The sequence below is a fragment of the Pseudobdellovibrionaceae bacterium genome, assembly GCA_023954155.1.
In the GTDB taxonomy this organism is placed as follows: domain Bacteria; phylum Bdellovibrionota; class Bdellovibrionia; order Bdellovibrionales; family UBA1609; genus JAMLIO01.
Map to the genome: position 1 here is coordinate 229,437 of JAMLIO010000002.1, position 57,434 is coordinate 286,870.

Here is a 57,434-nt window from a genome sequence, read left to right on the forward strand (position 1 = left end):
CCATAGTGTGAACGCCAAACTTTATAAAAACTTTTTAAATTCAGAAAAAAATTTAGATAAAAACCAAAGAATGGTGGCAAGTATTGGTAGCCAAGACAGAGACACCAAGTTGATCAGTCAGATCGCCTTAAGGGACCCTTTCTTTAATCCACTCACCGCATCTAGAGTGGGTGTGGATGATGTGTCTTATAAACATTGGCAAGAGACCTATTATCTTTTGCAAGAGTACGCATCTGTGAACTCTGCAAGTTTACTAGGAATTAAGAGTGACAGCTTAAATTGGCAAAGATGGTTTAGTTATATGTTTGTTCATGCGGGAGCCTACCATCTGATTTCTAATCTGATCTTTTTGTTTTTATTTGGGGCTTTGGTTGAAAGAGCCTTTGGTGGACTGATGACAGTAGTGATCTTTTTAGGGTCAGGACTGCTTGTAGTGCCTGTGTACCTCTTGTTGACAGGCGAAGCCAATATCCCTTTGATCGGGGCCAGTGGGGGAGTGTGTGGCCTGATTGCTTTTTATGCTATTTGTAAGTTCAAAGAACCCTTGCGGTTTTTTTATTGGGTGCTGCCCTTTGAGAAGTATTACGGCTTTGTCACTTTATACACGGGAGTGGTGTTATTCTTGTGGTTGTTCTCTGACCTTGCGGGGTACTTAGCCTCAATTCCTCCTTTTGATGGCGTGGCTCACGCCGCTCACTTGGGAGGATTTATTGCAGGAGCTAGCGCGGGGTTGGCCGTGCTTGCTTACAGAAAATATAAAGGCATTCCTATCATAGACCTTGAAGAGTCTTCGGATGTTGTGGGTCAGCGAACCCCTTTGATTGCACTGCCGCCACTTCGATGATCATTTTGCCTTTTAGTTGACTAAGTCAGGGCTAAATCCGCGTCGCATGGTGTTTTCAGTGGTCACCTTAGGATACATGAATCCTTTTAAGTAATCAGGTCCTCCAGTTTTGCTTCCAAGACCTGACATTTTAAACCCTCCAAACGGATGACGGTTCACCATAGCTCCTGTGATTGAGCGGTTGATATAAATGTTTCCTGCTTCTAAAGTCATCTTAGCTTTTTCAATGCTTGAGGGCGAACGAGAGTAAATGCCAGAGGTCAGAGCGTACTCTGTGCCGTTGGCAATTCTAATCGCATCGTCTAAGTCTTTGGCTTTGATGACAGCCAGTACGGGACCAAAAAACTCCTCTTGCGCTAAGAAGGATTTGGGGTCCACGTTAGTAAAGATGGTGGGGGGCACGTAATAGCCATTTGTAGGCAACTCAGTAGCGCTGTAGGCCAATGTGGCCTCAGTGCTCTTGGCGCGCTCTATAACGCCTAATAGACGCTTATAGGAGTCCTCGTCCACCACAGGTCCCACATAGCATTTAGGGTCTTGGGCATTGCGTATCTCTATGCTGGAAGTGGCTTCAATCAGGCGTTCGACAAACAGGTCATAGTTTTGCGGAAGCACAATCACACGCGAGCACGCCGAGCACTTTTGCCCTTGAAAACCAAAGGCGGAATACAGCACACCTGCCACGGCTTCATCCAAGTCGGCATCACTATCAATGATGATGCTGTTTTTTCCACCCATTTCAATGACGGCAGTTTTGACCTTTTGCTGACCAGGCTTGACCTGTCCTGCTTGTTCTAAAATCGAAAGCCCTACAGATTTAGAACCAGTAAAGGCAATCATATTTACATCGGGGTCTTTTACGATTTGTGCACCGATATTTTCTCCAGGGCCTGGCAAGAAATGGTAAGCCTCAGCAGGAATTTCTGGAATTTGTTTTAAAAGTTTATACAACCAATAGGCTGTGGCTGTGCTTTGTTCGGCTGGTTTGATTAAAACTGTATTGCCTGTCACAAGAGCTGCGGCCACCATTCCCGTTAAGATCGCAAATGGAAAGTTCCATGGTGCGATCACTCCTACGACTCCTTTGGGAATGTAGTGATAGATGCTGGTCTCTCCAGGAACAGAACCTACTTTTTCACCTGCTCCTAAACGTTTAATGTCTTCGGCATAATAACGACAGAAGTCGATGGCTTCAGTCAGGTCCCCATCGGCCTGCTCCCAAGATTTACCTACTTCAAATACTTGTAGCGCAGCAATTTCATGGCGATGTTTGGCAATCAGGTCAGCAAGTTTGTGAATCGCTGTGGAGCGTGTTTGATAGGGGACATATCTCCATGTGGCAAAAGTCTTTTGTGCCGAAGCGATGGCTTCACTGACATCTTCGGGGCTAGGGTAGTGAAAGTCACACACTTTAAGTTGTGTCTCGTTGGGGGAGTAGCGTTCTAATTTTTGTCCCGATCTTTTTTCTTTTCCTGCCACAGAGTAAGGAATGTCATTCATGGGCAGTTGGGATTTTACGGTTTCTAAAGTTTTAACAAAGGCTTTGCGCTGTTCTGTTTTAGAAAAATCAACAAGAGGCTCATTGATAAAACCTGTAAGCCCAGGATCACTGGATGTTTCTGGTAAATCCATTTTGGGATCTTTAAGTAAAACGTCAAGGGGCAGAGTCTGCTCAGAACTTGTACGTAAGAAAGATTCGTTAGAAGTATTTTCAAGCAGACGGCGAACAAGGTAAGCCATTCCTGGAATCATCTCTCCTACAGTAGCATACTCGCGCAGACGGTAGCCTTTTGCGATGAGTGCGGCTTTAAAGTTATCCGCCATGCCGTAAAGCATTTGCAATTCAAAGGCATTGTTTGGCAGTCCAAGCTCTTGGGCTCTTTGAATGGCATAGGCAATAGAGCGCACATTGTGAGACGCAACAGCAACATGAACATAGGCGTTGTTTTTAAGGAAAAGGTCACAGCACTTTTCATAGTTGGCATCTGATTCTTGTTTTTGTGTGTAGACGGGAACGGGCCAAGTGCTTTGCTTGGCGTGGATCACCTCAGAGTCCCAGTAGGCCCCTTTGACTAGGCGGACACTAAAGGGTGTGCCTCTGTGTTTGGCAAAATCCACTAAGGCCTGCGCGTCTTGATAAGAGTCACGCAGGTAAGCCTGAAGGACGATTCCAAAGTGAGGATAGCTTTTATATTCTGGAAGCATCAGAAGCTTTTTAAACACTTCGAGTGTCAGGTCTTTGATCGCATAGTGTTCCATATCCACGTTGATAAAAATATTTTTCTTCACCGCTAAATCAAAAATGGGTTTTATTCTTTCAATTAAAATCTTTTGGGTCTCTTCCCACGCCGTCACGTGCACTTGGCTGTAAAGTGAAGAGAGTTTGACAGAGACATTCACTTTTGGAATTTCACCTAAGTGATTGCTGTCCAGTTGTGGATTGTGAGACCAGCTTACACTTTTTTCTGCAAGAGCTTCGATCAGCTCCATATAACGACGTTGGTAATCCGCAGCTTCTTTTTCTGAAAGCGTGGCTTCACCCAAAAGATCCACAGTGAAGGCTAAGTTTTTTTTACGACCAGCTTCAAGTTTAGGTAAAGCCTCTTCGGGGGTTTCTCCTGTAATAAAAAGTTTCGCCATCTCAGTGACGTTTTTACGAACGGAATTTGCGAGTAAACCTGGAGCCATGGCACCTAAGTTGGCTCCCATCTGAAAGACGGAAGGCATTTGGGAACCATCTTCAGAAAAGTATTCTTTTAAATGTTTAGCGACATCTTCATTGTCGTTTAAGTAAGGCAACACATCCACAAAGCGAAACATTTGAGTTTTAAAGCTAGGACTTTTCATCGACAAGTCCATGATCTTTCCATACCACCAGTCTTTGTTAAAAAGAGATTTGGATTCGGCTTTGCCCGATAAAATTTCAGAACCTAATTGCAGAATGGGATTGTCAGTTTGAGAGTAGTTTGGTGTTTTGTTTTTACGCGAAAAAAACATGGATTCCCCCTGTATAAAATGGCTGAAGTTGAGGAGTTCAACACGCCATAAAATTGTCTGCATTGAAAGGCCGAAACCCCATTCAGTCAATAGGCAAGGAGGAACTGACACCAGTGTCATTTTGCACCCCTAAAAAAGATTAAAAAATAAGCAAAAGTGGGGTTTTGCAAGGGTTTTGGGGCCAAAAGGGCTCCAAAAAACATGGCCTAAGTCTTGAAATATAGGGAGTATCCTTTCGGGCTTTTGCCGCAGTCGCGGCTCCAGAACAGAGCCCACAGTCACACCAACATTTCCTGCCAGCAAGATGGGTGCTCAGAGAAGCAGCCCCATCCCTTGTCGCGCGCTCAGCCGCGTGCTCCAGAGCTCAGAGTCTGAGGCCTGAGTTCAGGTTTCTGGTCTGGGCTTCGAGCTTCTAATGTCTGAGCTTAGGTCTCTAAGTTTTGTGTGCGTGTGTGAAAACACGGTTTTTTAATTATTTCTTTTTAACTTTAGGCTTACTAGGGGTATTAGGTGTAAAAACTTGCCCTGAATAGGTGTTGATCTGGGGAGAACATTTATCCCCGATTTTTTTAGCCGTAGAAACCACCTTAAGCTTTTCGCCTTTAGGTCCCTTGCCCCCAATAAACGCGGACTCATAAGTAGTAGGAGTGAGCATCTTGGTTGTGACAATCCCTTTGCCCCGTACCTCTCCGCAGTCAAAGTGAGCGGTGATCTGCTGAGCAGTGGCTCTGGTCAGGGTGTATTTGCAGTATTTGCTGTCCTGCTGTTTTTGATAAAAATTTTGTGGCTGGAGCATATCTTTGGTGATGCAAATCTGTGTATTTTGGTACTGACGAATATTTTGGGCGGCTTCAGTCTTTTGTTTGCCATTGGGCATAGCAAGGGCCTGCTTTTTGGCGGCCAAGAAGGGGTCATTGAGCTTCCCATTGAGGTAGACTTTAGAGACTGAGCTGTAAAGCCCAGGTTCAAGCCCCAAGGGTTCTAGTTTTTTAGACCACGTTGTTGTGGGAAGGAAAAAAAGAAGAAATAGGCTTAGATACTTCATTGGATAAAATCTTTTCGACATTCCAGAGAATTTCTTGACCCATTAACATGGGATGCAGATGAGAAGGCCTTAGAAGTACAAAGAAGCCTTCTTGAATAGGTCAATCTTGGTTTTAGCCCTTTTTTGTCGGCGATGACTAAAACATAGAGGCTTAAGGGCTTAAGTGAGGTTTTTGGGAATCCTTAAAAGTCTATATATTTCAGTATGTTACTAACGTCTCTTGAAGTGCCGTCTGCTGGCACATCGGTTGCTCTGTAAGGGCAATATGGCACAGCAAAAGTTTAAATACTTATTTATGACTCTCACCTTGGCAGCATTGCTACTAGCATGCAGTATGGAAACAGAATCTTTAGGGTCTGCGTCCTGTAACTTTGTCACCAACTCTTCAAAACAGAGGGTGTCATGGAAACACACCCTTCCTATTAAGTTCCGTTTGCACGAGAGTGTGCCTCCAGAGGCTATGGCTTCCATTTATGAGGCCGCAGACTTGTGGAATAGAATGTCTGTAAAACCAGTTATTGAGGTGGTCAGCGTGGGGCACAAAGGGGCTCCTTCTACCAGAGACCAAATCCCTGTGATCTATTGGATGCACGAGTGGGAAGACGATCGCTTTTTAGAGCAGGCCAGAACCACTGTACGCTGGCTTCAGGATCAATTGGTGGATGCGGACATTAAAGTAAATGCCAAAAATTTCAGCTTTTTTTATCATAATCAAGAAAGACAACTGGGAGCGGTGGATTTCGTAGGATTGATGGTTCATGAATTTGGCCATGCCCTAGGATTCGCTCATAATTCGGTTCAAGAGAGTGTGATGTTCTATCAATTAAGAAGAGGTCAGGAGCGTCGTAAGGCCAATAATGGACTGGTCTTCCACGAGACGGACATAGCTTCTTATCAGTGTGAATATGGCGAAGATATGGTTTTGAGCTTTTATGTGGACGCTATAAAAACAGGCGATAGCGGTATAGTAAGCGGCGCGTCAAATCCATAATTTCAGGTTTTTTAAGTTGGATAGTTGAAAATCTATGCAATTATATTGTGTCAAGAGGACAGAAAAGATGAGTTTGAACACTAAGTCAGTAATTAGAGAAGAAATCCAACGCCAGCTGTTTAGCGGCCCTAACGCCCTTCCTACAGAAGGTACGTACACTCAATTAGACCATGAGTCATTGAGCAAGGGACAAAACATTTTAAGTGCTTTGGCGCAAAATCTTCAAGAGCTGTCCCTTATGGAATCTAAGCTAAACTTCATGGTAAGAGAAGTCAGTTCTTCATTAAGAAGCAAGTAAGATCGCCTCTAGTTTGCTAACTATTTTTGCAAATCTAAATAAAAATCTTAAAAATCAGTGAACCAGTTTTGTGGTGCGCTTGATGGTGTTTTCAACGATATGAAAGTAGGCTTTGATCAGCAGTTCGCGATCTTCTTCGTTGAGTTGTGAAAGGTATTCTTCTTTTTCGGCAAAGCTGTTCTTCTCAATAAAGTTGCCAAAGATGTCTTGCACTTTATTGCGATCTTCTTTGTCAAAGTCTTGATTGCCGTTCACGGGCTCTTGCAGAGCGCGTTTGATGTGCGACTTGTGAAATAATAAATGTAGTCCCTTTGTTGATTGCGCAAGCAGGTATTCAATCTCCTGCATGTTTTGCTCATCAAAACAATCGAGCGTGATGGACATCCGTGTCTCCTCTGGCTCAAGTCAATAAATTTATTATCGTTAAAGATAACCCCAACTCAAATTTCATTTGATTCTTAAATCTTAATCAAGTCAAATGTGATAATAAGGTTAAGAAACTAGCCTAAGGTGGAAGATCGTTGAGAAAAAAAAGCAAAGTGCAAAAGGATGAAGAAATGATAGTGATAGATCCCATAAAAGATCTTTCTTTTGCAAGTGAGGAAGAGCTGTTCACCTACTTTCGCCCCCAGATTGAAGACATCGAAGGTTTTTATTTCGAGTGGCGTAAACAATTTAAAAAAGACATCGCGCAAAAAGACTTTGAAAAGTACGAAAAGCATCTTTCGGGATGTCTTTTAAATCCAGACGAAGCTCTGATCAATGGCGACATTACAGATCAAGAGGTCGCAATTTTTATTAAAAAAATAGATGAAAAGAAATCCATCTACTATGTGGCCTTTTGTTATTTGGTCGAAGATGATCCTAGTTTTATCTTTTTGCACTTCCCCACAACATCTAATGAACTCTTAAATGAATTAAGACAAAGATCAGTGTTGCTGTTTGATAGCCAAACTAAGGATGTCTATCCTGGAGCTATCGAAGGGGACTCTTTGACTGAAGGCGATGAGTTGGCGAAGGGCCATTACAAGGCCATGCTGGTGTTAAGGGGCGAGAACGACATTCCTGTGGATCAGTTCAAGGCCTATGCTCATCTTCGAGAAGAAAGCATAGAGTATGCTGATGAGATTTGGAGACACTCAGATAGTTTTGGACAAAACCTTGTGACTTTTATTAAGAGTTTTTCTGAAGGGGAAAATCTGTATTATATTGTGGTGACCCTTGAAGATGTGATTTCTGATAGTAATATTTTACTGTTCTCTTTTCCCACTAAAGATGAAACTTTAATGGAAAGATATAGAACGGGCGAGAACTTACAAGCTGATGAAGTGATCCAGGAGAGCAGTCATTAAAAACTTAGGCCTTATTCTTTTGAGCGTTGTTATTTTATCCTGTCAGTCCTCAGTAAAGAGCATGGACATTGAAGGCCCTCTGCTTTTACAAGCCAGCAGTTTGCAAAATTCCAACTCTGAGTATTTTTATACAACAAAATCAGATGTGGTGGTGATGGACCTAGGTAAAAAGACCCGCTCCTATGTGGACTTCGCGGAGTTTCGCATTCAAAGACACACTCTGCATCTTGGAGAAAACGGCGAGATGCAATTTCGCGTCAACACCTCTCATAAAAAAGGCAATATGAGTTTAAATGATATGGGTTACCCTGAACCCAATGAGACTCTGCTTGAGGTGATCGACAGTTACGGTAAGCCCGTTGTGGTTAAGGACTATCCTATTGGTTCGGTCTTTTACTTGCCCCGTGTCTCTTTACCAGAAAACCCAGTGAATGAAGGGGACAAGTGGAGTTATCGTGGACGTTGGATTTCTAGGGACACGGGTTGGCCTTTTGAAATTGAGATCAACTCCAAGTTGACCTCTTGGGCTGATTGCCAAGGCACTCTGTGCGCGGTGATTGATTTTACAGCGCGTGTGATCTTGCCTGAAGATTTTCCTTTAAGAAGTACTATTAAGAGTAACATCAAGGGGCGATTGCATTATTCCCCCCATTCTTTCGATGTCTTATGGGGAGAAAGCGAAAGCGATGAAATGTTTGAAATCGCCGAGCTAAAAAAGCAGATCATCGTCAAAACCAAATCCTGCTCTTACAAAATCGGTTACAACAAAAACTGCCCAAAGTTGTAGGGCGAAGTGTTCTGCCTATTTTAACTAACGCATGAACCGCATCCTTGCTTGTGCATCCAGCTAAAACTTAGGGTGTGAGGCATCCTACCGTTAACTTTAATTTGAAATCGAAAAAAGTGAAGGCCATGACAGTTCATGGCCTAGTTGTTTTGCTGATCAACTGTTTTTTTTGAATTATAAATAGTCTTTGTGTCTATTTTTAAATTCTGCTTTGTTACACATATCCATCATGTACAGCTGAGCTCGTATGCTTGTGTCTGTAGCCCCTCTTCTATTCCATGAGCTTAACTCTCGTTGAAACTCAGTGTAACACCATTCTTGATTGTTAGGACAAGTGCTAACAGGCAAACGCCCTAGGGCCATTTGGTAGGCACTGTTCACAAGGGCCGTAGCGCTATCATGACAGACGGGAAGCCCGTCATCACCTTGTTTGGTTTTGCACTTTTCCCATAATAAAAAGTTAGTTAAAGTCATCGGGCAATATTGTGAAGGCGAATAACGTCTTAAGGACACTTGTTGATCAAAGTGCTGACGACTTCGATAAACACCAATAAATTCACAGTACATCCAAGCCACACTGGCTCGTTCGTCCCCAGATTTAGCTAAATTTTTCCATAAAGCTTTGTCGGTAGCAGTGCAAGTAGAATGGGCTGCAATACATTTATTGCCCACAAAGATTTCGTTATTGGCGCATTGGTAGCTACCGTTACTACCACCACCGCCATCGCCACCAGTAGAGGGGGTGCTACCTCCTGTGCCGCCAGAACCGTCGCCAGGGTCGTTGCCGCCGCTGTTTCCACACACTACATATTTATATCTGTTGTCGCCATTAAATTTTCCATTGGTACATTTTCTAACCTGTCTGTCACACGTGCCATCTTCTTTTTCAGCCGAGAAGGCCTCCATATTAGAACCATGAGAAAACAGTCGACCATCTAAAATACAAGATTTAGGGTTGCCCACGTTACAATCAGGAAACATATATGATCCGCTTAAAGTTCCATTGCTACAGGTGCGTGTTTGTTTTTTACAAGTTTCACCATAAGGCACGGTGGAATTTTGAAAAGCTTCAACTTGTTGTCCGTGTACTACAGCCACGTGGTTGAGTTTACAATGTGCAGGTGCACCCACGTTACAGGAAGTAAAAAAGTAGGTGCCAGTTAAAGCTCCGTTATTACAAGTTCTGGTTTGTGATTTGCAAGTTGTTCCATAAGGTACGGTTGAAGACTCAAAAGTGGTGATCTGACCTTGGTGAGGCACGACAGTATTATTAAATAGACAAGTTCTTGGCACATTCACTGCGCAGAAAGGATGTTGATAATTACCAGAGAGGACACCATTTGTACATAGTCGTAGCTCTTCAATACAAGTTTCTCCTGTAGTCACAGTGGAGTTTTGAAAGGCTCTCACCACACTGCCGTGTTTGATGGTTTGTCCGTTAAATAAACAATTCGCCTCACCTGTTCCTGAGTTACAACTGGCATAAGGATAACTTCCAGATAAGACGCCATTATTACAGGTGCGTCTTTCGTAATCGCAGTTTCCTGATCCATTTAAATAGGCCGTTACACTTTGGCCGTTAGCAATGGTTTTGTTTCCAAAGATACAAGCACCTGGTACTGTTTCTCCAGGAGTACAAAAGGCAAAGGGATATGAACCCGTTAAGGTTCCGTTCACACAGGTTCTGTCTTCAGATTGACAGCTGCCATTGGAACTTAAAAAGGCTTTAAAACTTTGGCTATTACGAATTAAGGTTCCATTAAATTCGCAGTACGCACTATTAGTTCTGTAATCATCACAACTGGGATCAATACAGGCCGCAAGACTTTCTTCAGTGATAGAATAAAATCCTGGCCCAATACAGTTTTGAAAACTAAATAGAATCAGCCCTAAGGTCAAAATAGAAAATATGACCTTGGCACGTATATCCTTATATTTGAATTTCAGATTTAACTGCATCATTTATATTTTTCGGTATAAGCCTGAGGCTGATTTAATAAAGTGTACTCAAATATATACCACTTTGAGAAAGACTTTAAAAAAAAGCAAAGAGCCTTATGATGTAGCAACACTTTAAAATCCATTTAAATAGCCCATTTTCCTATCCAGACTTTAGACGGCTTATACTGGTACATCGAATATATTGACGATGGTTTCTTTAAAGTGTGTCAGCCTAAAACGAAAAGAGCTAAGAGGAGCAATATATGAGAGATGGCATTTTTTAAATCTTTGGTTCGTCGTGGTTCTGATGTCAAAGTTCTTTACGATTTTCTCAAATTGGTCATTTCATTGTCGATTTTATAGATTTTAAAGGAGTTTAGTTTGGCAAAGCTTTTGCTCAATATACCTAGAGCGAAGCCAAGGGGGGAACCATGACTTCTGGAATTTTAAAGAACAACTTTTTAATGAGCGTACTTGCTTTAACCTTTGTTGTTCTATTTTTTGGAGTAAATCAAGCACATGCCGCACCAATATGCGTGACAAAGTGGAGTGAATTGCCTCAATTAAAACCAATCAATGGGATCAGTGATTTTGATACAAAAGTTAGAAATGGAAGCATTCAATTTAAAATGCCAAGTGGAAAGACTTTTACCATTAGAGAAAGAAGCGGAAACATCTATGCCGAAACTCCAGAAGGTAATGCCGATATTCAGCTTTGCAAAGAAAAAGGAAATAACAAGCAACTCACAGCCATCGCCAATACCATTCTAGGTAAAAAAGTGATTGTGGTTCATAATACTGGCGGTAAGAAATTCCAAATTATTGATCAAGGTAAACCTAACGAACCAGTAACAGCGACAGTAATGTAGTTTAAAACTATAGAATCAAAAGGCTCATTGAAATGTTTCAAGTGAGCCTTAATTTTATAAAGACATTTGTAATAAAATAAATCGAGGAGCCAGAGAGTTATGAAAAACCAAATTTTAATCAAAGGAATTTTTCTAACTGTAGTTTTATTTTCTGTATCATCACAAGCTTTTGTGGATGATCGGTTTGCGGTGATGGCTCCTGGGTGGACGTTCCATTCTCCTAATATGAATAATGAACTTCTTAGTTCACCGTCTCCTTCTTTTAAAGGCACTTTTACTAAAAGAGGGGACAATCTGATCTCTTCTATGATTATTATAAAACAACCTCTTCCAAGAAGTATCAATAATACTATTGCCCTAAAGGATTGGATTAACGGCAGTTATTTTGAGGGCAAAGCTGAAATGGTGTTTTCGACTCAAGTTAAGGGTGCAGAAGACAAAGGTCAGATGTTTGTGTTTAAACAAGATCAAGATGGCGCTTTAAGAATCACCTTTGCCTACGCCTTTGTGAAAGGTTTTGAGGTGATTATCCTTGCCCAAGCTACAACTCCTGAGAGTTATAAAGAAGACATGAAATATTCTGTGCAAGCCATGAAAAGTGTTAAGTTCATTTTATAGAAGTTTCCATCTTAAAACGAAATAGGCAACATATACATATCTCAGTTTGTTTGGTCAGTTCATCTAAAAGTTGTCCACAGTAGGTTCTAGTAATGCTTGAATCATAGCGCCTAGTAGAATATGTGGAAGGCACTTCGTTTAAACATTAAAGCGGAATAGCAAAATGTCTCCGTCTTTAACCTCGTACTCTTTACCTTCTGAGCGGTACTTGCCCGCATCTCTGACCGCAGCTTCACTGCCGAGTTTGAAAAGCTCTTCGCAATGATAGGTTTCTGCGCGAATAAAACCCCGTTCAAAATCAGAGTGGATCACACCTGCCGCCTGTGGAGCGAGTGCACCAGCAGGAATCGTCCAGGCTCGCACCTCTTTTTTTCCAGCCGTAAAGTAGGTTCTTAAGTTAAGTAGAGAATAAGATTCGCGAATCAAACGGTTAAGTCCTGGCTCACTTAAACCTAAGTCTTCTAAAAAGACCTTTTGCTCTTCGGGATCGAGTTGAGAGACTTCGGCTTCAATGGCCCCAGAAATGATAAGTGCCTTTTGCCCTTCACCTTGAGCGTATTCAAAAACTTTTTTTGTAAACTCATTCCCGTCTTTGGCATCAGATTCAGCCACGTTGCACACATAGATGATGGGTTTGATAGAGATCAAGTGCAGTTCTTTGATGATCTTTTTTTGTTCGTCAGATTCAATTTGAAAGTCACGGGCATTTTTACCTGCGCTAAGAAGGTCATAGATGCCTTTTACAGTTTGGTATTCAAATTTGATTTTAGAATCTTTGCTACTTTGAGCTAGTTTTTCAATCTTCTTTACGCGCTTTTCGACACTGTCAAGATCGGCAAGGATAAGTTCTGTGTTGATCACTTCGATGTCGCGTAATGGATCGACGTTACCAGAGACGTGAACGATATTAGAATCTTCAAAACAGCGCACCACGTGTAAAATGGCGTCTGTTTCTCTGATATGAGACAGAAATTGGTTACCTAAACCTTCACCTTGAGAGGCGCCTTTAACGAGGCCCGCGATATCCACAAATTCAATAGTGGTGGGGATGGTCTTTTCAGGGACCACAAACTTTGTAATACGCTCCAAGCGATCGTCAGGAACGGTGACTACACCGACGTTAGGGTCAATAGTGCAAAAAGGATAGTTGGCGGATTCCGCACCTGCTTGTGTGATGGCATTGAATAAAGTGCTCTTTCCTACGTTAGGGAGTCCTACAATTCCAACCTGTAATGCCATAAATGTTCTCCTGTTCTAAATTAGTGTTTACTCTTCGATTAGACCCAATTTGCGATTAAAATTATTCGCCGCTTTAACGGGCCCGTTTTTAAGAAAATCAAGACTGGCCTTGCTGATGTCATCCAATAAGTGGGGGATATGGTCCATTTCTTCGGATGAAAAATTGTGCAGTACAAATTTATCAGCAGGCATTTTGAGATCTTTGCGTGAAATGCCAATTTTTAAACGTGTATAGTCGGCGCCGATTTTATTGTGAATGTCTTTGATTCCGTTATGTCCACCTGGACTTCTGTTAGTCATAAAACGTAAAGACCCAAAGGGCATATCCAGATCATCATGTAGAACCAAAATATTTTGTTTTTGGATTTTATAATAAGCCATGATGGACTGTACAGAGTCACCTGAAAGATTCATAAAAGTTTGAGGTTTACACAATAATATTTTATAACCGTCAAACTCAAGCTTTGCCACCTCAGCTTTGTGTTCAGATTTAAAACCCGAAGCTTGAGAGTGACTTTGTAGCCAGTCTATGGCCATAAAACCAATATTGTGACGAGTAAGAAGGTATTTATCCCCAGGATTGCCTAGGCCAATAAATAAATATAAATCTTGCGACATCGTATTTTGAACCTTACTCGTCAAAAAGAATACTGACAGAATCGTTGCCGTAAATTCTTTGAATAGCATCAGAAACCACAGAAGCTACAGAGATCACTTTGATCTTCTTACACTTTTGTGCATTTTCGTTTAAAGGAATGGTGTCAGTCACCCAAAGTTGTTCGATAGGACTGTCGTTAATACGATCAATGGCAGGGCCAGTCAGAAGTGGGTGAGTGGCTACAGCAAAGACTTTTTTAGCTCCATTGTCCACTAAACTTTTAATTCCTTCAGTGAGAGTTCCTGCGGTGTCCACCATATCATCAGCCACAATGGCAATCTTACCTTCAACAGACCCAATTAAGTTATAAGCTTTAGCTTCATTGGGGCCAGTACGGCGTTTATCAATGATAGCAATGGGGCACTCTAATTTTTTGGCAAAAATTCGAGCGCGCTCCACACCCCCTGCATCAGGACTCACGACCACAAAGTCGTCTCCTGCGCCCATCTCCTCACGCCATGCTTTAGCTAAAGTGGGAAAGGAAAAAAGATGATCAAAGGGAATATTAAAAAAACCTTGGATCTGAGCACTATGCAGGTCCACAGAAACCACTCTGTTTGCTCCAGCAGCAGAGATCAAGTCAGACACACACTTGGCTGAAATAGGAACGCGGGGTTTGACCTTACGATCTTGTCTTGCATAACCGAAGTAGGGAATGACGGCTGTGATGCTTTTTGCGGAAGCTCTCTTTAAGGCATCAAGTAAGATGAACAGCTCCATATAGTTTTCATTTACGGGAGGACAAGCGCTTTGAATCACAAAGACATCAGCACCTCTGATGCTTTCATGAATTTCGACTTGGATTTCTCCGTCAGAAAAACGATTGATTTTAGATTTACATAATTCCAAGCCTGAGTGCTTAGCTACTTTTGCCGCAAAATCAGGATTGGCGTTCCCCGCGATAATTTTTAATTTTCCCATACCCCATCTTGTACCCCATTTGGGCTTTAAATGTCTAGGAATGACCTGAAAAAGCTCAATTATGCTTGGAGCAGGCGCTCAAGTTCTGTTTTCAGGGCGGTGCAGGCTTTTTGACGGTGAGAGATTTGATTTTTGATTCCCATCCCTAGCTCGGCCATGGTTTTGTCAAAGCCTGTGGGAATAAAAATAGGATCATAACCAAAACCCTCTTTACCCTTAGCCGAATGCGCAATCTGTCCTTCAAGTTCGCCAAATACGCTGAATTCCACATCAGGACTTTTAATATAAATGTAAGAGACGTATTTGGCTTTACGATTCAGGGGGCTTCGGAGTTTGAGCATTTTAAGGAGCTTGTCGTTATTCAGTAGGTCAGAGGCTTTGGGGCCTGCGTAACGAGCAGAGTGAACACCAGGAAGACCACCTAGGCCCTCCACCATGATCCCAGAGTCTTCAGCAAGCACCCATTCCTCTTGTCTTAAGATTTTAAAAAGGGAGTAGGCTTTGATTTTAGCATTGGCCTCAAAGGTGTCCCCAGTCTCTTCGGGGGACTCATAGCCTGCGATGTCTTTGGCTAAACGCAGATCAAAACTCTGCTGTTCAAAAAGTCTTCTAAACTCTGTGAGTTTTCCAGGATTAAAGCTTGCGATCCAAAGGGTTTTAAGGGGTGTCATACTTTAAGGCTCCTTGCCAATGTGAGATCATGTTCGGTTTAATTTGGTGCGACTCAGTTCAAGTAAAATAAAAAACCCACACCTACGAAATCGGAATGGGGCCTTGTGTTGAGTGGCTAGAGGTACTTGGTCTGTCGTTCAAAGATGTGTTCGCCTGTTTTAAGAGCTAAACCCATCATAGCAATCAAGTCATCTTGAGAAAACGAGTTGTTCTCGGCTGTGCCCTGAATTTCAATAAATTCTTTTTTTGAGTTCATCACAAAATTCACATCGCTTTCACAGTGGGAGTCTTCTTCGTAGTCTAAGTCGACATAACATTGTCCATTAAGACGTCCGATGCTAACGGCAGCAATCTGTGTTTGCGTGGGATCTTGTTGTAAAAGCCCTTGTTTGAGCAGAAAGTTAAAGGCCTGTCTGAGGGCCACATATCCGCCTGTGATCGCCGCAGTTCGTGTGCCTCCGTCAGCCTGGAGGACATCACAATCCACCACAAAACTCTTCTCAGGAATTTTACTCAGATCAAAACCTGCACGTAAAGAACGACCAATCAATCTTGAGATCTCTTGGGTGCGCCCTCCTGTTAAGGCTTTGTCACGTCTTATACGTTGATGAGTGGAGCGAGGGAGCATGCAGTATTCAGCGGTGATCCAGCCTTCATTTTTTCCAGCCAGCCATTTGGGTACGCCCTCTTCAAGAGTGGCTGTGCATAAGACATGAGTGTCGCCAAATTTAACTAAGCAACTGCCTTCCGCAAATTTATTCACGCCCACTTCAAATTCTAAAGGGCGCATTTGGTCTAAGGGACGATCATTTTGTCTCATCAGTACTTCCTTTTGGTTTGGAAAGGTATTGGGATAAACCCTCAGCAAGTTGCTTGGCAAGCTCAAAACGCTGGGTTTCATCATTCAGACGATGAAAGTCCTTTTCGTTAGAGATGTATCCCAGCTCTACAAGCACACTGGTGAAGGGCAAGCTTCTGAGCAAATAAAAATTTCCTTCACGAATTTGGGAAGAGCCCTTCCAATTTTTTTTCAAGGACACTGCCAGCGCAAGACTCTCTCCGCGTGTCTTCATTCGAAGCATATCTAGAAGGATCACCTTTAGGTCTTTAGGGACCTCAACTTGATCCATATCGGGATAAAAGAAGCGAGTGTTGTAAGCTTTTAGCGCAAAATCAGCCATATTATTGCTTTGGCTGGTCACAGAAAGAAAAGATAAAAAATCTTGGTGTCCTATTAAAGCATCTGAGGGTTCAATATAAAATTCAGCCCCTGAAATCCTCTTATTGCGATGAGTGTTGGCATGGAGAGAAATAAAAATTTGCGGTCTTTTTTGCAGGGCGATCTGCACGCGCTCTTCTAATCCTAGTCCCTGATCGGATTCACGGATCAGCTCGGCCTTGATGTTTTGATTTAAGAGCTCTAGGTAAAGCTTTTGGGCCACATCAAATACAATAGGCTCTTCATAGGTGTTCCCAATAGTGATTCCCCCTCGATCAATGCCACCGTGCCCAGGATCAATCAGCACCTGCAATCTGGGCGTGGCTAGAGCGTCATCAGAGGATGTCTCTTGAGCCATGGCCTTAAGTCCATAAAAAGAAAATACGATAAGAATGGTAATGAGGACGTGCCCCAGTTTGTGTGACATAGATTCAAGCATAATATGAATGGAGTTGAAAACAAGGACATCTGGGCAAAAAAAAAGCGACCTGGGGGTAAGGAGGGGGCCAGGCCGCTAGGGGGATATAATCAGGACCATATATAGCAACCTATATGCCAGCCTCTAGTCCAATTAAAGCCACGACCTTGATGTTGCTATGGTTGCAAATCGGTTCTCACGCTGTATTATTTTCATTAGATATATAAGGAGTCTTAGGATGAAACTGACTACACTTTCTGCGCTAATTTTAGTTTTTTCGACAATGACCATCGGGGTGCAAGCCTTTGCTGAACGTTCTATTGAGTTAGCAAAAACTGAACTTGCAGACGCTAAGAATGCAGCTAAAGTTTTAAGCACTCAAGAAAAGATCATGCAACAGCAGGCTGAAAGAGCAGCGAAACGAGCCGCAGACGAAATCAAAAAAGTGGATGACGAAAAGGCTAAGATTGATGCCTCTAATGCAGAGTTAAAGCAAAAGATCGAAGAGTATAACAAAACCAAAGAAGAGCAAGAGTCTACTTATGAAAAGCAAAAGACAGAACTTGCTAAACTCAAAGAAGAAAGCGGTAGACTGAATAAAGAAATTCAAGAGCTTAAAGTCAATCTAAGTAAATTGGTGTCTGGCCGTATTGACCTGACAGGACAATTGCAACAAGAGCAACAGAGCATTAACAAGTTAAATGCTGAACTGAGTAGCTTTAAAGCCAAAGAAGCAGAAGAGAAAGCTAACTTTGATCGTTTCCAAGCTGAACTTGCTCGTGCAAAAGAGCAGAATGAAGCGCTTAAGACTCGTTTGGATGATGCCATTCAAATGGGACAAGCTGCGATCGTTGAATACGATCAACAAAAGATTCAACTTAAGGCCGAGTCTGATCGGTTAAATAAAGAGATTGAAGCTTTACGTAATAAAGAAAAAGAAATGCAGAAGAAGCGTGATAGCGCCAGAAAGAGCTTTGAAACTGAAAACGAAAAGCATCAAATTATAAAAGAAAGACACGCCCAACTTTCTGCTCGCCATAATCAAGCAAATAGTCAATAATGGCCCAAATTGACTTTTGAGCCGAAATCTAAAGTTCGGCTCAGCAACAAAGGTGATTCTTGTGCCGCAAAATAACGAAAATAAATTTTGGATAACTGAAGCAAGATTAGGAATTTGGAGTATGGCAGCCTTGGCTGCCATAGCTATTTCATTTGCTCTTTCTTACACCAAGGCCATCATGGTGCCCTTTGTCTTCTCTTTGTTTCTTTATTTTATGCTTTTGCCCTTTCTAAGATTTTTAAAAAATGAGGTGAGGCTTCCCAGGTGGCTGGCCTTAGTGATCACTTTTACTTTAGTGTTTGTAATTGTCCTTGTGTTGACTCTGATTGCAGTGGCCTTTGTGCGGGGTTTTTTAGATGGGTATCAAGACTATTACAATCGTTTGGTCATTGCACTAGAAAAAGGCCGTCGTTATCTGGTGGAACAAGGTTTTACGATGGCACAGGAATTCGATGCTCCCAGTTATTTAAGTCGTTTGCCTTTGCTCAACATTATTAGAAATGCAGGTTTTGGAGCTTTAAACTTTATCAGTTCACTTTCTTTAGTTTTTATCTTTTTACTGTTTTTATTTATTGGCACTGCTGCTGCTGAAACGCCTACAGATTCTGAGTCCTCAAATGTTGATGTGGATGATGTGTCTGGCAATGAATTTTTGATGGAAGTGGATTACAAAATTCGTCAATATCTATTGGTTAAATTAACGACGTCTTTGATCACTGCGATTGTGATTGGGACGTTTTTCATGTTTATGGGCTTGGACTTTGCTCTGACTTTTGCCACGGCGGTCTTTGTTCTAAATTTTATTCCCACCATTGGCTCTATCGTTGCCACGATACTGCCTGTGCCCATTGCTCTCATTCAGTATGACAGTTCCTTGATGGTTTGGCTTATTGTTATCATTCCAGGTCTGACTCAATTTATTATAGGAAGTGTGATTGAACCCAAAATCATGGGAGACAGTTTAAAGATTCATCCTGTGGTGATTCTTCTGTCTTTGATGTTTTGGGCTTTGATATGGGGCATTCCTGGTGCTTTTATGGCCGTGCCTTTAACTGCGGCCATTAAAATTATTTTGGAAAAGATCGAAGGTGGGCACTATATTTCTCAGTTGATGTCAGGAGATATCACTAGAAAGAAGTAAGATTAAGACGCTTTGTTTTGAGGAGGAGAATAGCCCTTCTTCAAAACGTAAAGCAGATTCTCTTTTGTATTACGTCATAAAGACAGTTCTTCTGTATTACGTCAGAAGAACAGTTCTTCGAGAAAACAGGCTGATAAGCACATGCCGCGTTTAATATAAAAGTCCTGCAATACAAGCCGTCATAAAAGCAGCGAGTGAGCCACCTATAATGGCCTTAATTCCCATTTGTGCCAGATCTTTTTTGCGGTTGGGAGCAAGTCCACCAATGCCCCCAATTTGAATGGCAATAGAACTAAAGTTAGAAAAGCCACATAAAGCGTAAGACAAAATGATTCGTGAACGAGGAGAAAAAGATTCTCCCATTTGTGCCAGATCAAAGTAGGCAAAGAATTCATTGAAGACGACCTTTTTTCCTAAAAGTCCCGAGGCTAAAAAACACTCTTCCCATGGAATCCCAAGAAAAAAAGATGCGGGTATAAAGAGCCAGCTTAAAATCACAGTAAGATTCAGCTGAGGCACTTCGCTTTCTGCAAGTCCAGGAGTTAAAAATTGTCCCCAACTGGCAAAGCCGATCCATTCTCCTATTTGGATTAAGATCGCATCACACATATAAATCAAAGCCACAAAGGCTAAGAGCATGGCGCCAACATTGGCTGCTAATTTGAGCCCATCAGCCGCACCCGATGCGGCAGCATCAATCACATTTTCATAACTAAGAAGTGTTTGTGTAGGAGTATCACCCATAGTTTCTGGCGTTCCTGTTTCTGGAAACATCATTTTTGCAAACAAAATAGCCGCAGGAGCGGAGAGAACACTAGCCACCACCAAGTGTCCTGCAATGTCTGGAATGCTTGCGGATAAAAAACCCACATACACAGCCATCACACCACCAGCAACTGTGGCCATCCCGCCCACCATCACGGTGAACACTTCAGATTTAGTCATACGTGGCAGATAGGGTTTAATGGTCAGAGGTGCTTCTGTTTGACCGACAAACACATTGGCCACTGTAGAGAGGGCCTCTGCGCCACTAATATTGAGGGTCTTTTTAAGAACCTTAGAAAACCCCGCAATGATAAGGGGAAGAATTTTAAAGTGGTAAAGCACTGAACTTAGCGATGAAAAAAAGATGATCGTAGGTAAGACTTGTAGTGCCATAACAAATCCTGTTTTTTCTACATCGACCAAGGGGCCAAATAAAAATTCGGTCCCTTTTTGAGTAAAGTTTAAAACATTAAGAAAAAAACTATTAGCCCAGGAAAAGATAAAAAAGAAGGGAGCAGGGAGATTAAAAAAGGGCACACCTAAAAGCAAAATAGCAAGGGCAAGCTGAATCAAGGTAGCATTGATGACCAGTTTATAATCAATTTTACGTCGAGAATTTGAAAGCCCGTAGGCTACGGCCAAAAATACAGCAATTCCAAGTAGACTTTGTGCTTTTTCCATATTTCTCCTAATTCATCAGCAAAACACATATCATAGTAAGGTTTAGCTCTATGCCAAGTGGATTTTAAATATGGGTCTGTGCATATTACCCCTAGGGAAGCGTCCTTGGTATTCTACGGATTTCATGTAGATAAAAAGATCGCAGTTTAAGAAGGGCTATGACAATTTTGGTCTGGCTCATTTGCTTTATAATGGATTTCAATTTTTTCTATTTAACCAAAAACTAACAGGAAATTGGGGTCATATATGTTAGCTTTTAAGGTCAAAGCGTGGAGTAAAAAGACTTAAAGGCCTTTTCAAGAGGCCAATAAAAGTGATGTAGTGTCAAAATTGTTGAAGGAGACAGATCGTTGTCGCGTCAATTTTATGGCTCAGTTTTAGTGGTGCTTATGATTTTTGGAGCCATCATTTATCAAGCTTTACTTGGTTCTGACACCTTTATCAATGGTGCTGGGGCCTCCTTTCCTTATCCGTTATATTCAAAATGGATTAAAGTTTATCATTCTGAACACCCCTTAGTAAAAATCAACTATCAGTCTATTGGTAGCGGAGGAGGAATTCGTCAGGTGATCCAGGGTACTGTGGACTTTGGTGCCACAGATGCTCCTATGAACGAGCACGAACTGGCTAAAGCTAATTTTAAAGTGTGGCACATTCCCACCGTGATGGGTTCTGTGGTGCTCACTTATAATTTACCTGAACTTCAGGAAAGACTTCAGATCACACCTGAAATTTTAGTGGCGATTTATCTTGGGGAGATCAAAAGTTGGGATCATCCACGACTTGTAGCTTTAAATCCTGAGCTTAAAGACAATTCAACTTATATTTTACCTATTCGTCGTTCAGATGGCAGTGGCACAACGGCCATCTTTACCGATTATTTGTCAAAAGTGTCTCCGCTTTGGAAGATGGAAGTCGGAAGTGGCAAGTCCTTAAAGTGGCCTACGGGTCTTGGGGGCAAGGGTAATGAAGGTGTAACGGGACTTGTAAAGCAAAATCATGGGGCCATAGGTTATGTAGAGTTGACCTATGCTGAAGCGAGTGGACTGTCTGTGGCTGCTTTGCAAAACTCTTCGGGTAATTTCGTCTTTCCGACTTTAAACTCTGTATCTAAAGCCGCTGAAGGGATTGAGATCCCCGAAGACTACCGCGTGTCTCTATCAAACTCTTCTCATCCCGAAGCCTATCCTATTGCCGCGTTCACCTACATGCTATTCCCCGAAAACATTTCCAAGTCTAAAGGTAAAGAACTTAAAAAGTTTATGGATTGGGCGATGACAGAAGGACAAGATGTGGCTGCGGAGCTAAAGTATGCTCCTCTTCCTAAAACATTAACAACACGACTGCGCAAAGAGGTTGAGGAGATCACAATTAACTAATGGCATTGCTAAAACCCAAAGATCATCACCCAGGTGATCGACTTTTTTATTACGTCCTCACGCTTGTAGCCTTAATGACCGTAGGGCTTTTGGGTCTTATGATGGGTGCCATTTTTGACATGTCCTTTGAGGCGATCAAAACCTTTGGTTTAAAGTTTTTTATTACCAATGACTGGGATCCCAGACGACAGATTTTTGGGGCTTTACCTTTTATTTTTGGAACCTTAGTGTCTTCGTTTCTGGCTCTTTTGTTAGCTGTACCTATCAGTTTAGGTATGGCTTTGTATGTGAATGAGATTGCTCCAAAGGGTGTGGCCAGGGCTTTGGCTTTTTTAGTGGAGATGCTTGCGGCCATTCCTAGTATTGTGTATGGGCTCTGGGGGCTTTTTGTCTTAGCCCCTTTTCTAAAAAATTATCTGCAACCCGCTTTGCAATACACTTTGGGTTGGCTGCCTTTCTTTCAGGGCGAACCTATTGGTGTGGGCATGTTGGCCTCGGGAATCATTTTAGCGTTTATGATCACTCCTACTATTTCTACAATCTGCAGAGAAGTCTTTGCGTCTGTTCCAGATATCATTCGTGAAGCGGCTTACGGTTTGGGGGCCACTCGTTGGGAGATGCTTAAGCTTTCAGTGCTGAGAGCCTCTTTGCCTGGAATTTTAGCGGCTGTGATCTTGGGATTAGGTCGCGCTCTGGGAGAGACCATGGCTGTGACCATGGTGATTGGAAACGTTGCACAGATCAAGTGGAGTTTATTTGAGCCCGCACAAACCATGGCCTCTTTAATCGCCAATGAATATGCAGAAGCAGAAACCGACCTGATCATGTCTTCTTTGACTGCTGTGGGACTGACTTTATTTGTGGTGTCTTTGATTGTGAATTCACTAGCAAGACTCATCGTTTGGAAAAATAAAGAGAAGTACAAGCTATGAAACCATTTAATATCAAAACCCAGCTTAGCTTTTCTATGATGGATAGAAAAAGAAAACTCAAAAGCAAGATCATGGTGTTCTTCTTGATGCTGGCCGCAGTGCTTGCTGCAATTCCGTTTGTGTTCATCACATCTTATGTATTTTATAAGGGTTTAAGTTCCATCAATCTTGATTTTTTCACCCAACTTCCCGCAGCCCCTGGTCAGCTTGGAGGAGGCATAGGGAATGCGCTCTTAGGAAGTTTGATTATGGTCTTTATGGCCTCTGTATTTGCTGTCCCTTGGGGGATTTTAGGTGGGGCGTATTTAAGCGAATATTCTTCGACTAAACTGGCCAAGTATTTAAGTTTCAGTGTGGATCTGTTGACCAGTGTCCCTTCTATTGTGGTGGGAATTTTTGTGTATGTGATTTTAGTGACCACAATGGGTAAGTTTTCAGGTCTTGCTGGGGCTATGTCGTTATTTATCATTATGATTCCGATTGTGATCAGAACCACCGAAGAGATTTTAAAACTTGTGCCCTTTCATATTCGTGAAGCGGGATTAGGTTTGGGGCTTCCTCGTTGGAAGGTGATTCTGCTGATTGTGATTCCAGGGGTAAAAAGCTCTTTGATTTCAGGGGTGATGCTCGCCATTGCCAGAGCCGCAGGTGAAACGGCCCCGCTTTTATTCACAAGTTTAGCCAACCAATACTGGTCTTCAAATATTTTAGAGCCTATGGCTTCTGTTCCCGTGCAGGTTTATAACTTTGCTATCAGCGGATTTGAAGATTTGGAAAGACAAGCCTGGGCAGGCTCTTTGGTTTTAGTGTTTTTTGTGGTGACCATTAACTTAATAACGCGCTTTTTGCTTAACCTTAATAAGTTAGGTCGAAAGAAATAAAAAGTGGATCAGGTGAAGTATGTCATTGATTGAAGTCAAAAATTTAAATGCAGGATTCGGTCCTAAACATATCTTAAAAGATGTGAGTTGCGCTTTTGGACAAAATGAAGTGGTTGCCTTGATTGGACCTTCGGGTTGCGGAAAGTCCACCTTTATTCGTACCCTTAATCGTTTGCACGAAGAGATCGACAACGCGTGGATGGAAGGGGATGTGTTCTTTGAGGGCTTTAACATTTATGACACCAAAGTTGACCCAGTTTTGATTCGTCGAAGAGTCGGGATGGTGTTTCAAAAGCCGAACCCTTTCCCAGGGCTGAGCATTTATGAAAACGTGGCCATTGGGCTTAAACTTGCGGGTTATCGCAATAAAAGCTCCATTGATGAGCTGGTAGAATCAGCCCTTAAACAGGCCGCCTTGTGGGAAGAGGTGAAAGATCATCTTAAAAACCCAGGAACCAGCTTATCTGGAGGACAACAGCAAAGACTTTGCATTGCTAGGGCTCTTGCCGTCAAACCTCCTGTGCTTTTAATGGATGAACCCACAAGTGCCCTAGACCCCATTTCCACAGGAAAGATTGAGGAGCTGATTGAAGCTTTACATAATTCTGTTACAGTAATTATTGTGACTCATAATATGCAGCAAGCAGCTCGTATATCTGACAAAACAGCGTATTTTTTAATGGGGAATCTGGTGGAGTTTGGACAAACATCGGAAATATTTACGAACCCCAAAGATGAAAGAACGGAGTCTTACATCACAGGACGATTTGGATAGGTGGCATCACAGATTGGAATTGTGAGAACAAAGAAGCTAGCTGCATAAAATTATTGAGTGCGTATAGGACGTAAAGGGAGATAAAAGGCAAATATGTCAAAGGCGACCATTGAGACTACGATTGAAAATTTAAAAAAACATGTTTCTGAAGTAGGGACCTTAGTAGAAAAGGCAGTGTCCCATGCTTGTAAAGCTGCTGTTGAAAAAAGTGAATATGAAATCCTTCAAGTTTTAAAGTTCGAAGAGATGATCAACGAACATCACCGAAGCTTAGATGATCATTGTATGCAGGCTTTAGCTAAGCTTTCTCCTTTTGGACAAGACTTAAGAACTATTATTTCTGTAATTAAAATCAACGCGGATATGGAACGCATGGGCGATCAGTCCCGTAATATCGTCCGCATTTTAAAAGATCATTTCGAAAAGATGGACACCCCCAACTCCAAAGCCTTCGTGCAGATGATGGCTGACGTGAATTGGATGGTCAAAGAGAGCATAGAAAGCTTCTCTAAAGGCAACGCCCAAAAGGCCATCGAAATCTTAAAAAGAGAAGAAAAAGTAGATGAAGGTAAAAAACTTTTAACCAAAGAACTCTTAGAACTGATGCAACAGCAACCTAATAGCGTAAAACCAGCACTAGATTTCATTTTGATTGTCAGAAGCCTAGAACGAATCGCTGACCACTGCACCAACATTGCAGAGGAAACCATCTTCGTCCTCACTGGCCAAGACATCCGCCACCGCCAAGAAATCCTACAAACAAAAAAAACCTAGGACTAAGCTTTTTAGAGTGTGAGGTTTTCTAGGCTGGGGCCTGTGATGGTGAGGACTGAGGATAGGGGTTTGTGGGGTGAGCCGTGCGGCCAGTGGCTGGTGTAGGGTTGGCCTTTGCGGCTCATTTCTCCTGGGTGCTGGACGCTTAAGAATAGGGTTTTATAGTCGGGGGAGAAACAGGGGCCAGTGAATTCGGCGTCGTTGGGTGCTGAAGCTATCTGAATTGTCTTTCCTGCTTGAGGACCTAATCTTGGAATGACATATAAGCCGTTGTTTCCAAAAGCTTCGTATGGGGCTTTGCCCATAGCAGAGCCCGAAATGTCACATGTGAGCCATAGGTTTCCGTTTTGATCAAAGGCCATATTGTCGGGAGAGGAGAAACCTGATTCTTCGCCGCCAGCTCTAAAAACTTCAGATTTAAAAGTCAAAGAGGTGTGGTCGTTGTGGGCTTCAGAAATTTTTAAAATTGAACCGTGGTAGTCACCTTTGGGTTTATTGTTGGTCAGTGCGATAAAAATATCTTTGCTGATGGGATCTTGCTCGATGTCTTCGGGGCGAGCTAGTGGAGTGCCCCCTAACAGAAATGCAGCTCGACGACATTGTACAAGAACATCGGTTTGATCTTTGAAGTTTTTTTTCAGGAGGGGCTGCTTATCAATGTCTAAACTGATCCACTTTTGTTGTTCCAGATTTGCGACAAATAGTTCTCCTGTATCCAGGCTATCAGGTCGGTCAGGAATAAATTTGTAAAGGCAGTGATCGTCTCGGTCGTCACCAGAGTACACTACCAGTTTGTTGTTTTTAGTCTGAACCACTTTTGCACACTCGTGGGCGTAGCGGCCAAGACCTAAAAGTTTTTTGCTATTTCCCGTTTCAGGATCAAATTCGACCACCCAACCATAATGGCGTGGATCAAGGGCAGAGATTTTGCTCCAGTTGTAAGGGTATTTGTCGGGGACGATTTTGCCTTGTCCATCTTTTGTTGGGAACCATTCGCCGTAATAACTTTCGTAGTTCTCTTCGCAAGTTAAAATGGTGTTCCAAGGAGTCAGTCCTCCCGAGCAATTTCCAAAGCTTCCTATGCCATAGGTTTCGCCTGCGATGGGGGCTGTGAATGGAATTTGACTTGATCCGCTTAAGCGTTTGTTGTCAGAGTGAGGACCTACAAACTTCCATTTGCCTTGGGCATTTTTTTGAAGGGTTAATAGACTCCCACCGACAGTTTCGCGTTCTTTTAAATACTGAGCGCGTGAAGGGATGTCAGAGCGGTTTCTTCCAGAAACTAACACAGAGGAGAAGTACTCGTTGTTGACCCATAAAAAAGCGGTGTCTGAATTTTTGCGGCTGACAAATTGTGTGAAGTCATTATTGGCTCCAAAAAACAAACCACGCCCTAAAGGCGCACCTTCAGAGATTAGAATTTCAGACTCAAAGCCTTCAGCTAAAATGACCTTGTCTTGTCTTTGAGGGGAAAGGGGGCGCAAAGCTTTAAAGCTCTTGTGCTTAACGTGTGAAAGTAAACTGGTGCATGCAGGACCTGTCAGCGAGAGGGCACTGGCTCCACCTAAAAACTGAAGAAAGCTTCGGCGGGAGGTGGGTCTCATCATGTCTTCATTCCTTTTCAGAATACAAATTCTGTGTAGGCACATCTGATTGGTGAGTGTAATACAACCAAGGCCTCTATAAGTCCTTTTCAGGATACGAATCCTGTATAGGGTTTATACATCTGTCTAGCAAGTGAAAGTTATGTTTGGATTCAGTTAGAGCGAAAAAAAAGTCTCAAGTTGGTACACAAAGTGGTCGAAAATAAGACATCTGGCCGTAAGTCGAAACCAATAAAAACAAGGGGAAAACGCATGAAGAGCTTTAAAGCTTTTTTGGTAGGAGTTTTAATTTCATTGATGAGCATTTCGCAGGCCCAGGCCTGTATTGCTGACTTTTTGGCAAAGGTGGATTTCCATCCCAAGGATGGAAGTGAGCTGGTGATCCATATTGAAGATGGAATATCAGGAAAAAAAAGAGCCATTTATCGTTATAAGTCTGACTTTGATGGTTCCTTAAAACTGACCGCCATTGCTTTAGCAGGTAAGAACTTGGATGAGAGTCAGTTGCAAGCTTTAAAAGTAGAACTCAGAGATGGGTTGATCAAATTCATTAACTATTGGGATGATCCACAAAGAAGTAAAAGGACCAGCAAGGCCGTCAAGCAGGCTGTATTTGAAGCCAGAAAGATGTTGGCTTCATTAAAAGAAAATAAACTTTCAGAAGATGATTTAGAAAGACTGACTGCAAATGTGATTAGCAAAGTGAACGAAGAAAAATCTGACAGTTTAAGAACAAATAGTTTTCTTGTTTACAATGAGCATGGAAAACTTGAAAAAGAGGGCGAGATGACAGGGATATCTAAATCTTTAGAAACTCAGTTGCCCAAAGGATTTTATTCCTCAGCCATGGATCGCACTATTAGCCGAAGTTTTGGCGAAGACACAGCAAGCTGTGGTGGTAAGTCCTATGTTGCTGAAGTACTCAGCAAGCCTCGTGATAGAAAAGAAGGGTTTCTTCAACAGGTTGAGGCCCCTCCTGCGGCACGCCAATCAGATGCTCAATTAGGAGATATCAGTGCCACAGCTACCGAATAGCTAGCCGTACAAGCTTTATATTTAAGGTCTTAAAAAAAGAGGGGAGTCCCTCTTTTTTTGTTTATCATGGATTTGCGTCGCATCAATCAAGTTATTGATAGCTGCTACAGTCATGTTTGAGTACCCTAGTCTGGAAATTACAAGCACACAAAATAATAGATGAGATTAAAAAACAAACTTATTTAGGGCAAAAAAAATGGGCTCCGAAGAGCCCATAAAAGCCAAAAATAGGCTTGTTGTTCAAGAAGGGGGAGGACTTGAAGCAACGCTCTTATTAAAGCAAGGCGCAGACCAGTCCCAAACCCCTTTATTTTTTATTTCAGAATAAACTTAAGCAAAATTTCGACCCTTGGCCCTACTCTTGTGACCCTTTTGGGTCCTTGCGGGATGGGCTTAAAAATCGAACTTTTGTTTCCAATTTAGGGGTGCAAAGCGTAGGCGAAAGATATTGAGGTCATAGTCGGTGTCTAAGAGGTCGCGAAGACGGCTTAAGACGTACTCTTCGATATGATTTTGAGTGATGAAACTGTGGCTGTCGTTCAGATTAAAAAAGCGGTAGCACACTTCAGCGATGAACTCGTAGGGAGTTTCGTTTTCGTGATCTAAATCAAACAGGTGATCTTCGATGATGCTATCAATTTGTTGTTTTGAGACAATTTCCATACCTGCTTATCGGGGAAGAATTTAAAATTTTGACCTGCCTAAAGAATAGGTTTTAGAATGCTAAGGCTATGAATACGTTAGAAATAGACCAAAGCCTTGAGGAAATTGAAGCCTATTTGGGCGCAGAGGTGCAAAGCATAGGCTTTACGCGTGGGACTCTCGTCGTGGGTCTCTTTCACGGTCTCACATCGCAGGTGGCCCACCTGATCCTTTGGGCTAAGCCTCCTAAGTCCGCCCTTGTGCTCACTGAAGAGCCCCTTAAAAAGATCAAATCCGAGACCAAACCGCTTTACCTGTTTGCCAAGGCTCATCTTTTAGGGGCAAAGCTTGTCGCGGTCAAAAGAGATCAAGAGCTGGGCCGCGTGGTGCATTTAGATTTTGTGGGAGGACATGATCAGGGGCTGTCTACGGATATTCGCTTAGAGCAGAATCTAGTCCCTGTGGCATGGAATATCAGTTTAACTGTGGGGAGCAAAAGTGTTTTTCTGAATAAACCTAAAGAGCTAGTGGTTCAACCCTCTCAAGGTGATGTAAACGCTCAGATGTCTTCACAGTTAGAGAGAATCAAAAACGAAACTCTGAGTGCACTGTGGGGTGTAAAAACAGAGAAGGTCAAAGACCTTAAGGTTCCGCCTCTGTCACAAGAGGTAGCTAAAAAACAAAAGCTCTTACAAAAACTCAAAGCAGATGAACGGGATAAACGCAATTTACACTATGATCAGTTTGCCGAGCTTGTAGTGGGAGATCCCAAGCAAGCCGCTCTTGAATTTCCACACTTTTACGATGGTTCACAAAACGTCTATGTGCAACAGAAAGACGCTTATGAAAAGCACAAAAAAAATCAACAAAAGATAGAAAGATTATTAGAGCGTCAACACGAGGTTCAATCGGAGCTTCAAACTCTTCAAGATCTTTCACCTGCAGAGTGGACTAAACTGTATCAACAAAAACAAAGTCAACGTTTACAAACGTCAAAAACAAGTAAGCAGAAAAGTTCCAATATTGAGGCTCGCAAGTTGGAAGTGTCCGCCGACAGTGTGGTGTATTTAGGTAAATCCGCACAAGACAACTTACGTCTGTTACGTCAAGCCAAAGCTTGGCATTATTGGGTTCATATTAAAGATCGCTCTTCTGCGTACGCACTTTTGCAATGCCCCAAGGATAAAAAAATCACCTATGACGAAATAGTGAGAATCGTGCGGTGGTGGCATGAGGCTTCGGCAAGTTTCGCAAAGTCGTTCCAAGAAGGGGATAAAGTAAGCATTTTAGTGACACAGTGCCGTTATGTGCGACCGATTAAAGGGGATAAGTTAGGGCGAGTGACCTACTCTCACGAACAGGTGTTTACAATCTCTCTGTAGTCCGTTAATTTTTTGTATTGGGTTTGATTCCTAGAGAATAAACACGAGCCTTTTAAGACTGAGGTGCAGCTATGATTAAGGTTTCTGAAGTCAGCAAAAGTTATGGCCAAAGAAAAGCCATTGATAATATGAGTTTTGAAGTTCAAGAGGGTGAGGTCGTAGGATTCTTAGGTCCTAACGGTGCAGGCAAGACCACTACCATGAAGATGCTCACGGGCTTTATGGCTCCTACTCAAGGACAGATTTTAATTGATGGCGTGGATGTCTTTGAAGACCCTCTTCGTGCCAAAAAAGTGATGGGATATTTACCAGAAACACCTCCTCTTTATGTGGACATGTCGGTTAAAAAATATCTGGCGTATGTCAGTGACCTTAAGGGTGTAAAAAAAGAGGATAAGACTAAAAATATTGAATACGTCATTGAAAAGCTTAAGCTTGAAGATGTTAAAAATCGTATGATCAAAAATCTGTCCAAAGGCTATCGCCAAAGAGTTGGCATTGCACAGGCCTTAGTTTCAAAACCAAAAATTCTGATTCTAGACGAACCCACTGTGGGGCTTGACCCCACCCAAGTGGCGGAGTTCAGAAATTTGATCAACGAACTGCGCGGAGAGCACACCATCATTTTATCCACACACATCTTGTCAGAAGTGCAAGCCACATGTGAGCGTGTCATCATCATCAATAAAGGGAAGATCGTTGCAGAGAACAGCATCGACGGTCTGGCCCACATGATGACAGGGGCAAAAAACTTAGTTCTTCGAGTAAGGAAAAACACTCCAGAGTTCATCAAACACCTTCAGGCTTTAAGTTACGTGCGGGCCGTAGAGGCCGAGGGGCCACGTTTAAAAGTTCAGTGTGATGAAACTGAAACTGCCTTAGAAAAACTAGCCATAGAAACCATTGAGTTTAAGGCAGGACTTCTAGAAATCCGCGAAGAAGAAGTGCAACTAGAAAAGATATTTATTGAACTCACGCATAAACAGGAGGCTCAAGCATAATGGGTATCTGGGTGATTTATAAAAAAGAAGTGAAGACATTTTTTACCAGTCCGTGGTTTTGTTTTGTATTTTTTCTGGTGACGTTTTTACTTTCTATTCTGTATTTGATGAGTTTAGAAAATTTTGCGCAAATGTCATTGATGCCTGGGCAAGGGCAACCGCCTTTAAACATTCACACATTTGTATTCATGCCACATTTGAATTGGTTGTATCTGACGTTTTTGGTTCTGATTCCTTTATTGACCATGAGAACTTTGTCTGAAGAGAAAAAAGAACGCACTATGGACCTTCTTCTCACATCACCTTTGACGTCTTTGGACATTGTACTTGGAAAGTTTTTTGCGTGCTGGACGGCGGTGCTTTCTATTGTGGGCGTGACCTTTTTATTTCCACTGGCCACATCTCTTGTGGCAGACTTTGATTGGGGGCCTTTATGGGGTTCTTATTTAGGCATGGTGCTGTTAACGGCTTTTAACGTGTCTTTGTGTTTGATCGCTTCAGCATTGACAGAGTCGGCACTCTTAAGTGGATTTTTAGGATTTTTATTTATTCTTTCAACTATGGTCGTAGGATCAGGTGTGGGGAAGTTTTCTAATCCGATTCTCTCTGCAATTTTTGAACAGATGGCTTTGGTGTTACATTTAGAAGATTTTTTTCAAGGAACATTGGACATCAGCGCTTTTGTGTATTTGATCAGTGCCGTGGTGTTCTTTTGTTTTATCACACAAAGAGTCGTTGAATCGGCAAGGTGGAGGTAAGTCAAATGGTAAAGAAGTGGGCGTTTTTATATTTATTTGTAGCCGCTTTTTGTTTGGCCTTAGCGGGAATTCCTTTTTTATTAGGTGTATGGTTTCCATTTTTATATTTAGTGGTGGTGTTAGGGTTAGCCTCTTTTGGGGCTTGGGTGTATTACAATCGCTCACAGTTAGTGGAATTTCTCGGTGCGCGCTCGACTAAGAACGGAATGAGCAATGGGGCGATCATCTTCTTAGGGTTTTTAGTTTTGATTGGCATTAACTTTTTGTCAGTCCGTTATAATAAATCTTGGGACATCACCAAGGATCAAGTAAACAGCTTATCCGCAGAGTCCTTTAAAGTGTTAGATGAGCTAGATGAACCCGTAAGCATTATTGGATATTACCAAGGCAAACAGCACGCCGCTCAAAGAATGGTGCTTAAAAGAATTTTTAAACTTTATGAAAATGCAGGTGTAAGCAAAGTCAAAACAGAACTGCTAGATGCTCACATGGCCCCTTCAGCCAGTGCTGACTTAACGGCCGAAGATTTTAATAAGATCGTGGTTGTGGTTAAGCAAGGGGACAAAACAGAAAGAGTGGCTGAGCCCATTTCAGAAGAGTCCATCACGACGGCCATGATTCGTCTTAAAACCCAAATCCATAGCCAAGTGTATTTTACAATGGGTCATGGAGAGCGTTCGCCAGGTGACGAGTCAGGTTTTGGCGTTTCACATCTTAAACAACTTTTAGAATCCAGAGGCTTTAAGGTTTCTGACTTGTCTTTGTTTAATGCTCCAGACGGAAAGGTTCCTGCGGATGCTTCTGTTTTAGTGATCATGGGACCCAAAAAAGATTTTTTATCTAAAGAGATGGAAATCCTACAAGAGTATGTGCAAAGAGGGGGTAAATTATTTGTAGCCCTTGATCCTGAGGCCGAGGTGAACTTAAGCGCCCTCTTTAAACCTTGGGGACTGGAGTACAATAAACATTTTGTAGCCTCTTTTCAGTCTGTGATGCCTTTGATCGTGATTGGGTCTGAGTTTGATGGGGGTTCTCCTATCACAGATAAATTTTCTAATGCTCAAGTGCTCTTTCCTTTGTCGGGCTCATGGACAGGGGATTTAGAACATGAAACTTTTCAGTACGAACCTTTAGTGAAAACCAATGAATACAGTTTTTCTGTCCAAGCCCCTCAAGAGATTCAACGAGTGATGGAAGAGGCTCAAGCCACAGGTCAAATTCAAGGCCAAGTTTTTGATTTGGGAGTCATGGTCACTAGACGTCCTGAAAAACCAAATCCACTTGATCCCCATGGAGTAGAAGCCAAAGACAACGAATCTTTTCTTAAAGACGAGAAAGAGGGTGATCCTGAGAGTTTCATCTCTGTTCTTTTTGCTGACAGCGATTTTGTCTCTAATGAATATATTTTTAATGGTTTTAATAAAGATCTTGCTTTAAATGCTCTGACTTATTTGTCAGGACAAAAAGACCTGATCACAATTCGTTCCAATGAAGCCCAACCTACAACTATTAAACTCAGTCCTACAGGTTTTAATGTGGCGTCTTTATTTGGCTTATCAGTTCCTTTTGTGTTTTTGGTTTTAACATTTGTTTTTTGGATCAGAAGGAGAGCCATGTAAATGAAGTCTAAAAAAAATCTAATTCTAGGTTTTTTACTTTTAGCTTTCTTTGCCTTTGTGGGATACGAAATGTATGCCACAGTAAAAGATGAGTCCATCAGTGCCACGGCAGACCAAATCACTCGGATCAAGTCAGAAGATGTGGTGAAGGTTCATATCCAGTATGGACAGATGGACTTTCAAGTCGTTAAAACCGCAGAAGAGTGGCAAGTCTTGGCCCCAGCAGAAGACATGGCTGACACCGAAAGTCTGGTGTACTGGTTAGATGAAGTTTTAGGACAAGAGGGGCGAGAGCTTCAGTCTGGCGCAGACATCAATTGGGAGCAGTATGGCTTAAATGATCCTATCGGGACGGTGACCGTCTTTGCAAAGAAAAATAAGAGCTATCAAGTGACTGTGGGAGCTAAGGACACTTTTGATCGTCAAACATATCTCAAAGTTGTGGAAGACGGAAACACGAAGACGCCTAAATTGTATGTGAGTGCTTCGCGTTGGCGCGCACTGATACTTAAAAACCATGAAGAGTTTCAAGATTTAAGTTTAATGTCTTGGAACGCTCAAAGATGGAAGAACTTAGAACAGATTTCATGGACCAGATCCAAAGACTCCTTTGCTCTGGTTAAAGAAGATAAAGTGTGGACCTTAAAACCCAGCGCATCTTATCCTTCGGACAGTGCAAAAATCTTTTCCTTTTTGGATGATCTAAGAAAGTTTAAAAGTGCGGGCTTTGTGGACGAAACAGAAGCCAAATCAGTGGTCAGCCAAACTCCAACCCTAAATATAAAGGCCAAATTCACAGGATCAAATCAAGAAAGTGAGGAGCAGAGTCTTAGTTTTTATAAGGTGGCCAAGTCCAATCCCCAAGATCAGTTTGATTATTTTGTCTACAATAGTTTACGTAATAAATGGTTTGGTTTGAACAAGTCTTTTTTACAAGTGGTGAGTCCTGATACAGTGGACTTTTTGGATTTCCAGTTTGGCGTGGACATTAAGGCCGCCCACAAATTGGTGATTTCTGGTCTTGGCATTTATGAAAAGAAAAACAACATGTGGCAAGAGTCTAAAGAGATGGTCTCTAAAGCTCAAAATGGTTTAAGTTTTGATGGGGCTAAAGTTTATAAATTTTTATCTGACCTCTCAGATTTTAAGGCCGAGCGATTTGAACCTTCCATCGAGCCTGCCAAAAAAAATGTTTTAAAAGAGATAGAACTCAGTGGCGAAGGGTGGCGTAAGCATTTCGTGATTTACAATCAAGTGGGTTCATCTATAGCCAGAGACAATTTAGAGGACTGCTACCTTGTGGTTGAAACAGGTAAGGACCTTCCCTTTTGGGTGCAAAAGAAATCTATTGAAAACCTTTTGTTGCTTGAGTTTTACAAATAGGTGACAATATTTTTAAGCTGATAGCTGATAGCTGATAGCTGATAGCTGATAGCTGATAGCTGATAGCTGATAGCTGATAGCTGATAGCTGATAGCTGATAGCTGATAGCTGATAGCTGATAGCGATACTATGGGCGCAATAGCTTTAGGATGGGCCGATTTCACGGGGGAAAAGGATTGACCACTCACACATCTCATTTACGCATTGATATTTCTGGTGGCACTTTAGATTTATGGCCTTTGTATCATCTTGTGGATGGGGCCAAGACGGTCAACGCCCCTTTGAATTTACATGCAAAAGCGTCAGTGAAAATTGGGCAACGCATGAAAGATCCCAAAGGGGCTCGCATTTGCATCTCCAATTTGAACTACGATAAAAAATTTTCCACAGTAGAAGAGCTTCTTGTTTGCAATGATGAGGAGTTAGCCATTTTGCAACCTGTGTTAAAAATTTACCCTATTCCTAAAATCGTAGGTTTAGAAGTCATCACTGAGTCCCAAAGCCCTGTCGGAGGTGGTCTTGGTGGAAGCTCTACTTTATTGGTTGCGCTTCTTAAAGCCTTTGATGCGGAGTTAAAAATTTTGCGTACAGAAGAAGACTATGTCACTCTTGCGTGCGGTCTGGAGTCTGCAATTTTAAAATCCCCAGCAGGTACACAAGATTATTATCAGGCGATCGAACCTGGATTATCTTGTATAGAATATTCTTATGAAGGACGTCGTCGAACTTTTTTTAAAAGTCCTTGGTTAGAAAAACATAAAAAAGATTTTATGTTGATATATTCTGGCCATCCTCATCATTCAGGGCTGAACAATTGGAATATTTATCAGGCGGCTATCAATAAAGACCCCGTGACCCTTAAAGTACTTCAAGGGTTAAAAGATGTTTCAGAACACATCTATCAAGACTTACAAACTGCTGAAGGCTCACAGATGCAGGCTTTGTTAGAAGAAGAACTGAGGCTGCGCACAGAATTGGCATCAGGTTATGTGAATGAACCTCTCAGTGCCTGTATTGAAATTTTAAAAGCCCATTCGGTGAAACATTTTAAAATTTGTGGTGCTGGGGGCGGTGGATGTTTGTGGGCCATCGTTCCCCAAGATTTAAGATCGCAACTGGATTTTGGAACTCATGCACAGATCATAGAGTGTGAGATGATCATTTGAGTCTTCCTAAAAGTATTCGGTTTTTAGGTGTGGCCTTGAGTGGAGTAAAAACCCCAAGGACATCTATGGCCATCGTGGAGTATTACCCTGCTACGGAACGTTATGTGCTGGCTCATATTTACGATCAGATCACATCTAAAGACGATCATTCGCCTGATCATGTTTTAATAGAATATATCACTAAGACTAGTAATGTAAAAAGCATCCACATAGATGTTCCACTCCAGCTTCCCAAAACTATTTTAAATATTTTAAAAGGGCAAAGCACAGAAGTGGATCATCATGAAGAGTTAAGGTGGATGAAGAACTTTTACTCACAAGAGGTGAGCACTAAAAAACTCAGTCGCAGTTTAAGCCCCTACACGGAAAGGGTGGCAGAGCTTTACTGGAAGAACAAGCTGGATGAAAAATTCATTTTAGATCATGCAGGAGGAGCCAACAAAGCCCCTTTAATGTTTCGTGCGATGTATTTAAATCATCTACTTCCTAAATATAAAATGTATGAATTTTATCCCAAAGTTTCTGTATGGCAGATTGGCCGTGCGTACAAAGTCGCAAAATCAGTCTTAAGAAGTTATGCTCACTCTGTGTACGGTCAAGAAAGCCGCGAGCAGATTCTGACTCAACTTGAAAAGCACATGAAGCTATTTTCCTATGATGTAGAAAAGCGCAAGATGCTTAAAGACATCAATGCCTTTAACGCCTTTGTCGGAGCACTCACGGGAGTCTACCACCACAACAAGCTCATCCACACCAAAGACCTCAGTCTCCCCAAAGCCACCGCCTGGCCCCACGTCCCCCTAGAAAAAAAACTTTAATCGTGCAGTCTCGACGCTTTATCTCTTAGGGTTTGAAATTCTCTTGAGTTTCTTAGTTTAGACTTGATTTTGGAATTGAGATTATACCTTAGCTTCCAACGCAGCAGAGAGCGGGTGCAAAGCGTCTTCGGCTTTCATCATACCTTTGGGATTCAACTTGGAAATAAGAGAAACCCCTTTGGGGCCTCCCTTATTTCCAAGTTGAATCCCAAATCTATGCCGCAAGTCGGATACGCATAGCTCGCCTCTGGAGGTTGTAATCTAAGATATAATCTCAATTCTCAATCGAATTAAACTTAGAAACTCAAGGAATTTCAAGGCTAAGAGATGAGGCTAGGTAATTAAAGTTTTTTTTAGTCGATTGACTCGGAGTCTTCGGATGTGCCGACGGGGACAGTGATGGTTTCTTGAGGTTTTGGTGTTCTGACGTATTTGCCGCTGAGGCTTCTTACGAGTTTGGATTTAAAGGATGTTTTTTCGTTAAAGCCGTCAATGTCGGTTTTACTTGGGGTGTACTTACGGTTGAGAGGAAGTTCGGCTAGATTTTTAACATTGCGTTCGCTCTTATCAGTAATGGCTTGAGGACTGTTTTCGTATAGGCCTTTAAGATACAGATAGGTCATCATTTTAGTGTCTGCATTCATGTCGTCATAAATTTCTTTAAAGCGAGAATCTTTTTGTAAATCCTTAAGATTAGCCCCTCTGTTGATGGTGTAATACGTGCGTACGTGATCCACGACATCTAAGGCTTTAATGATCTCTTTGCGTTTTTTTGGAATAGACTCATTTAATCTTTCTAATGTGTCACGCACAACCACCTTCGGAGCAGGAGCTGTTGCCACTGAAGCTGTGGATCTTGTTTTATTAGAAGGAGTTGTTTTAGAGGACGTCTTCTGAGATTTTTTAGCAGCAAGAGCTTTACGTTTAGCCAACTGTGCTCTTTTTTGCGCTGACTTTCTTTGAGTTGCCATCGCTTTTTTTCTAGCTTCAGCCTTACGAGCCGCCTTTTCTTTTTTGGCTTGCTGTTGGGATTTTTGTTGCAATTCATCTGCACTTAAATAACGGATATCCTCTTCGGCCCAAGATACACTTGGACCAATAATCAGGATTCCGATTATGTAAAAAATAATAAATAAATTACGACTCATCCTAATTATACATTTCGACTTTTAAGCCTAAAGACTTTAAAAAAACCGTCTCATTCTGAGAATACCGACTTCAGTCCATATAAGCGAGCAACACTTCCGCCTCAGTGTTTGATTTGAAGTTCTTTTGAGTTTCTTGGTTTAGACTTGATTTTAAAGTTCAGATTATATCTTAGATTGCAACCTCCAGAGGCGAGCGATGCGTATCCGACTTGCGGCATAAGTTTGGGTTGAGATTTAGATTGAGGGAAGCTCCAAAGGAGTTTCTCTCAATCTAAATCTCAATTCAAAGTTATGACGAAAGCCGAAGACGCATTGCACCCGCTCTCTGCTGCGTTGGAAGCTAAGGTATAATCTGAACTTTAAAATCAAGTCTAAACCAAGAAACTCAAAAGAACTTCAAATCAAACACTGAGGCGGAACCTAGGGTTGCAAGTGGCGGGGAGAGAAGAGGTCTTCGAGGCCTTCGACTTTGCGGGGTGTGGCTTCAAAGGTGGCAAGCCAAGTCTCGGGACTTTCCATACACAGAAAGACATTCCATTTAGGATTGTGAGCTTTAAATCTATCAATGATGAATTTAAACATCTGGTTACGCACATCTTGATCATAACGAAGTTTGCCATCACGCCCAACAAACATCTCGGCAGAGTTAACAAGGCTATTCATTCCAAAACGTTCTTTCATGATGTAGCGCTGTTCAGTTTGAAATCTCAATGCACCCAAAGAAATATAAGGGATGTCTTTAGGATTAAAAGTGTCACAGATCAGGTCCACCAGTTCGCCATAGTTCATCTGCCATTCAGGGTGCCAGATGACGGGGTCAATGTGAAAGGACAAACGGAAGTCTTTCTGCACGCACTTTAATGCGGCTTGAACGCGAGCCGTAAGGCAAGCCGTGCCGTGCTCTTCAGCCTCAATGATATTTTGTGGATTGATGGACCAGCTGACGATGACATTTCTGGCATGGGGTACATCTAAAAACTGATCTACATAATCGCTCTTGGTTTTAAACTCTAAAAGCAAATTGGGGCGAGTACGAAAAAACTCGATCAAAGATTTTGAATATAGAGTCAAAGGATCAAGGCTGAGACTGTCGATCACCTCTCCTGTGCCAATGCGCACACTCATGCCCTTAAAATCAGAGACCAACTCGTCAAGCTCCCTGAGAGCCTGATCCATGTTTGCGTAAATAGTCATCACAGGGGTATTGATAAAGCTTTGTAAATAACAATACGAGCAGTTCATATTGCACTGTAAACCCAGATTTAAAACAAAGTAATTGCAACAGGCCATACGTTTGTGAGCACCTGGACATTTTTTAAAAAATTCGCCTTTAAAGTTACAAATGTAGATGTTCTTCTTGCTGCGATCAAAATCAGATTTGGTCAAAGTGCCTTTGTAGGTGCTGTCTGCAAAAGGCTCAGAGTCTACTTTTTGAATTTGCGATTTTGCAAAGAGACGTTTAAAACGTTTAGCGACTTCACTTTCCCAGCAGTCTTTGTGAATAAAGATGCGATCAAACTTAAGAAGCTCACTAGGAATAGAATTAAAAATTTCTGAAGCGGAATTTTCACTGCTCATGGGATGTCCCTTGGTAAAATTCCTTAAGATGCTCCAAACTTTGTTTAATCTGTTGGTCCACCTTAGTGATTTCGTTTTCTGAGGCAATGAAAGCTGATAACACAAATCCTTTTTTGTCGCCTTGACGTTTAAATTGACAAGGTAAAGACCAACGCTTTTTATCTATAAAAGCGCGATAGGTTTGATCTATATTTTCTGTCATAGGGTAACGCTTTTTTCTTAGCCTAGAAATCCAAGACTCATTGTCTTTGGCCTCATCACCTAGCCGCAATATAGAGTCTTCGTCTTGGTGTAAAAGATAAAGGTCCACAAGCAGTTCAAGTAAAGTCTTGCCCTCAGCATGAGAAACCTTGCGTGCCTCAAAAGAGCTAAGTGCCAAAGTCCAAAATTCTTGCTTTATATCGTCTGTGCTTAAGAGATTCAGTGGGCGTGCATCATTCAGTCGGAATCCTTTGGCCTTACCCCAATTCTGAAAAGTGATAGGGAATTCCACATAACGCAGTAGGAGCTGATCATAGGAGTCATTCCAAAAAAAGCCATAGGCCTTGGCTAAATGTGAGGGATCAAAACTTAGACCTCGATGTTCTTTCATAAACAGAACCAAATCAAAGAGGTCAAAGAGCCCTTTTTCTGGGTACATCTCTGCAAGAACAGAGTAAATGGCGTCTTCAGCAATTTCTGTGAAAGCAGACGCGCTAGAGTTTAATGAGGAGTGACATAGGGCTAGATCTTTCCAAGTCAATACAGGTCTAGAGTGAAATGTTGTGCACCATGGAATCTCTAAAAAGGAATCTGATGGCGTTTCTTCTGGCTTTTGGACTGTCATAGTGTCAGTTTTTAGCATCCTTCATTCCTTTTCTTTACTCTATCTACAGGAAATGGTAATTTTTTCAAGCATGGATACGAATGTTCAAATACAGCGCAGTGATGTTGTCGGTTTTTTATATGAATCCCCAGAAAAGCTTAAGTCTTATAAACAGGTGTTTATTTGGGACCTAGATAAAACTTATTTGGACACCAAATGGGAGAGCTTTCGTGGCTTAATTAAAACCATTTTTGAAAAGGGCGAGTCCAAGGTGAATGTACCTGGGACAAAGACTCTGGTGCAAGGGATGCAAGAGGTGTACGGAAGTCGTTTGCCTATATTTTTTGTTTCAGCTTCACCACCGCAACTTGAACGCAAAATTTATCAGAAACTCACTACCGATGGGATCAAGCCTTTAGGTTTTATCAGTAAAGACAACCTAAAAAACATTTACCCTGGACGGTTTTGGCGATTGAACAAACAGATCGGCTATAAGTTGCAAGCTCTGATGGAATTGCGTTTGCGTTTAAACCCTGAGGTCCAGATGGTGTGCTGGGGGGACGACAGTGAGTCAGATGCCTCTATCTATTCTTTGTTTTCGGATCTTTGTGGTCATCGTATGACGGATAAAGAAGTGCGTGAACTTTTAAAAAATTATTCCGTGTTAGACACTCAGATTGATCTGATTTTAGAACTTAGGGACATGTTAGACAGTGGGGACCCTGTGCAAAGGATTTACATCAATCTGGCAGATGACACCGATCCCGAGTATTACACAAAATATGGACGTCGCCTTTTTGTCATGGAAGATTCCTTTCAAGGTGCGGTAGATTTATATCAGTACGGATATTTGCGTCGCGAACATGTGGTCACTGTGGCCAAAGATCTTATGCGAAACTTTTCGTATTCAAGGGACCAGCTTGAAACCTCTTATGACAACTTGTTTCGTCGTGTGCGCATGAGCCATTTCGTGAACGAGACACTGACCCCTCTTCTGATCAAAGAAAAAGTGCTGTATTCAGAGTTTGAACCCAGTTTGCCCTCGCAGCCCTTGGTTTTGCCTGTAGATCAGAAGGCCGCTTTTGTGGATTTACATTCTATCCCCGACGCTTGGGTGCCCGATCGCATAGATTACTTAGATCAAATTTATTAAATGGCAGGAGATAAACCGTCCTTATTGAAATTCGAGGGGAATAGAAACAATAAAGTTTTTGTCGGCCTTTTCAAATTTGAAACGCAAACGTTTGATCACGCTTTCTAGGCAAGAGGCAAAAAGAGGGTCGCTCTCAAAGTCCGACTTTTCAACCCTTACGGTTTGCACCTTTCCAAAAGGAGTCATGTGTAAGGCCAAATAGATCTCGCCACGGCTTTCGGGTTGGTTTCGTAGATGGTTTTCATAACATCTCTGTAAACGATGTTTGTTTTGCATGATGACTTTAAGAATCAGATCATTGTCTGTGACTTTGCGACTTGCAGTAGAGTCCGTATTTGCAGTCGTAGGATCTTCATTTTTAAGCTCTGAAGTGTAAATGAAAAGTTTGGGCAAGGTGAGGTCCCTCAGCGTGGGATCGTCTGAAACTTCCGCAGTAGGCCCCTCTTCCATTTTTAATGGAGGAAGATCAAAATACAGCGACCTAAGCCCCCATACACAGGACACAATCACTACAACCGCAAAGAGGGTGAGCATTGTGGTTGGAAAAGGGCGTGTGCGTTTCATTTAAGAATCCTTGAAATCCCTAAGGCTGAGGCCAGTCTTAAGGTGAATGAAAATCTAGTTTGTGTTTTCTGGCAGAGCAGGGCTTGCTGTGGTCTCTTCAGCAGGCACACCCGCTTCACCAGGAACTGCGGGAGCTTCTTGTTGTAAGCTTGTTGCGGGAATAGAATCAATCACACTCTTTCCAGATTTAGAGGTGGTGACATACACCAGAGCAATACTTGAAACAGCAAAGAAAAACGCAATGGTTCTTGTGGCTTTGACTAAGAAATTAGAAGCCCCAGTGGAACCAAAAACAGACTGGTTTCCACCACCGCCGATGATGCCTGAAGCGTCGCCCTTAGAGTCTTGTAAAAGGACAAATAAAATCAAAAGTACGGCGATGAATAAGTGTAAAATGGTCAAAGCTGTTAGCATAGTTTCTCCTAGCATTAAAAATCGAGACTTACATAAGTACGCAAACCCCATTAGTGTGTCAAATTCCCATTAAAAGGTCATGTTTATTGCTGCGCGTAATACATCCCCAAGTCAATATAAGCTAGATTGTCAGCATGTTCTTAGTTTTTGAAGGTTTGGATGGTTCCGGAAAATCCACATTGATGAAAAATTTTAAGCTTTGGTTGGAGGATCACCGAGGCGACACCGTATATATGACTCGCGAACCTGGAGGCACTCCCTTAGGTGAAGAGATCCGCAAAGTGCTTTTAGAAATCAAAGGCGACACCGATTATAAAATTTCCCCACGTGCCGAACTTTTACTGTATGAAGCTAGTCGTGCTCAACATGTTGAGCAGGTGATCCGTCCTCGGGTGAATCGCGGGGAAGTGGTTCTGTGTGATCGTTTCACTGCCTCCTCTTTGGCCTTTCAAGCAGGGGGGCGCGAGCTTTTAGACGAACAGGTGGTGTGGCTCAATGAATTTGCCATTTCAGACTGCGCCCCAGATTTGCAAATTTTAGTGGACCTAGATTTTGCAGGCTGCCAGGAACGAAAAAGAAACTTAAATGAACCTTTAGACCGTATGGAATCTGAAGCGGGGGATTTTCATCAACGCGTTTATGAGTCTTACAAAAGACAAGCCCTTACTGAGCCGCAAAAATGGTCGGTACTAGATGGAAGCCAGAGCCCCGAAGCCATTTTGAATCAACTTATAGAAGTCTTAACCCAAAGAGGTCTTTTAAAGTGAGCAAGGACAGTGTCTCCCCTAACAGCTCAAGCCCTCAAAATGAACAAGCGCAAAAGATCATTCGCGAGTTCATTCTAGGGGAACTCAGTGAGCGTCTGAGCAGGTTTACTCAGATGACTTCCCCCTTGCTGATTGTGGGTGAGGTGGGACTGCCCCTAGTGGACATTGCTGAGTTTATGGCCCAAACACGAATTTGTGGTGGGAAAAAAATTACAGCCCCTTGCGGTCAATGTTCTGACTGCGTCGCCTTTTTGGCGGGGCAAAGCACGCGTGTAAAAAAGATCGAGCCTGATGGGCAATTCATCAAGGTGGAACAGGCCAAAGACGCCATAGACTATTTGTCCTACAAGCGCGACCGAGATGCCGTGCTGATTCTGCATCGAGCGGATAAGCTCAATGTGCAAGCCGCCAACTCTTTACTAAAAACCATCGAAGAGCCCCCAGAAAACTGCTGGATTCTTTTGACCACACCTTCAGCTAAAAGTGTTTTGCCTACCATTCGCTCAAGAGTGCAGGTGGTGAATGTTCCGCCGTTGTCAGAGGCCTTTGTCCAAAAACACTTACAAACGGAATTTCAAGACAAAGGAACAACTTGGGTGCAAGGGCGTTTAGATCGACTTTTAAATCAAAATGATTTTTTTGCCGACCTCTTAGAGATGGAAAAATGGTTAGGACAAGTGGCGCGCAAGGCCCAACCTGAACCTTTAGAATGGATGGACAGCCGCGAAGGATTTTTAGAGGGGCTAGAAAAGATTCGCCTTCTGCTTAAAGAGAAGCTCTTAAGTGGACAATTTCAAAAACCAATGTCATGGATAGAGTTATCAGAAAAAGTGGATGAACTTGAATCTGCATGTTTACAAAATGTGGACCGCAAACTTTTGATGGACCACTTGTATATGGCCATAGAGGATTTATAAAATGTATTGGATAGACACCCACACGCACTTAGATATGTTAGAGCAAGGTGCAGAAGCCGCCATTGCCCACGCGGAAAGTTTGAATGTGCGCCAGTTCATCAATATTGGGACCAATGCCGACGATCATCCGCGAGTTTTGGCTGTGGCTCAGAAGTTTTATCCTAAAGTGTACTGCGCTTTGGGTGTGCATCCCCATGATGCCAAAGACTACGCTTTAGCCCAAGAGTTTTTAAAAAATAATTTAGACCACAAAGAGGTGGTCGCAGTGGGTGAAATTGGCCTTGATTATTATTACAACCACTCTTCACAGACCGAACAGTTAGCGGCTTTTGAACAGCAGCTTGAGTTAGCGGCAGAAAAGAATCTCCCTGTGGAGATTCACACCCGAGATGCAGAGGCTGAGACCATTGCGATGCTGAAAAGATACAAAGATTCTGTCAAAGGACTTCTGCACTGTTTTACAGGAACGCAGTGGCTTGCGGACCAAGCCTTAGATATTGGATTTAATATTTCAATCAGTGGTGTGGTGACCTTCAATAAGGCCGAAGAGTTACGCAGTGTCGTGAAATCTGTGCCTTTAGACCGTTTACATGTGGAAACGGATGCGCCATTCTTAGCTCCTGTGCCTTTGCGTGGAAAGAAGAATGAACCTGCCTTTATGGTGCACACAGCCCAAAAAGTTGCGGATTTAAAAGAGGTTTCACTTGAAGAACTGGCAAAACAAGTGCAAATAAATACTCAAAAGTTATTCCCAAAAATTAAAGTCTTGGAGGAGTCCCATGTCTAAATTAAAAGTTGGTATCAACGGTTTTGGTCGTATTGGTCGTCAGGCGATGAGATTAGGTTTTGAAGATGTGGAAATTGTAGCCATCAACGGGATGATGAGTGCGGCAGAGATGGCCCACTTGATCAAGTATGACTCTGTCCACGGGGTATGGAACGCAGACATTAACGCCACCGAAGAAGAACTGACTGTGAATGGTAAAAAGATTCATCTTTCTGCAGAAAGAGACCCTGCCAATATTGATTGGAAGTCTTATGGTGTGGATGTTGTTTTAGAATGTACAGGAGCTTTCAAAAAGAAAGAAGATTTTGAAAAGCATCTCACTGCAGGTGCAAAAAAAGTGATGGTGTCAGCCCCAGCTCCTGGTGCGGACTTCACTTTGGTGTATGGAGTGAATCACACACAGTATAACAGTAAAGCCCATAGCATCATCAGTAATGCGTCTTGTACGACCAACTGTCTTGCGCCTTTGGCTAAAGTTTTAAATGATGAGTTTGGCATTGTGAAAGGTCTAATGACTACGGTGCACTCTTACACCAATGATCAGCGCATTTTAGATGGCAATCACAAAGACTTAAGACGTGCGCGTGCGGCGGCGGTGTCTATGATTCCTACGACTACGGGGGCGGCAAAGACTGTGGGTAAAATTTTGCCAGAGCTTGAGGGCAAGATTGATGGATTTTCTGTTCGTGTCCCCACACCCAACGTCTCTTTAGTGGACTTTACTTTTGAGTCTGCCAAAACCACTTCTATCGAAGAGGTGAATGCGGCTTTGACTAAAGCGGCTCAGTCTTCTGAGTTAAAAGGAATTTTAGCAGTAGAGACGGCTCCACTTGTCAGTGTGGATTTTAATGGCCGCAAAGAAAGCTCCATGGTGGATTTGCCTTCTACGATGGTGATGTCAGGCAACTTAGTGAAAGTTTTATCTTGGTATGACAACGAGGTTGGATTTTCACAAAGAATGATTGATATGTGTAAGTACATGGCAGAAAAAGGCATCTAAACTTTAGATTCAAGTTCGGGCTCATTGAAAATTTAAATATGTTTAACAGTAGGTAAAGGCATGAAATCCATAATTCGTTCAGTAGAAGATTTTAAATTCAAAAATAAAAATGTCTTTCTTCGTGTAGACTTTAACGTTCCTGTTAAAGACGGAGTGATTCAAGACACTCGACGCATTGATGAAGCCTTGCCTACGATCCAATATATTTTAGAAAACGAAGGCAAGATCATTTTAGCCTCTCACTTTGGTCGTCCTAAAGGCAAATACAACGAAGAATTTAGCATGGCACCCATTGCAGAGTACTTAGGTGAAACTCTTAAAAAAGATGTGATCCTAGTGGAAGAACCTGACAGTGATGCGCCTAAGGCTTTATTTCAAGGACTGAAAAGCAACCAGATCATGATGCTTGAAAATTTACGTTTTCTTGAAGGCGAAGAGGGCAACGACACGTCTTTAGCTAGCCAGTGGGCCTCTTACACCGACATTTATATCAATGACGCTTTTGGAGTTTCCCACCGCAAGCATTGCAGTGTGGATGCTTTGCCTCGTTTGATCAAAGATCGTGGGATGGGTTTTTTAATCAAAAAAGAGATCAAGTACCTTTCAGGTTTACAAAAAAAACCAGAGTCTCCGTTTTGTTTAATTCTAGGTGGTGCTAAGGTCAGTGATAAGATCAACATCATTGAAAATCTTTTATTAAAAGTGGACACCTTTGTTGTGGGTGGAGCCATGGCCTACACCTTTCTTAAGGCTCAAGGTATAGATGTAGGAAGCTCTTTGGTGGAAGAGAATTTAGTGTCTTACGCTAGGGACCTTTTAAGAAAGCTTGAATATAAAAATAAAAAAATGCTTTTGCCCGTAGACCACATCATTTCTAAAGATTTAAAAAACACACAAGACGCCACAGAGTCTAAACACATCCCTTCAGGATTTATGGGTTTAGATATTGGTCCAAAAACACTACAAATTTATGCCGAAGAATTAAAAAAAGCTAAAACTGTTTTATGGAACGGCCCCATGGGTGTATTTGAAGTCCCAGAATTTGCTAACGGCACAAAGGGCATCTGCGAAGTCCTAAGCGGATTGCAGGACGCTACAACTGTTGTGGGTGGAGGCGATTCTGCTTCTGCGGCGCAAATGTTTGGTGGGAACTTCACTCACATTTCCACAGGTGGTGGAGCGTCTTTAGAATATCTTGAAGGCAAAGTCCTACCAGGTCTTAAATCTCTAGAACTCACACGCGAAGAGATCGCGGGCTTGCAAAGAGTCGAGTGGGTGGCCGCTGAGTATGAAGACCTAGAAGAAGATGAACCTTCATCGCCAGCATCTACTGTGATTCGTAATAAATCGTAATAATTAAGACTCATCAATCAGATCATAGAACTCTTCCATGATTTTAAGGTAAAGGTCGTCGCCTAAGTAGGCGTCTTCGGTGCCTGCATCAATGTTGGGGTTGTCGTTGACTTCGATGACATAGATTTGTCCGTCTTTTTCTTTCAGGTCTACCCCATATAATCCATCACCTATGGCTTGGGTGGCTTTAAGGGCGGCTTGGATGACTTTTTTAGGGGCTTTGTTAATAGCAATGGCATCAAACCCTCCAGACTTCACATGGGTAGAATCTTTGTGATCATAAATCTGCCAATGACCTTTAGACATATAGTAACGACAGACAAAAAGAGGACGCTTGTTCAGAACTCCTACTCGCCAATCAAAGTCGGTGTACATATACTCTTGAGCTAAAACCACCACGGACTTTTCAAACAGGGAGCTGGTGATCTTGTTAAGTTCTTCCATGTCTTTTGCTAAAAACACTCCTGCAGAAAAAGAACTGTCAGGCACTTTAAGTACAATAGGAAATCCCAATTCTTTTACGACCTCGTCGGTGATCTTATGGTCTTTGTCTAGCAATATGGTCTTAGGTGTTTTGATTTTTGAGGCTTGCAGCAGTTCATGTAAATACACTTTGTTGCAACATCTTAAAATCGAAGATGGGGAATCAATCACCACTAAGCCCTCTTTTTCTGCGTTTCTAGCAAAAGTGTAGGTGTGATGATTGATGGCTGTGGTCTCGCGAATAAAAAGCGCGTCGTATTCACCAATTCTTGTCAGATCACTTTTGGTGATCAGCTCGGCGTGAATGCTGTACTCTTTGGCGGCTTTGATCAGTTTTTTAAGTGCTGTTTTATTTGAAGGAGGCAGGGCTTCGTCGGGATTTATTAAAATAGCCAGATCGTAATCGTATTTTTTCTTGGCTCTGGGTTTACGCCAGACTTTAGAATCATAGGCTTCAAGGGCGTGAGCAAATTCGTCCTCTTCTTTGTCTTTAAGTTTGTGGATCGAAGAAGGTTTGACGGTGCTGATATGCCAGTCTTTGATTTTGGTAAAATGCACATTTAAAATCGGAAACTTAAAAGTTTCAAAAAGTTTCCACGCCAGATCGGCAAACTCGGGAACCGAAGTGCGACCGAAGTACACCATAAGATCAAAACTGTCTCGAGCTTTATCTGGGTGCTTTTCAAAAATCTTTTTTACAATTGGATTTAAGTCATCCGTTTGTAAGTTGTAAATCGACTTTCTACTTAAGTCGTTAATGGAGGTTACAGAAGGAATCACTTTATGTTGCCTAGCTTCGGCCAAGAGGGAGGTGTAATACCCCTTGGACAAGTACCTGTAATGGCGACACAGGTTGATCACAAACGCCTGTTTATTTTCAGCCATAGGTAAGTTGATGTACTCTTGAAAACTTAGAAGATTAGAGCTGGGGTAATAAGGAGCCCAGTCTTGTTTGTCGTCGACTACCACATAAACATTTGCCATAGTTTAAGACCTTATATACAAAATAAGAATGGAAATAAAAATCACACCTGCTAAGCTTTCGGATCTCGGTGAGCTTTTAAGATTAGAGCAGGAGAGTTTCCAATCTGATGTCCTTTCTAAAGCTAGTTTTCGCCATTTCTTACAGTCTGACAAGTCGGATTTCATTGTGGCTAAAAAATCAAAACGTGTTTTGGGTTACGCTTTATTGCTTTACAAAAGAGGGACAAGTTTGGCCCGCCTTTACTCTATCGCCGTGGACCCCAAAGCTAGGGGCATGGGAATAGGATCAAAACTGCTTAAAAAGTCAGAAGAGTTGGCTTTAGATCGCGATAAAACTCATTTAAGACTTGAAGTGCGCACGGACAACAAAGGGGCCATCGAACTTTATCAAGACAGTGGCTACCGTAAATTTGGAGTGAAGCCCCAGTTTTACGAAGACGGGAGCGACGCCCTTTGCTATGAAAAGCGGCTTTTACCCACAAACTTAGGCTTTAAATTTAAGGTGCCTTACTTTAGCCAAAACACCGAGTTCACCTGCGGAGCCGCAAGCCTTCTTATGGCTATGGCGGCACATGATAAAAAAACAACTCCCAGCTTTGAGAAGGAACTTACGATCTGGCGAGAGGCCACCACCATTTTTATGACCTCAGGTCATGGCGGCTGTGGGCCCAAGGGTTTGGCTTTAGCTGCCCATAAACGTGGTTTTAAGGTCGAAGTCTGGGTGAGCCACGCGGGCCCCATGTTTTTAGATGGGGTAAGGTCGAAAGCCAAAAAAGATGTGGTCAAATTGGTTCATAAGAACTTCAAAGATCAAATTGAACAACTCAAAGTGCCACTGCGTGTAGGTCGCTTAAACGAAAAACAACTGGAAAAAGTTTTTAAAAAACAAGGCATCCCTTTGGTGCTGATCAGCTCTTATAAGATCACTAAATCCAAAGCTCCTCATTGGGTCGTACTTGCGGGCTACGATGAGGATCATTTTTATATCCACGACCCAGAACCCGAAGTGCTGCAAGCTATGGATGTGAACATGAGCACCGCTTTTCCAGAGGAAGCCTACATTCCTGTTCTTAAAAAAGAATTTTTAAAGATGGCGAGGTATGGACGCAAGAAAGATCAAGCTTGTGTGATCGTGTATCCCAAGTCAAAAAGGTGAAGAGCAAAGGGCTCTAAGAACAAAGCGTCCTAGAGCCAAGAGATTTGTAAGTTAGTTGATTTTTACGCAACGAGCTTTAGGGTTGTCAGCGATCTTACGAGCGGCAAGGTTCATGTCTTTTTGTTGTGGAACTATGCCAATCACGCACGATTTTTCTTTGTTAAGGCGTACTACGATTAAATTGGATTTATTCACTTCGTTGCCGTTAGTGTCGTAGTCAGAATAATAGATACGGTAAATTAAAGCTTTAAGTTGCAGCTCATTAGAATGGAAGCCCGTAGATTTTAAGGCGTATCTCCATTCTGCAAGATTACCAGTTTCATGAAATTGGTAATAAGAAGGTAAAGAGATCTCAGTGCCATTATAGCTTAGGAATAAGCTGTAACGTAAATCACCACCACTGACCCCTACAGTGTAACCACCATAACTAGGGCAAACACCAGTGTAATAGTCAATTTCACGCTCTTCTTCTGGCAAAAGCATCACGGATTCAACTGTAAGACAGTCCTGAATATTTAAACTTGTGTATACAGATTGTGGACCTGTTTGGGCCCAAGCAGCACCTGTAAATCCTAAAGCCATTACTAATACTAAAATTGTTTTCATAGTCCCTCCTAAAAGTGGCCATTAAGTACCGCACAAATATGTAAAAAGCTAGGGTGGGTCTCGAATTAGGCGTTTCATAACGAGAAACTGTAAGTTTTAGCCCTTCAGTCTGTTTTTAAGGCATCCGATTTATATTTATAGCTAATATATTGGAGTTTAGAATGAAAATTCAAAAGTCTTTGCTGTGTTATCTCATGACTTTATGTGTAAGTGCGCAGGCCTTTGCCTGTGATCAGGTAGCAGATGCAGAAAAAGATGAAAACTTGTATAAATTTAGCTTTTCGTTTGAAGGTGAAAACCTAGTCTTACGCCGAGAGATCAATAGCCAACCCAGCGAAGAACTCTTGGATGATACGGGATATTTGGGGATTAGAGTTGGATTAGCCTCAATCATAGATGGAAAAGAACCCACTGTCAGATATGCAAAAAACAAGGCTCAAATAGCCTTTGTTAAAGAACGCATCGACACCTATTTAAAAGCTATTAAACCAGTCACCTCAGCAGATACAGAACAAATGGCAATCAAAGAAAAAATTATACAACAACTGGGTAAACTTAAACAGCTTATAGATCAAGACCCTTCATCAAATGATATCCATGCACTATGGAAGTCTATTGAGTCTATGAATCCCAAATTTGTCACTATAACGGCCAAAGCCAGAAAAGATTCAGGTGCAGCATGGGGAGATGAGAAATTATTAAAGACCTTTACTTTACCGTCTCCCAAATTACATGATCCTACAAAGCCTAAGTTAAGATGCTTTACTCTTCCTTATGTAAATATGGAGTTAGAGACATATAATCCACCAAGAACTCCTACCAGAGGTAAAGATCCGCAAACTAAAGACGCCATCGGCATTCCAGGATAAGGGGTTTAAGCCACTTTGTGATCCCACTTGTTAAGATTTATAGTTTATCGTCTTTATACTTAAGGGCGATAGGGTCCTTAATATGGGTTGCATTACAAACACATATCTAAGGTTTAGGTTAAAAGGTCATCTTTGTCTTTTGGGCTTTGGTAAAGGCAAAGTCCTTCACGTAATAGGCGGCTTCGTTAATAAAAATAGGGTAAGTGTCCTCGCCTTCGTAATGTAAGGTTTTTCCATCTTGCGAAATAAAGATGGGGTCACCAGTTTGAAGCAGTTCAAAATCTTTATTTTGTAAATGAGGATGAATATGTGAAGAGTAGCGTTTGTCTTTCCACATCGGATACAGAACCTCATCTCCTTCTAAAAACCCTTCTAGCACTACGGGTTCTAAAAAATTAGGTGGATTTTGGGGTAAAGCCTTTAAAATTTCCAGAGTAGCGGCTTCCATAAGCTCAATGGCTGAACCTAAGAGTAAATTTTGTGGTGCAGGGCCAATTTCCACTAAAGCTCCGTAGCGGCTTAATGAGTTTAAATAAATATTTTGCTGATCAAAAAAAGAAAATAACAAACGGGCTTCAGGAATTTGTATTTGAGCCTTTTTTAAAACCCAGGCGTTTAAACGCTCTTGATCAGAAAGGATAAGAGTCGTACCCATATTAGACGTGGTGGTGTGCAGATCAATTAAAAAAACATCGTCACCTTTTGACCATTCTTTGACCTTATTTTTTAATTCTCGGGCTCTGTGGTACTCATAAGTTTTTGAGTCTTGGTTGCCTCCATTAAAACTACGGTTAAGGTCAAAATCCACATAACGTGTGTTCTGTTCAAGAGCTTTGGGGTTACCGATCATAAGTAAATACTCATGCTGTGAAGGCAAAAGATCAGGATGAGTCTTCCATTTTTCAATAAGCCAAGCCCCAGTCTTTTCGTTCCCGTGGGTTGCGCCCACAATGACCACCTTCATATTTTTCTCCCTGAAAATAATGCTTGGGTTCCTTGAACGGACTTGACAAGGGAAAGCCCAAAGTTTTTTATCCTGCACATGCCACAAAAAATAGCTCTATTATATTTTATTCTTTTTCTTTCTGCGTGTCAGTTAGTTCCTGTATATGAAATGCATCATGCCCAACATCGAAGTCAGGCTCAGGAATCACAAAAACAAAAACACGTGACCTCTCAGAAGGTCTTTATCAATGCTTTTGATAAAAGAAGTGACTCGGCCTTATTTCAGATTGCTAAAGCAGAGTTTACAAGTCTTTATAAAGACCAACCCCATTGGCATTATTTAGAAATTTCAAAAATTCCTGAGATAGGTCCTGCCTTGGATGAGATGGCGCAAAAGGCTCCCATAGATGAACTTGTTTTACATGCCCATGGCTCACCCTTTCGCATGAAAATCGGAACCAAGAGCCTTCATCGTTTCAATATACATAAACTGAATTTTCAAGGTTCTTTAGCGCCTAGAGCGAAGGTGTATCTCTACTCCTGTTCTGTAGGGCAAAAAAGTCTTTTTAATTTAGGAACACCCTTTGTAGAAAAACTAGGGAAGTACCTCTTAAAAGAAAAAGGCACAATCTATGCCAGCACAAAAGTGATGTTTTACCCCACGGATTATTTTGTGAACGATCTCGACCTTCCTGAACTGCGTCCCAATTTATTTTCGAAGGTTCTTTCTATTTTATTTGTTCCGATCACCTTGCCCACTCTTCAGTACATCACTTGGAGTCCGTGGGATACGCAACGCATTCGAAAAATAGAAATTTAAAATCACCTAGACGTTTGGGTATATTAAAATATAATGATTCTAGTCTAAATAAATGGGAGGGGCGATGAGAACAATCATTGTAATGACGGTGCTTATGACAGCACAGACAACATGGGCCAAGTTGATTTTAAAACCAGGGGCATACCGTATGCAGAGCACTATGACGGTAGACGGAAAAGAAGTGGACGTACAAAAAGAAATGCAAAATGCGATGAAAGAGATGCAGAAAAGTATGGAAGGCATGGACTTAAGTATGTTGCCTCCAGAAGCTCGTAAACAAATGGAAAAAATGAGTGGTGAAAATAAGTTGGCAGAAAAGCTGTTAGAGATGTGTATCAGCCAAGAAGACGTAAATATGGACAAAAAAACCATTGCTAAAATGATGGCCCAAAATGAAAGTAATGATATGAAAGACTGCAAGTCAAAAGTGGTAAAGTCGACATCCAAAGAGGTCGAAACAAAAACTACTTGTAGCGATGGATCAATGACTTTTAATATGAAAGCACTAAGTCCTACAAAGTTTGAACAGGTCATGACCGAATACAAAAAAAATGGCAAAAAAGGAGATACTGTGAAAATCACAGGAACTTTCTTTGCCTCAAAGTGCCCAGATCATGTTTTAAAAAGAGATGCTGAACTTAAAAAGTTAGCAAAAAAGTGGGAGAACATTCAGACGGATGAAGAGAGCCTTCAAAAGCTAGTGAACCCACCAGCAGCCAAAGAAGCAAAAAAAGCTCCAGTTCAAAAAACCAAACCTAAAAAATAATATTTTACTGGTGAATTTTATACTCTTGCGGCCACGGATTTTGTGCAATCATACTTTCTATGGTTTGAATGTGGCCCAAGACCAGATTGGACAAGATCAGCCTACCGCTAGGTCTGTTGTAATTGACAGAGTGAGGACTGTACCTCACTCGACCTTCTAAAAAATCTAAAATTTCTTTTTCATTGGCTTTGTCGTTATGGGTGAGGAATGTTTTTTGAGACTCTATTAAAGCTTTTTCGGTAATGAATAAAGTTACAATTTCAGTGATAGAGTTTAAGGCCTTGTCGCTAAAAAATCCTTGTTTGAATTCTAACTGTTCGATGTATCTTCCAATGAGAATAGCCATGTAGGGACGCACAGCACGTCTTTGCACCAAGGATAAAATTTTAGCACGGGTAGTGACGTTCATTTTCGCTGTCAAAGGGGATGCCTTTAGGGCTTTTGCGGCCGCGACTTGTAAGTTTGGGTTTTGCGGACGCTCAAAGACGGCGTATAGAGCTTTGTCCAAACTAGGAGTAAGAGTGCCATAGCTTTTAAACACCTCGGTCTCTAAAGCTTTGCGTTTTTCTGATAGGGACACACGACGCTCGGTCAACTGGGAACCTAAACTTTGTGTACTGGGGCCTAAAAACGTCACACAGGAAAGCCTTGCGCTGGCTTGAAGCGGTAAAAGACAGGTTAAAAAGAGGCCTAAGCACCCCATAAGTTTCATCCCTTGATAAATGCATAAAATAGACCACTGGCGCGCCGCGACGTCACTCTTTTTGGGTGGGCATGGTAGTGTCCCAAGCTATGGAATTCATTTGTGCAGCCAATTGGAAGATGAACCAAGACGTGTCATCGTCCCGACAGTTTTTAGTAGATTTTTTTAATCAGGTGTCCCTACAAGATGTGGAACGCTTTATGTTTTTTCCACCCGCTCTGCTGTCTTATGAGTTCGAGGCTCACAACAGTAAAGGACTTCTTTGGGGAGCCCAAAACTTTTATGCCGAAAATTCAGGTGCCTTTACAGGTGAAAATTCGCCTGAGCTTTATAAAAAATTAGGGGCCAAGGTGATGCTTATTGGTCATAGTGAGCGTCGTTCTTTATTTGCAGAAACCAACGCCATGATCAAAAGTAAAATCGAGAAGTGTGTGGAGTTAGGGTTAAGACCCGTTCTTTGTGTGGGCGAAACTTTAGCCGAGCGTGAGTCAGGACAAGCCGAGTCGGTGGTCAAGCAGCAGTTAGCAGAGGCACTAGGCGAAAAGGGACCTAAAGACTTAGTTGTAGCTTACGAGCCAGTATGGGCCATTGGTACGGGCAAAGTAGCAAGTGTTTCTGATGTGCAGAGTATGCACAGTTATATCAAAACTTTAGTGGGACAGAGTACGCCTATTTTATACGGAGGCAGTGTAAAACCAGAAAATGCGGGAGAGCTTTTTGCGTTAGAAAGCGTGAACGGCTTTTTGATTGGTGGTGCCTCTTTAAAGTGTGAAAGTTTACTCAGTATCTTTTCAGAGATGAAAAATAAACTCTAAGTCAAAGACTGTAAGTGGGGGAAGTATGAGTTTAAAGCATCCAATTTGTTTTGATGACATTGTCGCAGCTAGAGAACGAATTTCAAAAGCCGTGTTTAAAACTCAACTTGAACTGTCTGAGTCGGCCAGTAAGTGGATTGGCAAAAAGATTTTTTTTAAATATGAAAACCAACAGCGCACAGGCAGTTTTAAAATTCGCGGTGCCTATAATCGCATCAGTCAGCTCAGTGCCGAACAACTCAAAGCGGGAATTTCGGCGTGCTCTGCGGGAAATCATGCCCAAGGTGTCGCCTTATGTGCCAAGCTTCTGGGCTCTCAGTCTTACATTGTTATGCCTGAAGTTGCTCCTCTGGCTAAGGTGGTGGCCACTCAAGGGTATGGGGCTAATGTGATTCTTAAAGGCTCTATGTTTGATGAGGCTTATGACCACTGCATGCAAATTTCCAAAGAGAACTCGTACACCTTGGTTCACCCTTACGAAGACCCAGAAGTGGTCGCAGGACAGGGCACAATAGGTTTAGAGTTGTTAGAGCAGTGTGCAGAACTGGATACGGTGGTTGTACCCATAGGTGGCGGTGGACTCATTTCGGGAATCGCTTTAGCACTTAAAACTCTTAAACCACAAATTAAAATTATTGGTGCCGTTCCAGAACGAGTGCCCGCTATGAAGATGCTTTTTGATTCTAAAGGTGATCTACCAGAAAAGGCGCCTTACAAGTCTACCATTGCTGATGGAATTGCAGTTAAAAAACCATCCAAAATGATTTATGACACTTACATTTCTAAGTACGTTGATGACATTGTTTCAGTCTCTGATGACGAAATCGCCAGAGCCATGGTGTTCCTGTTGGAACGAGCTAAGGCCGTAGTGGAAGGTTCAGGCGCAGCCAGCTTGGCTGCTGCCAAAAAAGCTAGCCATGAATTAGGTGATAATGTCGGGATCGTGATTTCAGGAGGAAATGTGGATCTTAATTTATTGGCTTCAGTGATTGAAAAAGGTTTAGAACACGAAGGACGGCTTTGCCGAATTTCAGTTGTTGTGGACGATGTGCCAGGAATGCTGAACTCTTTGACCCAAACCATTGCCTCCCATGGAGCTAATATCTTAGAGGTGACTCACCGACGACTGGCGCAAGGGATTGATATTCGCCAAACGGAAATTGAAATTCTTTTATCCACTCGAAACCAAGAACATGTTGAAAAGATCAAAAATGCGTTGCTTGCAGGTGGCATTTTTATTAAAGACATTCTTTAGAGGTGAGAGATGAACATCGAAGTTTCTAGTGAAATTTTAAATTTGGTCCCCTATAAACCTGGGAAACCTTTGTCAGAGGCCCAAAGAGAGTTTGGAATTACGGATTTTGTTAAATTGGCTAGTAACGAATGCCCTCTGGCTCCTCATCCCAATATTGTAAAGGCCATCGCACAAGCTGCTGCTGACTGCCATCGTTATCCTGACCCCAGTGCCTTTGAGCTTAAAAAAGCTGTAGCCACTTATTATCGTGTGCCAGAAGCCCATATCACTTTTGGAAATGGATCAGATGAGTTAGTAGATCTTTTAGTACGTGCCTTTTGTACTCCCCACGAAGACAGTATCCTAACTTCTGAAGGGGCCTTCATTGCTTATGCGATTTCAGCCCAAGTGCAATCGGTTAAAGTTGTTCAGACTCCGTTGACTTCAGATTATAAATTTGACCTTGAGGCCATGTCTAAGATTCTTGAAAATCCACAACAAAGACCTAAACTGGTTTTTATTCCTAACCCCAATAACCCCACAGGAACTTACCTAAATTCTAAAGAGGTGTTTGAGTTCTTGGATCGTTGGGGCCAGTGCGAAGATTTTTTAATTGTATTTGATGAAGCTTATAACGAGTTTGTCAGAGCCTCTGATTATCCTTTTGATCTGGCTCAAAGTATTCAAAAGTATCCGAACCTAGTGGTGCTAAAAACCATGAGTAAGGTCTTTGCTCTTGCAGGTGCAAGAATCGGCTCTTTGATGGCTGACCCCTTTGTGATTGATATCATCAACAGAATCCGTAAGCCTTTTAATGTGAATGTGTTTGCTCAAGCCGCAGCCCTTCAGGCCTTAAAAGAGACCGAGTTTTTAAAAGAAATTCAACAGATCACTTGGAAAGG

General features: G+C 42.1%; 57 protein-coding genes (2 of these 57 cut by a window edge). 35 read left to right on the forward strand and 22 right to left on the reverse strand.

Annotated features, from left to right (window positions below; translation table 11 throughout):
• Positions 1-844, forward strand: partial view of a rhomboid family intramembrane serine protease gene (locus tag M9899_03900; protein ID MCO5113300.1) — the 3' portion only. The gene continues 155 nt to the left of window position 1, outside the view; the window shows 844 of its 999 coding nt (coding positions 156-999); the start codon falls outside the window, past its left edge; the stop codon is at positions 842-844.
• A gap of 12 nt (positions 845-856) precedes the next feature.
• On the opposite strand, the gene M9899_03905 is transcribed toward M9899_03900, so the two are convergent.
• Both M9899_03905 and M9899_03910 read right to left on the reverse strand, forming a co-directional pair.
• Positions 857-3,841: a proline dehydrogenase family protein gene (locus M9899_03905; GenBank protein MCO5113301.1), complete on the reverse strand. Its 2,985-nt coding sequence runs from the start codon at positions 3,839-3,841 to the stop codon at positions 857-859.
• Between the two features lie 472 nt (positions 3,842-4,313).
• A complete protein-coding gene (locus M9899_03910; protein MCO5113302.1) occupies positions 4,314-4,886 on the reverse strand; it encodes a DUF3617 domain-containing protein in 573 nt (190 codons plus the stop codon).
• 265 nt (positions 4,887-5,151) lie between these two features.
• Between M9899_03910 and M9899_03915 the strand changes: the two genes are divergently transcribed.
• Together M9899_03915 and M9899_03920 are read left to right on the forward strand one after the other, a co-directional pair.
• Positions 5,152-5,877, forward strand: a complete 726-nt coding sequence (locus M9899_03915; protein MCO5113303.1) for a matrixin family metalloprotease — start codon at positions 5,152-5,154, stop codon at positions 5,875-5,877.
• Between the two features lie 67 nt (positions 5,878-5,944).
• On the forward strand, positions 5,945-6,175 hold the full coding sequence (locus tag M9899_03920; protein MCO5113304.1) for a hypothetical protein: 231 nt from the start codon (positions 5,945-5,947) through the stop codon (positions 6,173-6,175).
• Between the two features lie 54 nt (positions 6,176-6,229).
• On the opposite strand, the gene M9899_03925 is transcribed toward M9899_03920, so the two are convergent.
• Complete coding sequence (locus tag M9899_03925) at positions 6,230-6,559, reverse strand: hypothetical protein (protein MCO5113305.1); 330 nt, start codon at positions 6,557-6,559, stop codon at positions 6,230-6,232.
• 173 nt (positions 6,560-6,732) lie between these two features.
• Here M9899_03925 and M9899_03930 point away from each other — a divergent pair, with 173 nt between their 5' ends.
• Positions 6,733-7,527: a peptidase gene (locus M9899_03930; protein MCO5113306.1), complete on the forward strand. Its 795-nt coding sequence runs from the start codon at positions 6,733-6,735 to the stop codon at positions 7,525-7,527.
• Positions 7,528-7,588: 61 nt separating this feature from the next.
• The gene (locus M9899_03935) at positions 7,589-8,314 is read left to right on the forward strand and encodes a hypothetical protein (GenBank protein ID MCO5113307.1); all 726 of its coding nucleotides are present in this window, start codon (positions 7,589-7,591) and stop codon (positions 8,312-8,314) included.
• A gap of 174 nt (positions 8,315-8,488) precedes the next feature.
• Here M9899_03935 and M9899_03940 read toward each other — a convergent pair whose 3' ends face one another.
• Positions 8,489-10,276 (reverse strand): hypothetical protein, encoded by a 1,788-nt coding sequence (locus M9899_03940; protein MCO5113308.1) that lies wholly within the window; start codon positions 10,274-10,276, stop codon positions 8,489-8,491.
• A 410-nt stretch (positions 10,277-10,686) separates the two neighbouring features.
• On the opposite strand from M9899_03940, the gene M9899_03945 reads away from it, so the two are divergent.
• Positions 10,687-11,124, forward strand: a complete 438-nt coding sequence (locus tag M9899_03945) for a hypothetical protein (protein MCO5113309.1) — start codon at positions 10,687-10,689, stop codon at positions 11,122-11,124.
• A 99-nt stretch (positions 11,125-11,223) separates the two neighbouring features.
• Entirely contained in the window at positions 11,224-11,742 is a 519-nt protein-coding gene (locus M9899_03950; protein ID MCO5113310.1) for a hypothetical protein, read from the forward strand.
• Between the two features lie 138 nt (positions 11,743-11,880).
• On the opposite strand, the gene ychF is transcribed toward M9899_03950, so the two are convergent.
• The 6 genes from ychF to M9899_03980 all read right to left on the reverse strand — a co-directional run bounded on the left by ychF (position 11,881) and on the right by M9899_03980 (position 16,878).
• Positions 11,881-12,981 carry a redox-regulated ATPase YchF gene (gene ychF, locus M9899_03955; GenBank protein MCO5113311.1) on the reverse strand — a complete coding sequence of 367 codons (1,101 nt, stop codon included), beginning with the start codon at positions 12,979-12,981 and terminating at the stop codon, positions 11,881-11,883.
• Between the two features lie 27 nt (positions 12,982-13,008).
• Positions 13,009-13,599 carry an aminoacyl-tRNA hydrolase gene (gene pth / locus M9899_03960; protein ID MCO5113312.1) on the reverse strand — a complete coding sequence of 197 codons (591 nt, stop codon included), beginning with the start codon at positions 13,597-13,599 and terminating at the stop codon, positions 13,009-13,011.
• A gap of 13 nt (positions 13,600-13,612) precedes the next feature.
• On the reverse strand, positions 13,613-14,560 hold the full coding sequence (locus tag M9899_03965; protein ID MCO5113313.1) for a ribose-phosphate pyrophosphokinase: 948 nt from the start codon (positions 14,558-14,560) through the stop codon (positions 13,613-13,615).
• Positions 14,561-14,619: 59 nt separating this feature from the next.
• Entirely contained in the window at positions 14,620-15,231 is a 612-nt protein-coding gene (gene rdgB / locus M9899_03970; GenBank protein MCO5113314.1) for an RdgB/HAM1 family non-canonical purine NTP pyrophosphatase, read from the reverse strand.
• A 116-nt stretch (positions 15,232-15,347) separates the two neighbouring features.
• Entirely contained in the window at positions 15,348-16,052 is a 705-nt protein-coding gene (gene rph, locus M9899_03975; GenBank protein ID MCO5113315.1) for a ribonuclease PH, read from the reverse strand.
• Positions 16,039-16,878 (reverse strand): N-acetylmuramoyl-L-alanine amidase, encoded by an 840-nt coding sequence (locus M9899_03980; protein MCO5113316.1) that lies wholly within the window; start codon positions 16,876-16,878, stop codon positions 16,039-16,041. Before M9899_03980 ends, rph begins: the two co-directional genes overlap by 14 nt.
• Before the next feature lie 229 nt (positions 16,879-17,107).
• Here M9899_03980 and M9899_03985 point away from each other — a divergent pair, with 229 nt between their 5' ends.
• On the forward strand, positions 17,108-17,929 hold the full coding sequence (locus tag M9899_03985; GenBank protein MCO5113317.1) for a hypothetical protein: 822 nt from the start codon (positions 17,108-17,110) through the stop codon (positions 17,927-17,929).
• 121 nt (positions 17,930-18,050) lie between these two features.
• Entirely contained in the window at positions 18,051-19,070 is a 1,020-nt protein-coding gene (locus tag M9899_03990) for an AI-2E family transporter (protein ID MCO5113318.1), read from the forward strand.
• Between the two features lie 150 nt (positions 19,071-19,220).
• Here the strand turns inward: M9899_03990 and M9899_03995 are convergent, their stop codons facing one another.
• Positions 19,221-20,516 carry a hypothetical protein gene (locus M9899_03995; GenBank protein MCO5113319.1) on the reverse strand — a complete coding sequence of 432 codons (1,296 nt, stop codon included), beginning with the start codon at positions 20,514-20,516 and terminating at the stop codon, positions 19,221-19,223.
• Between the two features lie 350 nt (positions 20,517-20,866).
• Here M9899_03995 and pstS point away from each other — a divergent pair, with 350 nt between their 5' ends.
• The 5 genes from pstS (at position 20,867) to phoU (ending at position 25,257) form a co-directional block, all read left to right on the forward strand.
• A complete protein-coding gene (gene pstS / locus M9899_04000) occupies positions 20,867-21,895 on the forward strand; it encodes a phosphate ABC transporter substrate-binding protein PstS (protein ID MCO5113320.1) in 1,029 nt (342 codons plus the stop codon).
• Positions 21,895-22,827, forward strand: coding sequence for a phosphate ABC transporter permease subunit PstC (gene pstC / locus M9899_04005; GenBank protein MCO5113321.1), 933 nt, complete (start codon positions 21,895-21,897; stop codon positions 22,825-22,827). The genes pstS and pstC overlap by 1 nt, the downstream gene beginning before the upstream one ends.
• Positions 22,824-23,708, forward strand: a complete 885-nt coding sequence (gene pstA, locus M9899_04010) for a phosphate ABC transporter permease PstA (protein ID MCO5113322.1) — start codon at positions 22,824-22,826, stop codon at positions 23,706-23,708. Before pstC ends, pstA begins: the two co-directional genes overlap by 4 nt.
• A gap of 19 nt (positions 23,709-23,727) precedes the next feature.
• On the forward strand, positions 23,728-24,483 hold the full coding sequence (gene pstB / locus M9899_04015; GenBank protein ID MCO5113323.1) for a phosphate ABC transporter ATP-binding protein PstB: 756 nt from the start codon (positions 23,728-23,730) through the stop codon (positions 24,481-24,483).
• A 93-nt stretch (positions 24,484-24,576) separates the two neighbouring features.
• Positions 24,577-25,257 (forward strand): phosphate signaling complex protein PhoU, encoded by a 681-nt coding sequence (gene phoU / locus M9899_04020; protein MCO5113324.1) that lies wholly within the window; start codon positions 24,577-24,579, stop codon positions 25,255-25,257.
• Positions 25,258-25,268: 11 nt separating this feature from the next.
• Here phoU and M9899_04025 read toward each other — a convergent pair whose 3' ends face one another.
• A complete protein-coding gene (locus M9899_04025; protein ID MCO5113325.1) occupies positions 25,269-26,864 on the reverse strand; it encodes a DUF839 domain-containing protein in 1,596 nt (531 codons plus the stop codon).
• Positions 26,865-27,113: 249 nt separating this feature from the next.
• On the opposite strand from M9899_04025, the gene M9899_04030 reads away from it, so the two are divergent.
• The gene (locus M9899_04030) at positions 27,114-27,896 is read left to right on the forward strand and encodes a hypothetical protein (protein MCO5113326.1); all 783 of its coding nucleotides are present in this window, start codon (positions 27,114-27,116) and stop codon (positions 27,894-27,896) included.
• A 393-nt stretch (positions 27,897-28,289) separates the two neighbouring features.
• Here the strand turns inward: M9899_04030 and M9899_04035 are convergent, their stop codons facing one another.
• Positions 28,290-28,559, reverse strand: a complete 270-nt coding sequence (locus M9899_04035) for a hypothetical protein (GenBank protein MCO5113327.1) — start codon at positions 28,557-28,559, stop codon at positions 28,290-28,292.
• Positions 28,560-28,627: 68 nt separating this feature from the next.
• On the opposite strand from M9899_04035, the gene M9899_04040 reads away from it, so the two are divergent.
• From M9899_04040 to M9899_04070, 7 genes are all read left to right on the forward strand, one after another.
• On the forward strand, positions 28,628-29,920 hold the full coding sequence (locus tag M9899_04040; protein ID MCO5113328.1) for a hypothetical protein: 1,293 nt from the start codon (positions 28,628-28,630) through the stop codon (positions 29,918-29,920).
• A gap of 71 nt (positions 29,921-29,991) precedes the next feature.
• On the forward strand, positions 29,992-30,921 hold the full coding sequence (locus M9899_04045) for an ABC transporter ATP-binding protein (GenBank protein ID MCO5113329.1): 930 nt from the start codon (positions 29,992-29,994) through the stop codon (positions 30,919-30,921).
• On the forward strand, positions 30,921-31,679 hold the full coding sequence (locus M9899_04050) for an ABC transporter permease subunit (protein ID MCO5113330.1): 759 nt from the start codon (positions 30,921-30,923) through the stop codon (positions 31,677-31,679). Before M9899_04045 ends, M9899_04050 begins: the two co-directional genes overlap by 1 nt.
• 5 nt (positions 31,680-31,684) lie before the next feature.
• Positions 31,685-33,298, forward strand: coding sequence for a GldG family protein (locus M9899_04055; GenBank protein MCO5113331.1), 1,614 nt, complete (start codon positions 31,685-31,687; stop codon positions 33,296-33,298).
• Positions 33,299-34,681, forward strand: coding sequence for a DUF4340 domain-containing protein (locus M9899_04060; GenBank protein MCO5113332.1), 1,383 nt, complete (start codon positions 33,299-33,301; stop codon positions 34,679-34,681).
• A 176-nt stretch (positions 34,682-34,857) separates the two neighbouring features.
• The gene (locus M9899_04065) at positions 34,858-35,847 is read left to right on the forward strand and encodes a hypothetical protein (protein MCO5113333.1); all 990 of its coding nucleotides are present in this window, start codon (positions 34,858-34,860) and stop codon (positions 35,845-35,847) included.
• Positions 35,844-36,665: a hypothetical protein gene (locus tag M9899_04070; GenBank protein ID MCO5113334.1), complete on the forward strand. Its 822-nt coding sequence runs from the start codon at positions 35,844-35,846 to the stop codon at positions 36,663-36,665. The genes M9899_04065 and M9899_04070 overlap by 4 nt, the downstream gene beginning before the upstream one ends.
• Positions 36,666-37,018: 353 nt before the next feature.
• Here the strand turns inward: M9899_04070 and M9899_04075 are convergent, their stop codons facing one another.
• From M9899_04075 to M9899_04085, 3 genes are all read right to left on the reverse strand, one after another.
• Positions 37,019-37,813 carry a hypothetical protein gene (locus tag M9899_04075; protein ID MCO5113335.1) on the reverse strand — a complete coding sequence of 265 codons (795 nt, stop codon included), beginning with the start codon at positions 37,811-37,813 and terminating at the stop codon, positions 37,019-37,021.
• Between the two features lie 420 nt (positions 37,814-38,233).
• Positions 38,234-39,391: a hypothetical protein gene (locus M9899_04080; protein ID MCO5113336.1), complete on the reverse strand. Its 1,158-nt coding sequence runs from the start codon at positions 39,389-39,391 to the stop codon at positions 38,234-38,236.
• The gene (locus M9899_04085) at positions 39,381-40,235 is read right to left on the reverse strand and encodes a hypothetical protein (GenBank protein ID MCO5113337.1); all 855 of its coding nucleotides are present in this window, start codon (positions 40,233-40,235) and stop codon (positions 39,381-39,383) included. The genes M9899_04080 and M9899_04085 overlap by 11 nt, the downstream gene beginning before the upstream one ends.
• Positions 40,236-40,287: 52 nt before the next feature.
• Here M9899_04085 and M9899_04090 point away from each other — a divergent pair, with 52 nt between their 5' ends.
• Positions 40,288-41,349 (forward strand): hypothetical protein, encoded by a 1,062-nt coding sequence (locus tag M9899_04090; GenBank protein MCO5113338.1) that lies wholly within the window; start codon positions 40,288-40,290, stop codon positions 41,347-41,349.
• Between the two features lie 21 nt (positions 41,350-41,370).
• On the opposite strand, the gene M9899_04095 is transcribed toward M9899_04090, so the two are convergent.
• Positions 41,371-41,913, reverse strand: coding sequence for an AgmX/PglI C-terminal domain-containing protein (locus M9899_04095; protein ID MCO5113339.1), 543 nt, complete (start codon positions 41,911-41,913; stop codon positions 41,371-41,373).
• Positions 41,914-41,967: 54 nt separating this feature from the next.
• Positions 41,968-42,327, reverse strand: coding sequence for a preprotein translocase subunit SecG (gene secG / locus M9899_04100; protein MCO5113340.1), 360 nt, complete (start codon positions 42,325-42,327; stop codon positions 41,968-41,970).
• Positions 42,328-42,461: 134 nt separating this feature from the next.
• Between secG and tmk the strand changes: the two genes are divergently transcribed.
• From tmk to M9899_04125, 5 genes are read left to right on the forward strand one after another with little or no spacing between them, the layout of a single operon-like run.
• Positions 42,462-43,094: a dTMP kinase gene (gene tmk / locus M9899_04105; GenBank protein ID MCO5113341.1), complete on the forward strand. Its 633-nt coding sequence runs from the start codon at positions 42,462-42,464 to the stop codon at positions 43,092-43,094.
• The gene (locus M9899_04110; GenBank protein ID MCO5113342.1) at positions 43,091-44,011 is read left to right on the forward strand and encodes a hypothetical protein; all 921 of its coding nucleotides are present in this window, start codon (positions 43,091-43,093) and stop codon (positions 44,009-44,011) included. Before tmk ends, M9899_04110 begins: the two co-directional genes overlap by 4 nt.
• Before the next feature lies 1 nt (position 44,012).
• Complete coding sequence (locus M9899_04115) at positions 44,013-44,798, forward strand: TatD family hydrolase (GenBank protein MCO5113343.1); 786 nt, start codon at positions 44,013-44,015, stop codon at positions 44,796-44,798.
• On the forward strand, positions 44,791-45,798 hold the full coding sequence (gene gap / locus M9899_04120; protein ID MCO5113344.1) for a type I glyceraldehyde-3-phosphate dehydrogenase: 1,008 nt from the start codon (positions 44,791-44,793) through the stop codon (positions 45,796-45,798). The genes M9899_04115 and gap overlap by 8 nt, the downstream gene beginning before the upstream one ends.
• Before the next feature lie 60 nt (positions 45,799-45,858).
• Positions 45,859-47,151 (forward strand): phosphoglycerate kinase, encoded by a 1,293-nt coding sequence (locus tag M9899_04125; protein ID MCO5113345.1) that lies wholly within the window; start codon positions 45,859-45,861, stop codon positions 47,149-47,151.
• A gap of 3 nt (positions 47,152-47,154) precedes the next feature.
• Here M9899_04125 and M9899_04130 read toward each other — a convergent pair whose 3' ends face one another.
• Positions 47,155-48,618, reverse strand: coding sequence for a RimK family protein (locus M9899_04130; GenBank protein MCO5113346.1), 1,464 nt, complete (start codon positions 48,616-48,618; stop codon positions 47,155-47,157).
• A 28-nt stretch (positions 48,619-48,646) separates the two neighbouring features.
• Here M9899_04130 and rimI point away from each other — a divergent pair, with 28 nt between their 5' ends.
• The gene (gene rimI / locus M9899_04135) at positions 48,647-49,774 is read left to right on the forward strand and encodes a ribosomal protein S18-alanine N-acetyltransferase (GenBank protein ID MCO5113347.1); all 1,128 of its coding nucleotides are present in this window, start codon (positions 48,647-48,649) and stop codon (positions 49,772-49,774) included.
• Between the two features lie 51 nt (positions 49,775-49,825).
• Here the strand turns inward: rimI and M9899_04140 are convergent, their stop codons facing one another.
• Positions 49,826-50,380: a hypothetical protein gene (locus tag M9899_04140; protein MCO5113348.1), complete on the reverse strand. Its 555-nt coding sequence runs from the start codon at positions 50,378-50,380 to the stop codon at positions 49,826-49,828.
• Between the two features lie 161 nt (positions 50,381-50,541).
• Between M9899_04140 and M9899_04145 the strand changes: the two genes are divergently transcribed.
• A complete protein-coding gene (locus M9899_04145) occupies positions 50,542-51,249 on the forward strand; it encodes a hypothetical protein (GenBank protein ID MCO5113349.1) in 708 nt (235 codons plus the stop codon).
• Positions 51,250-51,367: 118 nt separating this feature from the next.
• On the opposite strand, the gene M9899_04150 is transcribed toward M9899_04145, so the two are convergent.
• A complete protein-coding gene (locus tag M9899_04150) occupies positions 51,368-52,213 on the reverse strand; it encodes an aspartoacylase (protein ID MCO5113350.1) in 846 nt (281 codons plus the stop codon).
• A gap of 78 nt (positions 52,214-52,291) precedes the next feature.
• Here M9899_04150 and M9899_04155 point away from each other — a divergent pair, with 78 nt between their 5' ends.
• A complete protein-coding gene (locus tag M9899_04155; GenBank protein ID MCO5113351.1) occupies positions 52,292-53,014 on the forward strand; it encodes a DUF4347 domain-containing protein in 723 nt (240 codons plus the stop codon).
• Between the two features lie 64 nt (positions 53,015-53,078).
• Positions 53,079-53,780, forward strand: a complete 702-nt coding sequence (locus M9899_04160) for a DUF3617 domain-containing protein (GenBank protein MCO5113352.1) — start codon at positions 53,079-53,081, stop codon at positions 53,778-53,780.
• A 4-nt stretch (positions 53,781-53,784) separates the two neighbouring features.
• Here the strand turns inward: M9899_04160 and M9899_04165 are convergent, their stop codons facing one another.
• Entirely contained in the window at positions 53,785-54,483 is a 699-nt protein-coding gene (locus tag M9899_04165) for a hypothetical protein (GenBank protein ID MCO5113353.1), read from the reverse strand.
• Positions 54,484-54,554: 71 nt separating this feature from the next.
• Here M9899_04165 and tpiA point away from each other — a divergent pair, with 71 nt between their 5' ends.
• The 3 genes in view from tpiA to hisC are tightly spaced (at most 25 nt apart) and all read left to right on the forward strand, a layout consistent with a single transcriptional unit that may run on beyond the window.
• Positions 54,555-55,298 carry a triose-phosphate isomerase gene (gene tpiA, locus M9899_04170; protein ID MCO5113354.1) on the forward strand — a complete coding sequence of 248 codons (744 nt, stop codon included), beginning with the start codon at positions 54,555-54,557 and terminating at the stop codon, positions 55,296-55,298.
• 25 nt (positions 55,299-55,323) lie between these two features.
• A complete protein-coding gene (gene ilvA, locus M9899_04175; protein MCO5113355.1) occupies positions 55,324-56,553 on the forward strand; it encodes a threonine ammonia-lyase in 1,230 nt (409 codons plus the stop codon).
• Between the two features lie 9 nt (positions 56,554-56,562).
• On the forward strand, positions 56,563-57,434 hold the 5' portion of the coding sequence (gene hisC, locus M9899_04180) for a histidinol-phosphate transaminase (protein MCO5113356.1). Its footprint extends 265 nt past the window's final position; only the first 872 of its 1,137 coding nucleotides appear in the window; it begins with the start codon at positions 56,563-56,565; the stop codon falls past the right edge of the window.

Bases quoted from the DNA above. Each gene is read 5' to 3' on its own strand.
- M9899_03905 (MCO5113301.1), bottom strand. From the start codon at position 3,841: ATGTTTTTTTCGCGTAAAAACAAAACACCAAACTACTCTCAAACTGAC.
- M9899_03910 (MCO5113302.1), bottom strand. From the start codon at position 4,886: ATGAAGTATCTAAGCCTATTTCTTCTTTTTTTCCTTCCCACAACAACG.
- M9899_03915 (MCO5113303.1), top strand. From the start codon at position 5,152: ATGGCACAGCAAAAGTTTAAATACTTATTTATGACTCTCACCTTGGCA.
- M9899_03920 (MCO5113304.1), top strand. From the start codon at position 5,945: ATGAGTTTGAACACTAAGTCAGTAATTAGAGAAGAAATCCAACGCCAG.
- M9899_03925 (MCO5113305.1), bottom strand. From the start codon at position 6,559: ATGTCCATCACGCTCGATTGTTTTGATGAGCAAAACATGCAGGAGATT.
- M9899_03930 (MCO5113306.1), top strand. From the start codon at position 6,733: ATGATAGTGATAGATCCCATAAAAGATCTTTCTTTTGCAAGTGAGGAA.
- M9899_03935 (MCO5113307.1), top strand. From the start codon at position 7,589: ATGGACATTGAAGGCCCTCTGCTTTTACAAGCCAGCAGTTTGCAAAAT.
- M9899_03940 (MCO5113308.1), bottom strand. From the start codon at position 10,276: ATGATGCAGTTAAATCTGAAATTCAAATATAAGGATATACGTGCCAAG.
- M9899_03945 (MCO5113309.1), top strand. From the start codon at position 10,687: ATGACTTCTGGAATTTTAAAGAACAACTTTTTAATGAGCGTACTTGCT.
- M9899_03950 (MCO5113310.1), top strand. From the start codon at position 11,224: ATGAAAAACCAAATTTTAATCAAAGGAATTTTTCTAACTGTAGTTTTA.
- ychF (MCO5113311.1), bottom strand. From the start codon at position 12,981: ATGGCATTACAGGTTGGAATTGTAGGACTCCCTAACGTAGGAAAGAGC.
- pth (MCO5113312.1), bottom strand. From the start codon at position 13,599: ATGTCGCAAGATTTATATTTATTTATTGGCCTAGGCAATCCTGGGGAT.
- M9899_03965 (MCO5113313.1), bottom strand. From the start codon at position 14,560: ATGGGAAAATTAAAAATTATCGCGGGGAACGCCAATCCTGATTTTGCG.
- rdgB (MCO5113314.1), bottom strand. From the start codon at position 15,231: ATGACACCCCTTAAAACCCTTTGGATCGCAAGCTTTAATCCTGGAAAA.
- rph (MCO5113315.1), bottom strand. From the start codon at position 16,052: ATGAGACAAAATGATCGTCCCTTAGACCAAATGCGCCCTTTAGAATTT.
- M9899_03980 (MCO5113316.1), bottom strand. From the start codon at position 16,878: ATGTCACACAAACTGGGGCACGTCCTCATTACCATTCTTATCGTATTT.
- M9899_03985 (MCO5113317.1), top strand. From the start codon at position 17,108: ATGAAACTGACTACACTTTCTGCGCTAATTTTAGTTTTTTCGACAATG.
- M9899_03990 (MCO5113318.1), top strand. From the start codon at position 18,051: ATGGCAGCCTTGGCTGCCATAGCTATTTCATTTGCTCTTTCTTACACC.
- M9899_03995 (MCO5113319.1), bottom strand. From the start codon at position 20,516: ATGGAAAAAGCACAAAGTCTACTTGGAATTGCTGTATTTTTGGCCGTA.
- pstC (MCO5113321.1), top strand. From the start codon at position 21,895: ATGGCATTGCTAAAACCCAAAGATCATCACCCAGGTGATCGACTTTTT.
- pstA (MCO5113322.1), top strand. From the start codon at position 22,824: ATGAAACCATTTAATATCAAAACCCAGCTTAGCTTTTCTATGATGGAT.
- pstB (MCO5113323.1), top strand. From the start codon at position 23,728: ATGTCATTGATTGAAGTCAAAAATTTAAATGCAGGATTCGGTCCTAAA.
- phoU (MCO5113324.1), top strand. From the start codon at position 24,577: ATGTCAAAGGCGACCATTGAGACTACGATTGAAAATTTAAAAAAACAT.
- M9899_04025 (MCO5113325.1), bottom strand. From the start codon at position 26,864: ATGATGAGACCCACCTCCCGCCGAAGCTTTCTTCAGTTTTTAGGTGGA.
- M9899_04030 (MCO5113326.1), top strand. From the start codon at position 27,114: ATGAAGAGCTTTAAAGCTTTTTTGGTAGGAGTTTTAATTTCATTGATG.
- M9899_04035 (MCO5113327.1), bottom strand. From the start codon at position 28,559: ATGGAAATTGTCTCAAAACAACAAATTGATAGCATCATCGAAGATCAC.
- M9899_04040 (MCO5113328.1), top strand. From the start codon at position 28,628: ATGAATACGTTAGAAATAGACCAAAGCCTTGAGGAAATTGAAGCCTAT.
- M9899_04045 (MCO5113329.1), top strand. From the start codon at position 29,992: ATGATTAAGGTTTCTGAAGTCAGCAAAAGTTATGGCCAAAGAAAAGCC.
- M9899_04050 (MCO5113330.1), top strand. From the start codon at position 30,921: ATGGGTATCTGGGTGATTTATAAAAAAGAAGTGAAGACATTTTTTACC.
- M9899_04055 (MCO5113331.1), top strand. From the start codon at position 31,685: ATGGTAAAGAAGTGGGCGTTTTTATATTTATTTGTAGCCGCTTTTTGT.
- M9899_04060 (MCO5113332.1), top strand. From the start codon at position 33,299: ATGAAGTCTAAAAAAAATCTAATTCTAGGTTTTTTACTTTTAGCTTTC.
- M9899_04075 (MCO5113335.1), bottom strand. From the start codon at position 37,813: ATGAGTCGTAATTTATTTATTATTTTTTACATAATCGGAATCCTGATT.
- M9899_04080 (MCO5113336.1), bottom strand. From the start codon at position 39,391: ATGAGCAGTGAAAATTCCGCTTCAGAAATTTTTAATTCTATTCCTAGT.
- M9899_04085 (MCO5113337.1), bottom strand. From the start codon at position 40,235: ATGCTAAAAACTGACACTATGACAGTCCAAAAGCCAGAAGAAACGCCA.
- M9899_04090 (MCO5113338.1), top strand. From the start codon at position 40,288: ATGGATACGAATGTTCAAATACAGCGCAGTGATGTTGTCGGTTTTTTA.
- M9899_04095 (MCO5113339.1), bottom strand. From the start codon at position 41,913: ATGAAACGCACACGCCCTTTTCCAACCACAATGCTCACCCTCTTTGCG.
- secG (MCO5113340.1), bottom strand. From the start codon at position 42,327: ATGCTAACAGCTTTGACCATTTTACACTTATTCATCGCCGTACTTTTG.
- tmk (MCO5113341.1), top strand. From the start codon at position 42,462: ATGTTCTTAGTTTTTGAAGGTTTGGATGGTTCCGGAAAATCCACATTG.
- M9899_04115 (MCO5113343.1), top strand. From the start codon at position 44,013: ATGTATTGGATAGACACCCACACGCACTTAGATATGTTAGAGCAAGGT.
- gap (MCO5113344.1), top strand. From the start codon at position 44,791: ATGTCTAAATTAAAAGTTGGTATCAACGGTTTTGGTCGTATTGGTCGT.
- M9899_04125 (MCO5113345.1), top strand. From the start codon at position 45,859: ATGAAATCCATAATTCGTTCAGTAGAAGATTTTAAATTCAAAAATAAA.
- M9899_04130 (MCO5113346.1), bottom strand. From the start codon at position 48,618: ATGGCAAATGTTTATGTGGTAGTCGACGACAAACAAGACTGGGCTCCT.
- rimI (MCO5113347.1), top strand. From the start codon at position 48,647: ATGGAAATAAAAATCACACCTGCTAAGCTTTCGGATCTCGGTGAGCTT.
- M9899_04140 (MCO5113348.1), bottom strand. From the start codon at position 50,380: ATGAAAACAATTTTAGTATTAGTAATGGCTTTAGGATTTACAGGTGCT.
- M9899_04145 (MCO5113349.1), top strand. From the start codon at position 50,542: ATGAAAATTCAAAAGTCTTTGCTGTGTTATCTCATGACTTTATGTGTA.
- M9899_04150 (MCO5113350.1), bottom strand. From the start codon at position 52,213: ATGAAGGTGGTCATTGTGGGCGCAACCCACGGGAACGAAAAGACTGGG.
- M9899_04155 (MCO5113351.1), top strand. From the start codon at position 52,292: ATGCCACAAAAAATAGCTCTATTATATTTTATTCTTTTTCTTTCTGCG.
- M9899_04160 (MCO5113352.1), top strand. From the start codon at position 53,079: ATGAGAACAATCATTGTAATGACGGTGCTTATGACAGCACAGACAACA.
- M9899_04165 (MCO5113353.1), bottom strand. From the start codon at position 54,483: ATGGGGTGCTTAGGCCTCTTTTTAACCTGTCTTTTACCGCTTCAAGCC.
- tpiA (MCO5113354.1), top strand. From the start codon at position 54,555: ATGGTAGTGTCCCAAGCTATGGAATTCATTTGTGCAGCCAATTGGAAG.
- ilvA (MCO5113355.1), top strand. From the start codon at position 55,324: ATGAGTTTAAAGCATCCAATTTGTTTTGATGACATTGTCGCAGCTAGA.